This is a genomic window from Anaerococcus degeneri (assembly GCF_017874475.1).
GTDB lineage: Bacteria > Bacillota > Clostridia > Tissierellales > Peptoniphilaceae > Anaerococcus > Anaerococcus degeneri.
Genome location: NZ_JAGGLO010000002.1, coordinates 1 through 57,671, shown reverse-complemented (window position 1 = coordinate 57,671; position 57,671 = coordinate 1). Strand labels below are relative to the sequence as shown.

Genomic DNA, 57,671 nt, shown 5'->3' with positions numbered 1-57,671 from the left:
GGCGACACCCTTGGTCGACTCTTTATTTGTGGCAGCAAGTGCTTCTTGTGTAACGGGCCTCACTCCCGTTAATACACTCGAACATTGGAACACCTACGGCCACATTATAATCATTATCCTAATCCAAATCGGAGGACTTGGGGTCATGAGTTTGGCTTCAATTATTCCTTTGATTCTAGGCAAGAAAATCGGAATGAAGTCTAGGCAAATCCTAAAGGAACAGCTAAATGTCGAAAGTCTTGAGGGCATGATTGTCCTTTTTAAATATGTTTTGGCTTTCACTTTTGCGACAGAAATCCTAGGAGCCATCCTCCTTTCTATAAAATTTGTGCCCTTGTATGGGGCTGGCAAAGGCGTTTGGTATGCGGTATTTCACTCGATTTCCGCATTTTGTAATGCTGGTTTTGATATTTTGGGAGATTCTATTTATCCTTTTAGGGAAGATTTGTTAATCAACCTCACCCTTTGTGCCCTTGTAATTGTCGGTGGTTTGGGTTTTGTGGTGACAAGTGAACTTTTTAGGAGGAGGTCTTTTAAGAAATTATCAACCTACTCCAAATTGGTTCTCATGGTAACAGCCATCCTCCTAATTTTTGGAACTTTAATGTTCCTATTTTTGGAAAACGAAGACGGGGTCCTCCAATATGAAAGCCTAAAGGGGTCAATACTTGAATCCTTCTTCCAATCAGTTGTAGCAAGGACTGCAGGTTTTTATTCTGTAGACTTATCAAAAATCAAGGATTCTACTGCTCTTATGCTTATGGGGCTCATGTTTGTGGGAGGTTCTCCAGGATCTACCGCAGGTGGTATTAAGACAACAACCCTCGGCGTCCTATTTTTATCAACCCACGCAGTTGTAAGGGGCGAGAGCGAACCAGTTGTTTTTGGTAGACATATAAGTACAGAAACTGTCAGAAAGGCCTTGGCAATCTTCTTGGTTTCCATAGTCATCGTCATTTCTGTAAGCTTTATGCTCACCATTACAGAAAGTGCACCCCTTGTAGATATTTTGTATGAAACAGTTTCCGCCCTCGCAACGGTAGGGGCAAGTAAGGGAATCACACCCCAACTTACAGATGCAGGCAAGAATTTAATTACCTTGTGCATGTATTTGGGTCGTATAGGTCCAATGACCATGGCCTTTGCCTTTGGCATGAAGGCTAAAAAGAGCCTAATTAGGTATCCAGAGAGTTTTATAAGTATAGGTTAAGGAGAAAATATGAAAGAAAAAAACGTACTAGTATTGGGTTTGGGCAGGTTTGGCTCAGCCCTTGCTAAAAAATTATTTGAAAAAGGCGTGGAAGTCATGGCCGTTGATAGGGACTATACCAAAGTCCAAAGGATGGCCGACCAAGTGACCTATGCCGCCCAGGCTGATATGACTGACGAAGAAGCTATGAAGGATTTGGGCATCAAAAACTTCGACATAGCAGTAATTGCAACAGGATCAAACATCGAAGCATCTATCGAGGCTACCTTGCTATGCAAGGATGCAGGGATAACTACAGTAATTGCCAAGGCTACAACAGCCACCCACGAGAGGATTTTAGAAAAAATCGGAGCCGACAAGATAATTTTCCCAGAACTCGACAGTGGTGAGAGACTAGCTAGGGTAATTTCTGGATCAAACCTCCTAGAATTTATAGAATTTTCTAATGAATTTTCACTCGCAGAAGTTAGAGTCCACCAGGCTTGGATAGGCAAGGATCTTATGGATTTGGATTTCAGAAATAAATACAACCTAAATGTTGTCGCTTTTGAAAGAAATGGGGGCACAATTATAAATCCAGGTCCACACATAAAAATAGAAAAAAATGACCTGATTGTTTTGCTGGGCAAAAAAGAAGATGTAGAAAAAGTTTCTAGCGAAAAATAAGTTGAAAAAGAAAGGGAAAACGACAGGAAAACACGCAAATGTTGAAAAACACTGATTAATAAAAAGGTCTGAAAAAGTTTGCATAAGTTGAAATTTATGTTATAATATAAACAGCTATCAAATAGCTAGGTTTTTCATTATTAATTCCTTATAGTTTTCCCTTATGAAAACTAGGACTAACTTATTCTTTTCTATTGGGAAGGGGCCTACGGGGCCCTTTTCTTATTGAAAAAATTACAAAAAGGACAAAACTTGTTAAAAATTTTGCCTTATATTTATTTCTTCTTTAAAAGTTTAAAAAATAACAATTTTATGCTATAATAAAATTAATAGAATAGAGGTTATATGAAAGTATTAGTTATTGACGCCCAGGGCGGAGGGCTTGGCAAACAGCTTGTAAGCTCCATTAGAGAAAACCATAAAGATTTAGACATTACCTGTGTTGGGACAAATTCCCACGCCACAAGCGCCATGTTAAAGGCAGGTGCCACTCGCGCAGCAACAGGCGAAAATGCTTTGATTTACAATGCCCAACTGGCAGATATAATCATAGGCCCAATTGGAATCCTACTTACAAATTCTATGTGTGGTGAAATTACCAGCAAAATGGCAGAAGCCGTTTCTACATCAAGGGCAAAAAGAATTTTGATCCCCTTCCTACACGATGACAATGTAATTGTAGGTGTGAGCGATTATTCTATGAAGAAATTAATAAGTCTGGCTCTAGAAGAGCTCGAAAAAAATATATAGCTTTTATCTGTGGCCCACAAGAAAGTGGTGCCTGACGGCAAAGCCGTTATGATCAGAAGATGAAAGTTTAATTTACATTTATACTATGAAGGTATAGAAAAATCCCCCAGGGATATTTCTATACTTTTTTTATTGGTTAAAGCCTGATTTTATAAAGTTAAATAATTTTATAAAATCAGGGCAAAACATAAATTAACTAGGCTTTGAGAAATATTTGAAAACAAAGTCTCCATTTATTCAAAAAAGCCTATAAACCCATAGTATGCCTTGCAAATTGCTGGGCAGTGGTTTCTATCTTTTTATTAGAAAGGCTACGAAAATTAATAAAAATTCGTATTACCCCTTAAGTTAAGAAAAAGAAAGAAACCATATAAAGATAAAACCACCTTTCTGTAGAAGCCCATCTTCAAAAATTAGGGGCACTGAGGATTTTAAAGTATATTTCCTTTCTTCTCTCAATCCTCAAAGTGGTTTTATTCCTTTCTTCTCTGGGTGGGGGGACTTGGACTTCGTACATAGTTTAGTCCTTTTCTCCTTGCCCAAACAAATAAAAAGTGGGAGCCATCTCCCACTCAGAATGTCGACAAAGTATATAAACATACGTCATTCCGACAGAGAATCCATCAGGATTCGATGAGGAATCCCATAAATTACAGGATTCTTCCTCACTTCGTTCGTCTGAATAACATCAGAAAATGACTTTGTCTATAGCCTGAATGGGAGCCATCTTCCACTTATCACATATTAAAAATATTTATTTTGGCAAGTCTGCTAAATGACCCGACCTAAATTCTGATGGAGTCATGCCTACGTGTTTTAAAAAGTTTCTCAAAAGTGTCTTTGGTGAATTGTAACCAACACCTATGGCTATATCTGTGATTGGCTCGTCAGTGTTTACTAAGAGGTCACAAGCCGCATGGACTCTTACTTGGTGGAGGTAGGAATAGAAGTTTTGTTCCATAAAATAGACAAAAATCTTGTTTATATTTCTCGGAGTGATGTCAAATTTTTTGGAAACTTCCATTATATCAATGTCTTCTGCATAGTTTTCATTGACAAAGTCAATGAGTTTTAAATCTTCAGGCTTAAAAGTGAAAGATTCCTTGCCTTCAATTATTTGGTTAAGTCGCCTAAAATCTTTGGTAGAAATGGCTTGTTTAGACTGAAAAACCTTGGAAAGTTGGGCAGGATCTGAATAATGAACTGCCTTTGCAATCTCCTTTAGGGTCATATCTGTGTGGCTTAAAAGAAATTTTGCCTTATAAATCCTGATTTCATGGAGGATATCAAGAAAACCAAGCCCTGTCACATCCTTTATATATTGGCTAATGGCCGATTCTGACATAAGAAAAATTTTAGACAAGACTTCAAGACTTATGTCCTTGGATGAGTTTAAAAACATATACATAAAGATGTTTTCAGGCCTTGCGGCGACAGATTCTCCAAAGGTGTCATCGTCGTTTATATATCTCATGTAGATTATCAAAAGCTCACTTATCTTGCACATAAGGTAAATTGTTGAGAATTTTTTCTTGATGTGGATGATTAGGTTTAGGGAATGGACCCCCACTTCTTTTCTTATATCTTCAAAGATTTCCTCGATTTTATCGCAGGCTTCGAGATCATAAAGAGCTGATTCGCTCGAATAGAGACACTTAATAAAGTCAACCTCTTCTTTATTTAGATTTAGCTGGCTTTTAGTGTAAATATTTATTAAATTAAAGTTATAAACTAAAAGGTAGTAGGAAATATTTTTTTCTACTTCGATTATTTCTGAAGTTTGCCAAGGAAGGATAGAGATAACGGCGCCAGGCGCCATCTTATAGACCTTATCTTGGATTTTAATCTTGCCTTCTCCTTCTAGGATATACAAAAATCTGCTGTGCTTGTGCATAAGGGGCAGGGTTTTTCCGTTGTCTGACTGTATGTCAAAACTGATGAGGTTTGACTCGGTCATAGATGAGGAAAACGAATCCTGCAAGGTTATATATTTTTTGCCCATAAAAGAAAGCCTCCTTATATTATGGTATTTTTTCTTTTTTTATTTTCAAGATTTTTTGCGGTTTTTTTATAATATTTTTAAAAAAACGTTTGCTTTTTCTTAAATTGCCAAAAAATTTCAATCAAAGTGGTCTTTTTGAGGATTTTTAAATTTCTGACAAAAAAATTCGACATTTTTGTCCGAACCCGATTTTAAAATTGTGATATTATATAAGTGTGAAATCGTTACTAAAAATCTATTGGTAACAAATAATAATAAAGGAGAGATTATTATGGCAAAGAATTTTAGAGGAAAATCATTCTTAAAATTAATGGATTTTTCAACAGAGGACATCAGATACTTATTAGATTTATCTAAAAACTTCAAGGACATGAAGAGAGCTGGTATCCCACACAGATATCTTGAAGGCAAAAACATTGCTATCATATTCGAAAAAACATCTACAAGAACAAGATGTTCATTTGAAGTAGCTGGTTATGACCTAGGTATGGGCGTAACATATCTTGATCCAACAGGATCTCAAATCGGCCACAAAGAATCTGTAGCTGATACTGCTAGAGTTCTTGGTAGAATGTATGATGGTATCGAATTTAGAGGATTCAAACAAGAACACGTTGAAGAGCTTGCTAAATACTCTGGTGTTCCAGTATGGAATGGTCTAACAGACCAATGGCACCCAACACAAATGCTAGCTGATATGCTAACAATCGAAGAACATTTTGGACGTCTAAAAGGTCTAAAATTTGTATACTTTGGTGATGCTAGAAACAACATGGCAAACTCTCTAATGTTAGTTTGTGCTAAACTTGGTGTTGACTTTGTAGCATGTGCTCCAAAAGAATTATTCCCAGAAGAATGGCTAGTTAAAGAATGCGAAAAAATCGCAGCAGAAAACTTCTCAACAGTTACACTTACAGAAGATGTAGACGCAGCAAGCAAAGATGCTAACGTAATCTACACAGACGTTTGGGTATCTATGGGTGAACCAAAAGAAGAATGGGAAAAGAGAATTAAGATCCTTAAACCATATCAAGTAACAAAAGAAGTTATGGCTAACGCAGACAAAGAAGCTATCTTCCTACACTGCCTACCATCATTCCACGATAAAGAAACAAAAGTTGGACAAGAAATATTTGAAAAATATGGTATGGAATCAATAGAAGTAACAGACGAAGTATTTGAAAGCGCACAATCATTAGTATTTGAAGAAGCAGAAAACAGAATGCATACAATCAAAGCAGTTATGTATGCAACACTTTGCTAGTTTTTAGACGAAACTAGACTATAAAAAATACAAGGATGGGGCTGGCCTTAGGAAGTAAACTTAGATTCTTGAAAATCTTCATTAGTCTAAGAGGAAACCTATTGGCCAAGGCTCCATAAAATTAAAAAGGAATTATTATGCAAGCAATATTAGATATGATATCAAAACTTACAGGTTGGTTCTGGGGATGGCCTATCCTTATAGTATTACTAGGCGGAGGTCTTTTAATATCATTTAGAATGGGATTTGTACAACTTAGATACTTACCATTTATTATTAAGCAAACGTTTGGAAAAATGTTTGCATCAGATGTTGGCGGCGAAGGTTCAGTTTCACCATTCCAAGCAGCATCAGCAGCCCTTGCTTCATCAATAGGTGCAGCAAATATCGTAGTTGCTCCATCAATTATATTTACAGCAGGTCCAGGAGCAGTATTCTGGATGTGGATAGCAGCTATTATCGGTCAAGGAACAAAATTTGCAGAAATCGTATTAGGTATTAAATACCGTGAGAAAAACGTAGATGGCGAGTTCGTAGGTGGACCAGCTTATACATTCAAAAAAGGTATTGGCGGTACAGCAGGTAAAATCATGGGATTCTTAGTATCATTTTTCTTCATGCTTGAAATCCTACCATCAATCACTCTACAAACAATCTCAGCAGTAGGCCCACTTGAACAATTAGGACTTAGCCGTTTAGTAGGAGCTGTAGTAATTACACTCTTAGTAGTACTCGTAGCTTACGGCGGAATCAAGAGAATCGCTCAAGTAACAGAAAAAATGGTTCCATTCATGGCAGCCCTATACATCATCATGGGTCTTGTAGTTATAATCATGCACGCTAATCAAATACCAGCAGCTTTCAAAGCAATCTTTGTTGGCGCATTTAACCCAAGAGCAGTAGGCGGCGGTATCGCAGGTGCAGGTATCTCAGCACTTATCAAAGCCGGTGCAGCTAGAGGATGCTACTCTAACGAAGCTGGTATGGGTTCAGCTCCATACGCACACGCTACAGCAGTTACAGACCATCCATGCCGTCAAGGTATGTGGGGCGTATTTGAAGTAATCGCTGATACAGTTATAGTTTGTACAATCTCTGCCCTAGTTGTTTTAACAACAGGTCTATGGCAAAACCCAGACATGAAAGATATCGGAGTTGAAAGAGCGTTCAACACAGCTTTCGGTCAAATCGGTACAGCTGTTATAGCTCTATCACTATTCCTATTTGTACTTTCTACAATCGTAGTAATCGTATTCTACGCTGAAAAACAAGGTGAATACCTATTTGGTACAACAGTAGGTAAAATAGTAAGATTTATAGCATGTGCTATGATCCTTCTTGGTGGATTCGTATCATTTGATAACGCAGGTGTATTCCTTGATGCGACCCTAGGATTAGTAGTATTTACCAACATGGTTGGTATGATTCTTCTAAGTGGTGAAATTAGAGAACTTGTAGATGACTTCTTCAAGAATCCTAAATATTACCCAGGAGCAAAAGAAAAATAAATTAAACTAAAGTTTAATTAACAGATGCATAAAACTAAAAATGTCCGATTCTTTCGGATATTTTTAGTTAAGGCATTTGAAAAAAATATAAATTCAAGATTTATCTTGTTAAGGATGATTTAATGGAAGAATTAAATGAAATAAGAGACGAATTAAAAATGGATAAAACCATAAAGAAAGATGTTGGCCCAGAGGTATTTATATTTCTGGCAGCCTTCCTAGGCCTCTTTATCTATATGGGTTCTATAATGGGCGGGACAAATATGATCAAGACTATGATGATGACATCATACGACCTTTTGATGAACGTCTGCCTATATTTGATGGCCGTTGCAGTTTTAGCAGGTGGTATATCTGCTATATTTTCAGAATTTGGCGTTATTGCCTTAGTAAACAGGCTAGTTTCAAAGATAATGAAGCCTATATACGACCTACCAGGTGCATCTTCTCTTGGTATGCTAAATTGTTTTATGTCTGATAACCCAGCCATACTAACACTTGCAGCAGATGACAACTTTAGAAAGTATTTCAAAAAATACCAGATGCCAGCCCTAACCAACCTAGGAACTTCCTTTGGTATGGGTCTTATCACAGTTACATCTATGATGGCCCTACCAGTTGACAATGCGATTAAAGGTGCCCTTGTTGGCCTCCTCGGTGCAGTAGTTGGTTCTATCATATCAGTTAGACTTATGATTTCCAGGACCAAAAAATATTATGGCACAGAAGCTATGGTTGAAACCAAGGGAGCAGGAAACGTACCAGATGGATATAGAAAAGTCAGAGAAGGTTCTGCAGGAGCTAGGTTTATAACAGCCTTCCTAGACGGTGGTAAGGTCGGAGTAGACATGGGTGTTGCAATAATCCCAGGCGTTTGCCTCATTTGTACCCTAGTAGTTATGCTTACAAATGGAGCAGGACCAAACGGTTATACAGGCGAAGCCAACCAAGGAATTGCAATATTACCAATGATAGGCGAAAAACTTGCCTTTATATTCAACCCACTTTTTGGTTTTAACTCACCAGAAGCCATAGCTGTACCAATTACAGCCCTAGGTTCTGCAGGAGCAGCCATTGGTGTTGTAACAGATATGTCTGGCAGAGGCATTGTGACAGCAAACGATATAGCAGTATTTACATCAATTTGTATGTGCTGGTCAGGCTATTTATCAACCCACATAGCCATGATGGACGCCTTAGAGACAAAAGAAATGACAGGTAATGCAATTTTGTGCCATACTATAGGAGGACTCGGAGCAGGTATAGCTGCCCATCTTATATTTATGGTGATAGGATAGGTAAATATGGACATAAGTAAGTATTCACAATCTTCTGTGGAAATTATTAAAGAAGCCAATAAGGTTGCTATCAGAAAAAATAACGTAGAGGTATCTGACCTTCACATTTTCTATGCTATTTTGACCTTAGAGGAAAAATTAATAAGGACCTATTTCAAGGAATTGAAGGTAATCTACCAAGATGTTTTGGATGATACAGAAAATGCCCTGACCAAACTAAGGTCAGCCAAGGGGATTTCCTCACTTTACACATCTAGGTCTTACCAAAGAGCCCTTTTGATAGCAGAAGAAATTTCTAGAAACCAGTTTGAAGAAAAAATAAAGACCGAACACTTGGTTTTGGCCCTCCTAAGAGAAGCCGATATGCCAACAGCAAAACTTGCGGCGACACACGGTCTAACTTATCAAAATTTTAACGAATTAGTTGCCAAGAAATTTAACGAATACCTACTAAAGGGCGTCGACCAAGAAACTATAATCAACCTTGAAAAATACGGGACAGTCCTCACCAAGGAAGCCATCGAAGGAAGGCTCGATCCTGTTATTGGTAGGGAGGAAGAAACCAGAAACGCCATCAGGATTTTATCTAGAAGGATAAAAAACAATCCGGTTTTAATCGGGGATGCGGGCGTTGGTAAAACTGCCATAGTTGAAGGTATTGTCCAGAGGATAGTGGCAGGTGACGTGCCAGATGATTTAAAAGATAAGATTATATTTTCCCTAGATATGACAGCCCTCGTTGCTGGAGCGAAATACAGGGGAGATTTTGAAGAAAGACTTAAGAAAATCCTTGAAATTATAAAGGACTCAAAGGGAAGGATAATTCTATTTATAGATGAAATCCACAACATAATAGGTTCAGGATCTGCAAGTGGGACAATGGATACAGCCAATATGCTAAAACCGATGCTGGCACGTGGCGAGATTTTAACAATAGGCGCCACTACCATCGAAGAGTACAGAAAGCACATCGAGGTAGACAAGGCCCTTGATAGGCGTTTTCAAAAAATCCTAATCGAAGAGCCAAGCGTTGAAACGACAATTGCCATCATGAGGGGAATCAAATCCAAATACGAAAACCACCACATGATAAAGATAACAGACCCTGCTATCACAGAGGCGGTTAAACTTTCAAAGAGGTTTTTGACTGAAAGAAAACTCCCAGATGTGGCAATAGATGTAATCGATGAGGCTTGTGCCCAGGTAAAAATGGCAAGGGATCAAAAACCAGAAGAGCTAGACAAGCTCCATAGGAAAATTGTCCAGCTTGAAATGGAAAATATAGCTCTCAAAAACGAAAAAGACAGCTTATCGACTCATAGGTCCAAGGAAAAAGAAGAAGAGATTAAAAAGCTTGAAGAAGAACTTGCTGAAAAAACTGACCTATATGAAAAAGAAAAAGAAAGACAAGAAAGTCTAGTCAAGCTTGAAAGAGAAATCGACATCATTGGCTTTGAGATAGAAGAAGCCAAGGATAAGAGAGACTTTGAAAACCTTGATAAGTTCGTAAGTCTAAAAGAAAAAGTAAGCGAAAAATTAAAGAAAATAGAGGATAAAGGTGAATATTATCCGCTAAGGACAAAAGTTGGCGTTTCGGAAGTCAAAGATATTATTTCAAAGATGAGCGGAATGCCAAAGTCTAAGCTCCAATATGACAAACTTGATTCTATTAAACTTGTTAGAGAAAAACTTAAGGAAGAATTCGTAGGCGGCGATGATATGATCGATAAGATTATAAATACTTATATCATATCAGAAGGCGGTCTCTTTGAGAGAAAAAGGCCAGTCCTAAGTTTTATTGTTTCAGGACCATCATCTTCGGGTAAGTCTTATATAGCCAAACTTTTGGCAGACTATCTCTATGAGGGAGAAAAATCCCTACTTAGCTTCGATATGAGCGAGTTTACTGATAAGTCATCAATCACCAAGCTGATTGGTGCCCCTCCTGGCTATGTTGGATACGAATTCGGAGGAGTATTGACCCAGGCATTAAGGACTAGACCTTATAGTGTGTTGGTTTTTGAAAATATCGAAAACGCCCACTTTGAGGTGCAAAACTTGGTCCTACAAATCATCCAAGACGGGACAATCAAGGACAATAAGGGACGAGATATAAATCTTAAAAACTCAATTGTAGTCCTAACCATGACTGTAGACGAAGATACTGATTATGATGAATTTGTCAAAGAAAAACTCGACGTAGACTTTGGCAAATATGTCGATTATGTCTTTAAACTAAGCCCTCTAGATGATGATAAATTAGATAAGCTTATTTCCCTAAATTTCAGGGAGTTAGAAAAAGCCCTAGCAGATAGACAGATAAAACTCTCCTATGCGGACGGATTTTTTGATAAATTCGGCGTCTATGCCAAGGAAGAAGGTTTTGATGCTAGGAGCTTAAAGAAGCTTATAGAGCAGGATGTTTACTTTTTGATTTGCGAGAAAAATCTCGAAAGCGAAATAAAAGCATTCTCAGAATTAACTTTGGATTTTGATTGTGAAAATAAGTTCACTGTCGAATTAAAAGAAAATAAAAATAAGGAGTAGAAGAATGGAATTTAAAGTACCAGAATTTGTTACACCAGACTTTTCAGAAGAAAAGTTCAAGAAAGCAGCAGACATTAGCCTACAAGAAGTAGAGAAAGACGGTGTTGCACCTGATGATTTCTACTTAACCCGCCACATGCCAACATTTTATAAAGTTAATGGCGAATGGCAACTACCTGAACATACATCTTTAAACTGCGTTGCAGTCCTAAAAGACGGCAAAATTGTAGTAAAAGAAATTAGAGAACTAGAAAAAGGCGATAAAGTCGTAATAAGCGAAGACGGAACAATCGAAGACGGCATTTTTGTTCATAACAACGCCTTCCCAGACGATGTATATTCTAAACCAGGTAAGGCCGTAGAAACATCATTCTCTGAAGACTATGACAACCTATTCGAACTCTTACAACATGAAAGAGATTCAGAAGATGGTTATATAGTATGGGTACTAGGTCCTTCAGTAGTATTTGACTATGATACTAGAAAAGCTCTAAACCAATTAGCAGAAAATGGCTATATCAACTGTCTATTAGGCGGAAACGCTATGGCAACCCACGACCTTGAAGGTGGATTCTTAAATACAGCTCTTGGTCAAAATATCTACACCCAAGAAAATCAACCAATGGGTCACTATAACCACCTTGACCTATTAAACGAAGTAAGAACAACTGGTTCTATAAAAGAATTTATCGCAAGCGGAAATGTAAAAGACGGTATCATCAAGACCCTATCAGACATGGACGTTCCATTTGTACTTTCAGGATCAATCAGAGATGACGGTCCACTTCCAGAAGTAATAGGCGATGAAGATAGAGCACTTACAGAAACAAAGAAAGAACTTGATAAGGCAACAGTAATTATTTGTATAGCAACCATGCTCCACTCCCTATCAGTAGCCAACATGGCATCTAGCTATAGGGTAAGAAAAGATGGAAAAATTTCACCAGTTTACCTATACTGTGTAGACGTAACAGAAAACGTAGTACACAAAGTAGGAGCAGCTAGAGAAAATCTTGCATACGTGCCAATGGTAACAAACGTACAAGATTTCGTAGTAAACTGCGAAAAAGCTCTAATAAGCCCAGCAAACAAGGCTTTTGCTAGAGAAATGGAAATTCCTGAAATGGAATACGTAGAAGCTGACAAAAAAGCAGATAAAAACGAAGGAGAGATACAATAATGAAATTTGAAATGCCAAAATACCATCACCCAGATTTTGAAAAAGACTTTCTTAAAAATGCACCAAATGTAACCCTAGAAGAAGTAAAAGAAGATGGTCTAAGCCCAAGAAACTACCACGCTCTTTCAGTTTATCCAGAATACTTCAAAATAAATGACAAATGGGTATTAGCTGCTCAATCTAGAATGGATACAGTTTGTGTAGCAAACGACACACCAGGTGAAGAAAGCGTAAACATAGTTGAATTTAGAAACCTTAAAAAAGGTGACAAGGTAGTAATCGGACGTACAGAAGATGCTTCAGAAGGTATCTATGTATGGACCCAAGGCTTCCTAGAAGGAGATGCCCACCAAGACACTTTCGCATTCAGAGCTGGTCGTTCAAGAGAAACAGCCTTCTCAATTGACTATGACAACCTCTACGAAGTACTAAAATATGAAAAAGAACACAATGGTTATGTAACATTAATCGTAGGAGCGGCCCTAGCACTCGACAGAGATTCAAGAGCAGCTCTTGAAAGACTAGTAAGAAATGGTTATGTAAATGCAATCTTCTGTGGTACAGAAACTGCAGCATTCGATCTTGAAAAAGGAATCTACGGCACAACTTGGGGCCAAGAAAAATTCGAAAAAGAACAAAACACAACCAAAAACTTATACAAAACAATCAACCTAGCAAGAAAATACGGCTCAACCAAAGCCCTTGTAGAAAGCGGACTTGTAAAAGACGGCTTCATGAAAGCTTGTGTTGAAATGGACGTTCCAGTGGTAATAGCAGGCACAATCCGTGACAGACTAGGACTCCCTGAAACAATCAACAACGTATATGCTGCTCAAAACGAAATGAGAAAACACGCTAGAAAAACATCTACAATCATCATGATGGGCGCAATCCTCTACACAATCGCAACAGGAAATATGACCCCATCCTACAACGTATTTGACGGCGTAGTAAGACCAGTATACATGTACACAATCGACATCCAAGAATTCGCTGTAAACAAACTATCAGATAGGGGAACAGTTACAGCTGTATCAATGGTAACAAACGTTCAAGACTTTATCAGAAATGTTGACAGAGCCTTAAACAACTAAAATCAAACTTAAGGAGAAACAATGAAAAAAATCGTACTTGCCCTAGGCGGAAACGCACTAGGAAACAGCCCAGAAGAGCAAAAAAAAGCAGTAGCAGTAACTGCTAAATCAATCGTAGACCTAGTAGCAGAAGGCAACCAAGTAATAATATCCCACGGCAACGGCCCACAAGTAGGCATGATCAACCTAGCCATGGATACAGCCAGCAAATCAGAAGCAAAAACAGCTGAAATGCCATTTGCTGAATGCGGAGCCATGAGCCAAGGCTATATTGGCTACCATCTTCAAAACGCTATCGAAAACGAACTAGCAAAAAGAGAAATGGACAAAACCGTAGTATCACTTGTAACCCAAGTATTGGTAGACAAAGAAGACCCAGCCTTCCAAAATCCAACAAAACCAATTGGATCATTCTATTCTAAAGAAGAAGCTGACAAACAAGCTGAAAAAGGCTTCACCTTCAAAGAAGACGCAGGCAGAGGCTACAGAAGAGTAGTACCAAGTCCAAAACCAATCGATATAATTGAGAAAAAAGCAGTCGAAAAACTCTACAACGACGGAATGATCGTAGTAGCAGCAGGCGGCGGCGGAATCCCTGTAATCAAAGAAAATGATAAACTAATCGGCGTTGACGCAGTAATCGACAAAGACTTCACATCTGCAAAAGTTGCTGAACTAGTAGGAGCAGACATACTTGTAATCCTCACAGCAGTAGAAAAAGTAGCCATCCACTTCGGTGAACCAAACCAAGAATGGCTAGGAAGCCTCACAATCGAAGAAGCTGAAAAATACCTAGCAGATGGTGAATTTGCAGAAGGCTCAATGAAGCCAAAAGTTGAAGCAGCCCTATCCTTTGTAAGAAGCAAAGAAGGCGCAAAAGCTTTAATCACATCCCTAGAAAAAGCTCTAGACGGCCTAAAAGGCGAGACAGGAACCTATATAGAAAGGTAGTTCAAATTTTCACTAAAGTATCAGTCCTTCCATCGATTTGATTTCATCAAATCGGGATAGGGCTTCAGTTGGCAAAATTTGAACGATTCTCACAATTTTACAAGGACAAAGTCCGCAGGAAAATTGATGAGAAACCTTCCGTAATTTTTTACAATAGATGCGACGAACAGGAGCATTGATTGTAAAAAGATTACGTTCCTTAGGAAAGGCGTTGCTTAAAATAAAAGAGACTTAATAGACTCCTGAAAAAAGACGGTGGGCATAATGCCCACTTCTTTTTATGTAAAAATATACTTTAGCTATAAATGTGATATAATACATATAAGAAAACCTGATTAAATTTTGAAATCAAAGGATCTTATATGGATAAGAATTATGACAAAAAACGAAACCTATATTGTATAGCAAGCCTACTTGTAATCGCCTATACTGTTTTTACTATCTTTCTTGGGGAAGACTTTGGTCTTGGATATGACTTTGAAAATACTTTTTTAAACCCAATCCTTTTGCCCTTAAGCTTGTCCTTGTGGCTGATTATAATAGGGATTTTCTTAAGAAAAAAATACGACAACCTTATTTTGCTTTTTGTAATAATATTTGCGGCAGTGCACGTATTTTATATAGTAATTGGAATTGGCTTTGATAAGACATTTCTCGACTTCATCAAAGAATACATCATGTTTTTGACTTTTGGACTTATAAACCTATAAATTTGGCCCCATCTGGGGTCTTTTTTGAAGATTTTTTTAAGATAAAAACCCCACCAAGGCTAGGAGAAAATTGCCCTAGTATATAAGTAAACTCTAATACCCATAGGCAAAAATTTGCATACCCCATAGCGAAAAATTGTCAGCACCCTATTGCAAAAAAATACTAAGAGAATAATACAAGATATAATAATAAGATATAATATATTCTCCTCTCACTACATAAGTATATGTGTGGGGATTTTTTCTTTTGTAATGTTTAGATTTTAGAAAAGAGACTGTAAAAATTTTTGTCTACCAACCTAAATCCTGACAAGGGTTTATTTGGGCAAAAAAACTCGGGCTTTTCGCCCGGGTCTTTTAGTTAGATAAGAGTGTTTTTTTAATCTTTTTCCCTTTTGGATTGGGAATTATTTATAGGATTAAATTTTTCTATTATCTCTTGTTTATAATATTATTTTGTGATTTATTTTTGTCAAATCCGCCTAATAAGCATAACCATTTTCGGCTAGGATTTTTTCTGCTATTTTTTGAAGTTCTTTGGATTTTTTGATTAGTTGTAATAGCTGTGGTTTGACGTCAGCTACTTTCTTTGGAGCTATTTCCATTAGGAGCTCAGCTGCTTTAATGGCGGTCTTGCTTCTCTCGACAGCCTCTTTTAGTCTGAGGACAGTCTTGGCTGAGAGGGTCTTTTTCTTGGTATCTTTGTCCTTGTCTCCGCCTAGGTAGTAATTATAGTCTGGGTCTGGAAGGATTGGATTATAATCTTTTTTCTCCTTATTCTTCCTTTCCTCTTCCTTGGCCTTAGCTAAATTTTTCTCAGCTAATTTCTTTGCATTTTCAAGGGCTTGGTTGACCTTTTCTACAGTATCGGCCTTATGAACCTTATCCTTAGCCACTTTCTTTTCCTCTTCGCTGAGGTTAGAAAGTCCGTCAATTTCTTTATTAGCATTTTCTTTATACTTATTAAGAACTTTGGCATTGTTAGCTTCTAGCTTGCTGTTTAGGACTTTTATTTTTGATTCATTTTTTTTGATTTTTTTGTTTATTACTCCTATTTTAAATTCTAGTTCTTGATTTTTATCTTCTTTGGCTTCAAGGTCAGTTTTAAATTCTTTGTATCTTTTATTAATGGTTTTATAATCATTATTTATTGAATCTATTTCATTATCTAGTTCTGTGCAAGCTTGCTCGGCTTTTTCTAACTTTTCATTATTCTCTTGCCAATTTTTTAATATTTCATCTACTTCTTTTTGTAGAGCTGCATTACCTGGATCTTTATCGAGTTTTTTTTGGGCATCTTTATATTTGTTTTTTAGTTCGTTCTTTAATTCATTTGCCTTTGAATATTCCATCCTGCGTTCATCTAGCTCTTTATTTTTATTTACATAAATATTGTATTTAGCATCCCTATTTTCTTTTAATTTTTCAAATTCTTCTCTTAGGCTAGGGGTGTCTACCATTTGTTCTTTTAACTTATCTATTTCTTCATTTTGTTTTTTGTTTTCGTCTTTTAGCTTATCAAGTTTATTCTTATCATCAGCAATTTGCTGTTCAACAGGTTTCTGTTTTTCATCGCCGTCTTCATTATCATCTATATTTTCTTTATCCTCTTTGGATTTTAAATCCTCAAGAGTTTTTCTTTGTTCTTTTAGAACATTGATTTTTCTGCTATTATTTTTTATTTTTTCTTTTTTTTCTTCGATTTTCTCAGAAATACCTTTGGTCTTTTCTTCTTCTTCGCTTACTTCAGCTTTTTTCTCAAGATACTTGGCGTCGGCTTCTGCATATTTTTCTTCATCGTCTTTCATTGCAAGATATTGCTCAGTTCTTTTTTGGGTATCTTCTTTTACTTTTTCAACTTGGTCGCCCCATTGGTAGGCTTTGGCAGTTTTTTTGGATTCTAGATCTTTATTTGTTGGGTCATTTTTCAACTGTTCAACCAAGGCATTATATTCGTCGCATAAGGCTTCTCGCTTAGCTATACCGTCTTTAACGAGTTTATCTAGCCTTTCCCATTCTTCATATTTAGTTGCATAAATTTCGTATAATTTGTCTGCTTCTGAAGTTAAGACTTCAAGTTCCTTATTTAATTTATTTAAATTTTCTAGATTTTTTTCTAGGTCAGAAACTTCTTTATCGAGTTTTGAGTTTTCTTTCTCAAGTTCTTGAATATTAGCTTTTTTTTCTTCTATTTGTTGGGCGATGTTTTTTTCTTCTTCAGCATAGGCTATGTTGGTTTTTGAGTCTATGATGTAGGCTCCTCCGAGTACAAGACTTACTGACATAGCTAGGGCTATAATTTTTGTTTTTTTCATAAATTCTCCTTTTACTCATAAATAAAGTAATATATTGATAATGAGAATCATTATACAATATTCATCCGGGAATTTCAATAAATATTGATAATCTGTTTGTATTTTTTAAAATATTTGAAATATCCAGGACGTTTTGGATTATTTTCCTATTTATTAGTAACGTCTCTAAAGATATTGATAGGTTATATAAGGTTAGGAATTTGCTTTATGAAAATTTGGATGTTTAATGATAATCGGGTAAAAACAGGTTTTATTCTCAACACAATCTGTTATAATTGTTTTAGGATAAGAGATTAACAGGATAAAAGATATTTACAAATTTATGGAATTTGGATGGGATAATAATGCAGAGTATAATTAAAACTTTTGATGACTTAACAAACCGTGAACTTTACGAGATCCTAAGACTCAGGGTCTATGTTTTTGTGGTAGAACAAGCCTGTCCCTACCCGGAAATAGACGGCAAAGATTATGATGCAATTCATATTTATTTGGAAAATGAAGGAGAAATCCTCGCCTACGCCAGGGTCTACAAGGAAGACGGCCAAATCCATCTAGGCAGGGTCATTGCCAAAGAAAGAAGAAAAGGCCACGGAAGTTTAATCCTAAAAGAAGCTATAAGGGCAGCAAAGGAAAAATACCAGGCCAAGAAAATTATCATAGAAGCCCAAACCTACGCCAAAAAATTATATAAAAAAGTGGGTTTCGTGGAAGACTCAGAGCCATTTTTGCTAGATGGTATTGAACATATTAAGATGGTTTTGGAAATAAAATAAATAACTTTTTTATCCGAGACAAAATATCTTTTTTCTTATCCGAGATAAGTTATCTATTTAATATGTGATAATTTTATTTACAGTTGAATCTTCGTTCTAAGGGGGAGCCCCAAGGGATCCTGCGGAAGGTCCCTTGGGGTTCCCCCAGTTACAGAGCAGTCATGTAAATGACTGAGATAATATAGATGATACAGTTAATCTCGGATTAATAAAAAAAGAAAATATTCCTGGAATACTAGACTCACTTAGTGAAAAGAACTTTGACCTTCTTTGACTTTTAACAAAATTTGAATATAATAGATCTAATACCAATTTTTTGAAAATAGAAAAGAGGAATATTATGTATCCATATGGATTTTATTTTGATAAGACTTACTTTTTAGTCTTGATTGGCCTTGTAATTTCAATGCTGGCCCAGGCTAATATCACTTCAAAATTTAATAAGTATAGAAAAATCAGGTCGAAACGCGGGATGACTGGGGCGGAAGCTGCTCAGATGGTCCTTGATTATAATAATTACAGGGATATTTCTATTAAGAGGATTCCTGGATCCTTGTCGGATTATTTTAATCCTATGACTAAGGAAGTTGCCTTATCTGACACTTCTTTCCATGATTCGTCAATAGCATCTTTGGCTGTTGCCCTCCACGAGATTGGCCACGTTATCCAGTTTAAGGAAGGCTATATCCCACTTAAGGTCAAATCATATATGGTGCCTGCGGTTAATTTTGGGTCGAGATTGTCTTTTCCAATCCTTTTAGCGGGAGTCTTTATGTCCCAACAAAAACTTATAACCATAGGTCTAGCCTTATTTTCCCTTACACTTTTATTCCAAATCGTGACCCTACCTGTGGAATTTGATGCGTCAAGACGTGCCATTGTAGCTCTTGAAAGGACCCGTATCCTTGATGAAAGCGAGATCACAGGGGCTAAGGATATGCTAAGGTCTGCCGCCCTAACCTATGTGGCAGCAACCCTTGCCACAGCCCTTCAATTATTGAGGCTCTTCCTCTTGTTTGGGGGCAGGAACCGTAGGGATTAGGAGGAATTTTCAATAGAAAATTAGTGCCCTGGCCGATTCTCGGGGCGCTTTTGTTTTCAAAAAGATATTTACTTTGTAAATTCCTACTAAACTAGTATAATTAATTTAGGAAGCGTCGCTTCCTTTATTTTACAAGTAATGGTCAGAGATAGTCAGTAAGCTTTGACCTAGAAATACAGAAAGACAGGAGATTATGGCAGGTTTAACTAATCAAATAGAAAGATTTCTAAAGCTGATGCTCGAAGATAGCGTGGACGGCGCTTTGGAAATTGGGAGAAATGAGCTGGCGAGTCAGTTTGATTGTTCGCCAAGCCAGATAAATTACGTGCTTTCAACCAGGTTTACACCTTATAATGGCTACCTAATTGAGAGTAAGCGTGGCGGCAATGGCTTTATAAAAATAATAAGCATTGTTGAAGAAGACGACTATATTTCCTATTTACTTAGGAATTTGGCCAAGGAAATGAGCGAATCAAACGCCAATAATCTTTTTAGAGACCTTTATGAGAGGGAATATTTTGACAAAAACGAGTACCTGATGGCTAGGTATGCGACAAGTGACAAAACCCTGGCAGATATTGAAGCTAAGGGCCGAAACACAGTCAGGGCCTCGATTGTCAGAAGCCTTCTTTTGAGTATTTTGGCAAGGAGTTAATATGAAATGTGATAAATGCGGCAAGGAAGCCAGTGTGAGCCTTAAGGTGATTTTTAACGGCAATAGCCACAATATCCACCTTTGTTCAGATTGTATGAAAAAATATTCAAATGCTCCAGAAAATTTTGATCCGACAAAAATTAGTGGGGAAAATATTTCTTTCAATCCAAAGGATTTGGAAGGGCTTTTGCAAAAGTTTATCCCGAGTCTTGAGGAAGTTATAGACGGATTTTATGAATATAAATACAACCAGGCTAACAAAGAATTATCTTATATATTAAATGTAGACGAAAAATCCTGCCCATATTGTGGGAATTTGGAGTCGAATATTAGAAATGGAGTCTTTGGTTGTGCCCATTGCTATAATTTAGATAAGACCCTTACAGACAAGGTTTTAAAGACCTACAATAATTTTAGCGACTATAAGGGCGCCTACCCAAGGGCGGAAAGAAAGTTTAAGGAAGTTGCTGATGAGATCAAAGAACTCTCTAAAAGGCTCAACGAATCTGTTCAAACAGAGGATTACGAGCTGGCAGCTGACCTTAAGGAAAAAATTGATAAACTAAATATGCAGGTGAAAAATTGATAGATTATGCAAAAGATGTCCTAATCTCTACTAACCTATCTATAAGACGAAATATAAAGGGCTATGATTTCCCAACAACTATGACCTATGACGAAAGTCTTGTAATAATGGATATGGTAAGGAATGTTTTTGGCGACAGGCTGGTTTTGCTTTCCGATTTGGATGATGAAACCATTGACAGATTGATTTCAGAAATGGTCCTAAGTCCAGATGTTACTGGTAAACTCGCCCAGGTTGGCATTGTTTTTGAGGGCGATACTACCCTTGTAATTAACGATAGGGACCACATTTCCATAAATATTTCCAATTTTGACTTGGATTTGACCGGGGCCTACAAAAAGGCAGTCGAAATTGAAAAAGTCCTCGACGACCACTTTGATTTTGCCTTTTCTAGCGAATACGGTTATCTGACAAGTGGGGCTAGAAATGCAGGTACAGGCCTTGAAATTTGGATAAAATTATTCCTTTTCGGCCTAATTGATAATCCAAAAACCTACGCAGGTTTTGAGCAGGCCATGGTCTATGCGGGCCTATACCCACAGAAATTTGTGCCACAAGGCCTTAAGTCCTATGCAGATGACCTATATTTGTTAAAAAATTATGGAAATTACAGGGATAATCCTGAAGCTTACCTCAAAAAGATAGAAAAAGACCTAGAAACTCTGGTCAAAAACGAGAGAAGGTTTAGGAGAGATTATAGGATTTTAAATAATATAGATGATAGAGAAGTAGAAGAAGAGATTGATTTAATTGAAAAGAGTCTCGAAACAGGCTTGGTTAAGAGCCTTGATAAGATGATGAAGGGCCTTTATAGGCTTAAGAAATACCAGCTTTTGGGTTTTGATGTGAAATTATCAGAAGACGAACTAAATAATTTGATCAAAAATCTTTCTTCACATAAGTATAAGGAAAATTTCGATGCCGTAAGGTACGAATATTTGATGAAAGAAATGGGGGAAAGCCATGGAAAACAATAGATTAAACAGACTAACCCAGCAGGCAAGGCGTGAGTCCTACAGTCTAAACCACGACTATATTGGGACTGAACACCTCCTCCTTGCCCTCATGAAAACAGGGTCAGGGGCGACTAAGGCCCTAGAGGCGGCTGGAGCTAATTACGAGCTTTTAAGGTCCATTGTCATTAACAATATTGGCAGGGGGACAGCTGTAAGGCCTGCAACTGAATATAGCAAAAAAGTAAGGAAAATATTAGAAACTGCGAGATTTTACGCCAACAACAGGAGAGCCTTAGCGACTAGCGAGGAAGATGTCCTTTTGGCAATCATAAATGATGAAGATTCCTTCACAAACATCATGTTTTTGCTCTCAGGAGTGGACAAGGAAACCATCAAAAAGCAACTTCTAACTATGGTTAGGGCCGAAAAATCAGAAGGCAAGGCGACTTCTAAATTTAGTGAAAATATCACAAATTTCTGCACCAACTTAAACGACCTATCCAAGGCAGGAAAAATCGACCCGGTAATAGGCAGGGATGAGGAAATCAAGAGGATAATCCAAATCCTAATGAGAAGAACCAAAAATAATCCAATCCTAATCGGGGAACCAGGCGTGGGCAAGACAGCTATCGCAGAAGGCCTTGCATATGAACTTGTAAATGGTAATCTGCCTGGAATAATGAAGGACAAAACTATTTTAAGTCTGGACCTTGCTTCCATGATTGCGGGTACTAAGTATAGGGGCGATTTTGAAGATAGGCTAAAAAAATTATTCGAAGAAGCCGCTAACCGTGATGATTTGATTCTATTTATAGATGAGTTTCACATGGTACTTGGGGCAGGTGCTGCCGAAGGATCAATGGATGCAGCAAATATCCTAAAGCCAATTTTGGCCAAGGGGGACTTGCAGGTAATAGGGGCTACAACCATTGACGAATACAGAAAACACGTGGAAAAGGACTCTGCCCTTGCCCGTCGTATGCAGGAAGTCCAAGTTGACGAGCCAAGCCTAGAAGATTCTAAAAAAATCATTAAAGGCCTAAAGTCTATTTACCAAGACCACCACAAGGTGGAAATCACAGACGAGGCTATAAATGCGGCTGTTGACTTATCTGACAGGTATATCACCGATAGGTACTTGCCGGATAAGGCCATCGACCTAATTGACGAAGCGGCATCAAAGCTAAGGATTTTGGCCTTTGACGATGAGGAAGAAAATACAGATACCAATGAGGATATACTGGAGAAACTAAAGACGGAAAAGGATCAGGCAGTCCTTGACCAAGACTTCGAAAAGGCCGCCAAGCTCCGTGATATAATAAATCAAAAGAAATTTGACCTAGAAGAGGAAAATGAAGAGGAAAGTAAAGGCTATAAGCTAGCTATTGCCTATGATGATATAGCAAATATTGTCGCTTCTTGGTCTAAGGTTCCGGTTGAAAGACTCACAGAAGACGAAAAAGCCAAGTATGCTAGTCTTGATAAGAATTTGGCTGGAACAGTTATTGGCCAAGATGATGCGATTTCCTCTGTGGCCCGTGCAATCAAAAGGGCAAGGGTAGGTCTTAAAGATCCTAAAAAACCAATCGGGTCTTTCATCTTTGTAGGACCTACTGGTGTGGGTAAGACTTACCTTGCAAAAAGCTTAGCCCAAGCCCTTTTCGGTTCAGAAGACAGGCTAATTAGGATGGATATGAGTGAATATATGGAGAAATTTGCCGTAAGCCGTTTGGTAGGATCACCTCCTGGCTATGTTGGATACGAAGAAGGTGGCCAATTAACTGAGGCTGTAAGGACCAATCCATATTCGGTAATCCTCTTTGACGAAATTGAAAAGGCTCATCCAGACGTCTTTAACCTCCTTCTACAAATCCTAGATGACGGAAGATTAACAGACGGCCAAGGTAGGACCATTGATTTTAAAAATACCATCATAATCATGACATCGAATGTTGGTGTATCAAGCCTTACCAAGGCGACATCAATCGGTTTTGACCTTGCGGAAGATAAGGAAGAGACTGACAACGAACGTAACAAGGAAATAATAACAAAGGCCATCAAGGATTCCTTTGCGCCAGAATTTTTAAACAGGCTAGATGGAACAATCATGTTCAATTCCCTAAGCCAAGCTAATATTAGGGAAATCACTGGCCTTATGCTTGAAAAAACAAGGGAAAGACTCAATGAAATCGGCATTGACATAGTCTATGACGAAAAGGTTGTAAACCTCTTAGCCAAGGAAGGTTTCAACTCAGAATACGGGGCAAGACCACTAGAACGCCACATCACAAAGATGATAGATGACAGGCTTGCTGAAGATATTCTTGATAATAAGCTTGATAAGGACATGACCATTAGGTTATACGTTCAAAAAGATAAATTATGTTTTAGAAATATTTCAAAGAGTAAAATTTCTAAGACTTCTAAAGAAACACAAAAAGTAAATTAAATTTTTTCCTAGGGGAATTATTCTCCTAGTTTTTTTTATCCAAGATAAAATATTTTGAATTTTAAATTGAATTAAGTCTTATAAACTTTATTTCTTCTTGACTGCACTCGGGTTAAACTAAGTGTATAAACACTTTTGTATTACCAATATGGTAAAGGAGTCTAGTAAACAAGAATTTAAACCTTCTTCATCTTATTTATTATTTTGACCTCAAATTTTTGGGTAAAATAATAACAAGAGGTGATTTTTTTGAATAAAATATTAGATGAAATTTTCATGGAAATAGATTCTCGTTTTGACGAGATGGTTGATTTTCGTAGAAAAATCCACCATAATGCTGAACTTTCTTTTGAGGAAGTGGAAACTGCTCAACTTGTTGAAGGTTTTTATAAGGGCAAGGATGTAGAAATTACAAGCCACATGGGTGGCAATGGCCTTAGGGTGGTAATTGACACTGGCAAACCTGGTAAGACTATTGCTTTGAGGGCTGACTTTGATGCCCTTACTATCAAGGAAGAAACAGGGCTTTCCTTTGCTTCCAAAAACGAGGGTGTCATGCACGCTTGTGGCCACGATGCCCATACAGGCTATCTCATGGTGCTTGCAGATATACTCCGTGAGAAAAAAGATAAGCTTGCTGGCAAAATTATAATAATCCACCAACACGCCGAAGAAGTCCCACCTGGAGGTGCCAAGGGAATGATTGAAACTGGAGTCCTCGATGGGGTTGATAATGTCTTTGGCATCCACGTCATGAGTGCCATGGATTACGGGACAATCCAATACCACAAGGGCAACACCCAGACTGGCAGGGCCATGTTTAAGATAAAATTCCAAGGGAAAGGCGGTCATGGATCTATGCCTCATTTGTCAAATGACTCAATCGTAGCTGCAAGTCATTTTGTAACAGCTGTTCAAACTGTTGTAAGCCGTAGGCTTTCCCCATATGAAGTGGGAGTTGTGACTATTGGATCTTTTGACGGCAAGGGAACTTTTAATATCATTAAGGACTCTGTAACAATTGAGGGTGACGTTAGAGCCATGGCAGATGAGACTAAAAAAACTATTGAAGAGGAAATAAAGACCATAGCCAAGGGAATTGGGGAAACTTTTAAGGTCGGAGTTGAAATAGAATACACCGACGATTATCCGGTTTTATACAATGACCCAGCTATGACCCAGCTGGTTGTGGATGCTGTTAAAGAGGCTAAAATCAAGGAAGTGACAGACATAATCGACTGCGGTCCTCAACCACCCTCTGAAGATTTTTCTTATTATGCTAAGGAAAGGCCATCTTGCTTTTTCTATGTAGGTGCAAAAAAGGAAGATGCCCCATATCCACACCATCACCCAAAATTTGACATCAGAGAAGATGCTATGAAAATCTGTGCCAAGGCCATGGCTGCTGTTGTGGTGAAGTATTTGGGGGAAGATTAAAATTGGGATTTAAAAGACATGTAAGGTTCAATTTTATGCCGAAGGTCCTATAATGATTACGAATAAAGGAAATAGTTCATTTGGAACACAAAAAAGACAGGAGAAGGTCATAAAAACTCCTGTCTTTTTTCTTTAAAGTTATCATTGCTTGAATTTAGTGTGTTTGGACGTATAATGATTATGAATAAAGGAAATAGTTCATTTGGAACACAAAAAAGACAGGAGAAGGTCATAAAAACTCCTGTCTTTTTTTTATCTTAGGCTAGTTACTATCTTTGTCTAAGAAGCTGTCTAGCCATTTGCAAAAGTAATAGCTTATTACATTTGCCACGACAGCTACTATTAAAGGAAATAGAACATTCATTTGAAACACCACCTTCCTGTCACCAGTATAGGGATAGTAACATAATAATTATAACAGATTTATAAAATTTTTTTAAAGTAAGAAATTATCTTAATTTAATAAAAAATAGCAAATTCCATCAAAAGCAGTATAATAAGATTACCATAAAGAGAAGGGGAGAGACAAGCTCTGTGATCCTTCAGCAACCTACTTTTTGTAAGGTGCTAAAGCTTGGCTGATGGATTTTTTCTCACATCCATCGGACGATGGGTGTTTTTTAGTGTCCAAAATTTATTTTTGAAATTGACTAGAGTATTTATGTTGATATAATATCTTAGTAATAATATGAAAGGAATTTATATGAACACTTTAGTATTTCAATCGGATTTCGGTTTAGGTGACGGGGCAGTTTCTGCCATGCACGGTGTAAGTTTTATGGTAAATCCTGCTTTAAACATAGATGATTTAACTCACGAAATTATGCCCTACAATATTTTCGAAGCATCTTATAGGCTTTTACAAACTATAAAGTACTGGCCAGAGGGTACAGTTTTTGTATCAGTAGTTGACCCTGGAGTTGGGTCTAGCCGCCATTCTATAGTTGTAAAAACCAAGTCTGGTCACTATATAGTTACACCAGATAATGGCACTATTTCCCATGTAGCAAAATATATAGGTCTTGAATCTGCTAGGATTATTGACGAGATAAAGGATAGACTTCCTTTTTCTGAAAATTCTCATACCTTCCACGGCAGGGACGTCTATGCCTACAACGGGGCAAAACTTGCAGGCGACTTATCTTATTATGATTTCCTAGATGAGCTTAGCCTAGATGATTTATGCTATGAAACTATAAAAGATGCTAAAATCACTGATGGAGTTATAGAAGGCACTGTTGACATTCTAGATATTAGGTTTGGATCTTTATGGACAAATATCAGCTTAGATTTGTTAAATGAAGCTGGTATTAAGCAAGGTGATATGATTAAGGTCATTATTTATTATAAGGATATAAAAAAATATGAAAATCAGATGACTTTTGGACATTCCTTTGCAGATGTAGGCTTGGGAGAAACTGTAGCCTATATCAATTCGTTAATCAATCTTGGTATAGCAATAAACCAAGCGTCATTTTCTGCTACCTACCAAATCGGTACAGGGGCAGATTGGAGTATTTTTATTAAAAAGGAGCAATAATGAAAAAGAATAATTCTATGACTACAATTGTAGCTATCGGAATCGGTGCTGCTGTGTTTTTTGTTTTGGGAAGGTTCCTATCAATCCCAGTTGGCTTTATACCAAACACTTCTGTTGAGACAACCTACCCATTTTTGGCCCTTATGTCTGTTCTTTTTGGACCAGTAGCAGGTGGCCTAATCGGATTTATTGGTCACGCCATTAAGGACCTTTTGACCTACGGACTATGGTGGTCTTGGGTTATTACATCAGGTATAACCGGTCTTGGTTATGGTTTTGTTGGTTCAAAAATAGACCTCTCTAATGGTGTATTTTCTAAAAAAGACATGGTTAAGTTTAATATCGGTCAAGTTCTTGTAAATGTGGTTTGTTGGGGAGTAATTGCGCCAGTTTTGGATATTTTAATTTATTCAGAACCTGCCAACAAGGTTTTTGCCCAAGGTTTTGTATCAGCAGGCCTTAATTCCCTTGCAGTTGGCATTTTGGGCACAATTTTAATCGCAACTTACGCAAAAACAAGAACAGCAGATAATTCGCTAAAAAGAGATTAAGATATGGAAAATAGACAAGACCTGGTGGTTTTTGACAAATACAATTTTAAATACAAGGCCCAGGCTGAGCCTTCGCTTTTTGACATCGATTTGAAGGTGAAAAAAGGTGAGAAGATCCTAATCGTGGGCCCATCAGGCTCTGGCAAATCAACCCTCGCCAAAAGCCTAAATGGCCAAATCCCAAACACCTTTCCTGGTGATTTGACAGGGTCTTGTCTAATTGATGGGAAGAATCTCACAGACTCTTCGATTTTTGACCTATCCCTTTCAGTTGGCACAGTCCTTCAAGACACAGATGGTCAATTTGTAGGCCTTACGGTGGCAGAAGACATTGCCTTTTCCTTAGAAAATGACAATGTGGACCAGGAAGAGATGAAAAAAATCGTGCACAAGTGGGCGGATGAATTGGGCCTTGGGAAATTATTAGACATGAAACCTGGAGAACTTTCTGGCGGGCAAAAACAGTCGGTTTCAATTGCTGGAGTCTTGGTTTCAGATGTGCCAATCCTTTTACTTGATGAGCCTTTGGCCAACCTTGACCCACAGTCGGGCAGGAAAACCATGAAGCTTTTAAAAAAGCTCGCTGACAAACTTGGCTATACGGTAATAGTGATTGAGCACAGGCTAGAAGAGGCACTCTTACTTGACCCAGATAGGATAGTCGTAATTGCTGATGGGAATCTTGTCGCAGATCTAAGTCCGACCGACCTTTTGAAGACTGATATATTAGAGAAAATAGGCATTAGAAGGCCTCTTTATATAGATGCCATGAAATACGCTGGCATAGATTTTTCTTCTTATGACAAGCTCGCCGACTTTGACCAAGTCCAGATACTTGAAAAAGACTTAGAAAAAATCGAAAACTGGGCTGAGAGTCAAGAAAGAAAGGAAGATGAAAAATCTGGTCAAAATCTTATAAAAATAGAAAATTTGACCTTTGCCTACGAAAAAGAAAATATTTTGCAAAATATTTCCCTTGAGATTGACAAGGGGGAAATTATTTCGATTCTTGGACCAAATGGGGCCGGAAAATCAACCCTTGCCAAGCTTTTGTGTGGGTTTTTAAGGCCTGATGAGGGAAGGATTTTTATAGGCGGCAAGGATTCTAAAGACCTTTCCATAAAGGAAATTGCTGATTCTATCGGCTTTATCCTTCAAAATCCAAATGCCATGATCTCAAAGGCCATGATTTATGATGAAGTCGCCTTTGGCCTTAGGGTGAGGGGACTTTCTGAAGAAGAAATTAAAGAAAAAGTAAACAAAGCCCTTGAAATTTGTGGCCTTTATTCCTTTAGAAAATGGCCAATCTCAGCCCTTTCCTATGGGCAAAAAAGAAGGGTCACCATAGCTTCAATTTTAGTTTTAGATCCAGAGGTCATAATCTTAGACGAACCAACAGCCGGTCAAGACTTAAACCATTATACAAAAATGATGGAATTTATAAGGGAAATTAACAAAAAATATGGCCTAACAATCCTTATGATAAGCCACGACATGCACCTAATTGAAGAATATACAGACAGGGCAATTGTAATTGGTGAGAAGAAAATCCTGGCCGATACGACTCCTGCAGAACTTTTTAGCCAGAGAGACCTAATTGACAGGGCAAACCTCGCCGAGACTTCGCTTTTTAAATTAGGACAAAGGCTTAAAAATATGGAGGCCCTTGACTTTATAGAGGCTTTTATAGGCTATGAAAGGAGGAAACGCCATGAATAAGACCTTAGGTTATATAAAAAACGATACGGTAATTCACGAGCTTTCGGGAACAACTAAGCTAATTTCCTTCATCCTTCTTTCGGTAATAGTTATGACAAGCTACGATACAAGATTTCTAATCCTTGTCATGGGCATATCCTTATTTGCAATGAAAATTGCCGAGGTTCGCTGGGAGGATGTGGCATTTTTGGTAAAGGTTGTCGTGATATTTTCACTTATAAACATCCTTGCAATTTACATCTTTGAGCCAGCTTACGGGGTAAAACTCTATGGGTCTAGGACGGTTTTATTTGGAACTGGAAAATATGCCCTAACTTTAGAACAAGTTTTTTACGAATTTAACGTAGCTTTAAAGTATTTTTCAACCATTCCCTTGGCGCTGATTTTTATTTTTGCGACAGACCCGTCAGAATTTTCGGGAAGCCTCAATAGGATTGGCCTATCCTACAAAATTTCCTATGCAGTGGCCCTTGCCCTAAGGTATATACCGGATATACAAAATTCTTATTTTGACATCAGAGAGGCCAGCCAGGCTAGGGGGATTGAAATGAGTTCCAAGGCGGGACTTATAAAGAGAATTAAGGCGAGTTCTGCTATAGTAATTCCTTTGATTTTTGACAGCCTAGAGAGAATCGAAACCATAGCCTGCGCCATGGAACTAAGGCGTTTTGGAAAAAATCCAACCAGGACCTGGTATAGGGCCAGACCATTTGGGAAAAAGGACTTTGTGGCCTTATTTATCACTTTAGTTCTACTTGCAATCGGGATTTCCCTATTTTTCCTAAATGGGGGCAGGTTTTATAATCCTTTTTAATACGGCAAAATTTTTTGGATGGATTCAGGGTTTTTATTAGTTTGTCTAGGAAATGATTATAAAAAAAGCTTCATTATTTAAACTCATCAGAAATTATACATTAGTCTAAGTCACAAGTTTCAAGAGTTTTTATAATGAAGCTATTTTTTTATTGTTTATTTTATTAGGTATCCTAGCTTTAGTAGATATTATTTTAGTAGACCGTATAGGTTTTTGCAGTCTTCCATTGCTGGTACTAGAAGTTCCATTTTACCTATATTATTTTCTCTAGCTAAATCGTATATGAGTCTAAGGATTGAGAAGTCTTCAAGGGCAAAACCCACTGAGTCAAATATTGTTATATCGTCTTCTTTGCGGTCTATTCTCTTGCCTGTTTTTATAACTTCTGCAATTTCTGTAACTTTGAAATCTTCATCCATGTGTTGGATTTCGCCTTCAATTCTACTTTGAGGTTCAAATTCTACATAGACGTCGCCCATAAATAGGATTTTTGAATCAAGTTCAGTTTTGCCTGGGCAGTCTCCGCCTACACAGTTAATATGAACTCCCTTTTCTATCATATCTTCTGTTAAGATTATGGAGAATTTTTTATCTGCTGTTACAGTTGTGATTATATCAACACCTTTGCAGGCTTCTCTTGTGCTAGAGCATTTGTTGAGTTTAAGATCTTTAATATGAGATAGGTTTTTAATTAGCTTGTCTGTAGCTTTTTCATCTATATCATAGAGATTTATTTCTTCTATACCTAGAAGCTTGTGGAAAGCTATTGCTTGAAATTCGCTTTGGCAGCCGTTTCCTATAAGGGCCATTTTTTTAGGATTTTCCTTAGCAAGATATTTTGCAGCCATTACAGAGTTAGCTGCAGTCCTTATTGCTGTAAGTAGGGTCATTTCGCATAGCATTTTTGGATAGCCGTGAGCTACATCAGCAAGTAGACCTATAGCTACTACTGTTAGGCACTTATCCTTAGGGTTTGATGGGTGACCATTTACATATTTGCAAGTAAAGATTTCTTGGTTACCAACTGGCATTAGCTCATTGACTCCAACTGGAGAATGATGGGTTGGTCTAGGAATCTTTGCAAATTCGTCCCACTTAGAATAATCTTCTTCCATGTAGGGAATTAATTTTTCCATTATTGTTTCAACGCCTTCATCTTTTATAAAGGCTGCTACTGTTGGTAAATCGAGGTAAAGAGTTTTTGCGCTATCGAATATTTCCATTATAATCTCCTATATTTATATTTATAGTAGCTACTAAATTCTTGAATCAAATTTGATAATTAAATTATATCATAGAAGCTAAGCCTTAGGAATACGTTTTATTCATTCCGTTAATATTACAAATTTTGTCTAGTTTTTTGTCCGATTTCATAGAAAATACCTATTGTAATTTATTGATTTTGCTTTATAATTTATTTAAGTTAAGGAGGTGTTTTTATGGAGAAGGATAAAGTATTTGTCCAAACTCACATGTGCTCATCTTATGATGTAACCTCGATTGTAACTTGTGACAGGGAAGTTATAGGTGGGGAAACAGATCCAATCCTCCATAGGCAAGCGAGGTTTATAATTGTTTGTGAGGGCAGTGGGCAAATAAATATACAGGGTAGGACATATAATATCAAGGAAGGATCCTTGGTTTGCATCTTGCCTTATCAATATTCAAAAATAGTCAATGTAGATCAAAAACTTGTATATAATATTATTATTTTTAATTTTGATCTTTTTAACGAGCTTATCAAGTCGCACCTCAATTTTTTCAACGAAGAACTAAGCTTGATTGCACTTTTTGCCCAAAACAACGTGGTTAATTGCGATGCCAAAACTTTTAAACAAAATTGTAATATTTTCGACAATCTCAGGCAGGAGTTAGGGATTGAATCAACAAAATCCAAGAAAGAATCGACAAATAAGTTTTCAAGTGTATTTATAAGCTCGCAAATTCTTCAACTAATCTATAATTTCACAAAACAGGCTAAAGAAATTTCAAACAAGGAGAGGGACTCCATTGAATATGATCAGATTTTCCAATATATTTACTTAAATTTGAGCCAAAATTTGTCCCTAGAAGACCTATCTAATATTTTTTATATAAGTCCTTCTAGCATTGGTGAATATATTAGAAAATTGACAGGTTATAGCTTCTCAGACCTGCTTTTAGAAATGAGACTTGCAAGGGTGGAAAATTTCCTTTTGTATACAAATCTTAGTCTGAAGGAGATATCAAATATATTGAATTTTTCTGATTTTTCTTATATTTCTAAGATTTTTTCTACAAAAAGAAATTACAAGGCCAGCGAATTTAGGAATGTCTACAAAAAAATTAACAAGATTAGTAAGATTAAAGACAATCCAGTCGCCTACAAGATAGTAGATTTTATTTATGATAACTCTGATAAGAGCCTAAATGCAAGTGATGTGGCAGAAAAATTCGATATAAGTGAACAGGAATTAAATTATCAGTTAAAGTATCTGGTTGAAAAAAATTACAATTGTTTTATTAATTATATTAGAATAAATAAGTCGATAAGGCTTTTGTTAGACAGCGACGAAAGTATTGCTGACATTTCAAAAAGGGTTGGCTATGATAGTGTAAGGACCTATAATAGAAATTTTAAAAAGTTCTATAATGCAAATCCTAATAAATTTAGGAAAAATATAAAAATTGAAGATTGGGGTTTTGATGAAAACTAATAATAAAACCGTCCCTTATCAGCTTTAAACTAATAATAAGCTGACCCCCAAAGTTGGACTAAAAAACCAACTAAAGGGGGTCAGTTCATTTGACCCTTGCGGGTCTTATTTTTTTGTGATTTTGTAATTTATTCCATTTACAAGTTCGACCTCATAGGGACTTGCTGAAAAATATCCTCTTAGAAAATCTAGCCTGTACTTGTGATAGGTCGATTCTTCATTATTCAATTCGCTAACTAGGCCATTTCCAAGTTCAAAAGACTCGTGATGGTCGTGGCTATGGCCGCCCTCGCAAGAAGCATTTCTTGAATTTTCAAGATTTATTTCCTCTTCATATTTTTTGTGGAGGTTGTTATTGGTAATTAAATACAAACTTTCTCCATCAAGGACGGCTGAAAGGCCCTGATCACAAGGCATGCCGTCGAGTAGATAAGTATTTAGGTCGGTAAAAATTTCCTCAAAGCTTGAAAAATCTTTGTCCTTGCCACATTCTTGGCCGAGTTTAAAAAGCTTGTCGCTAGGATTATCGCAAAGACTAAGGGCTTTGGCTAGGCGACTTTCAACTATATCTACCTTTTCTTGGAGAAAACCGTGGATATTTTCTTGGTCTAAGATTTCCTCTAGGGGCCTTTTTGAAACAGGCTCATATTCTATCTGAGAAAAATCTCCGTCCATTAAAAAATCGGTGATTTTATCTTGAAATTTGATTTTTTCATACATTAGGTAGTGGATTGGTCCGAGGGTTTTTGACATAAATTCTCCTTTATTTTATTTATTGTATTTTTAAAGTTAAAACCCGAGCATGGTCGGGAAATTTTCAGGCGTCTGACCTTGAAAAGCTGTTGGTCATCTTATTTGATGCTACCAAGAGGACTTGGTCAAGTAGGTCGTCGGTTTCTTTTTGAAGCATTTTTGCAATTTGATCGTTGGTTTTTTCAAGAATTTCTAGGGAATCTTCTCTTGAAAGATTTTCCTTTATGATTTTCTCGTCTGTCTTATAAATCATTTCCCAAGCGAAAGATCCTATCTTTTCCTGATAACGCTCTATTAAATTTGCAGTGTCGGCGAAATATGGGTCGGCTAAGGCTGCAATTATGCGGTTTATCCAGTAGAAGGATTCAGTAGTGACCCTTGCTGTTGTATCCCTAAGATAGGCTGGGGTGTCGGTAATATTTACATAAAATGGGGCCATGGCGTTAAAGGTGTTTGAGCCTAGAGCAAGCCATTCTATGGTCTTTATGGCGTCTGGTTTGTCAGATCTTATTTGGGTAAGGCCTAGGAAATTATTCCTATTTATGCCGATTGGTCGGAAGGCTCCTGCCTGAGATGTGTCTCCGTGTTTCTTGTATGGGTCGTATGGTGTGCCTTGGAAATGGTGGGAGAGGGCGTATTTTATGTCTTCTACTGTGATTTTCCTCTCAGGGACTCTTGCCCATGGTATATCGTCATCATCTGGTCTTAGGTCGGCATCTATGCCGTCGTAGGTATTTGACATTGGGTTAAAATATCTTTGTAAAACCCAAGCCCTTGGGGTGTTGTAGACATGGTCTGCATCTGAGTGGCTACCAAAGGTATCTCTTGGATTTAAACTTCCATCAAGGGATAGGTCTAGGTGGTATTTTTCTATAAAATCCTTTAGGTCAGCTGAACACAAGAAATTCTCACCCTTTCCTAGGGCGTCTTCTAGGTCAAAATAATCAAGACCTAGTTGGTTTGGCATAATTACATAGGAATCGTCTGGGACTTTTCTCGCAATCCAGTGGTGGCCGCCAATTGTTTCGAGCCACCAAATTTCATTTTCATCTTGGAAGGCGATGCCGTTTTTCTCGTAAGTTCCGTATTCTTCTAGAAGTGATCCCAGGCGGATAACACCTTCCCTTGCTGAATTTATATAGGGAAGGACAATCGAAACAATGTCTTCTTCGCCGATTCCACCAGGAATTTCTTCCTTATAATCAGCCTCTCCTTTTGTGCCGACAGATTTTTGGTAGACTACAAGAGGGTCTGCTCCAAGGACTCTTTCATTTGAGGTAATTGTTTCAGTTGCAGTCATAGCGACGTTTTTTGAATTAACACCGCAAGCTGCCCAAATTCCTTGGCCAGAAACTGCTTCTGGCATGGCTGTATAGGAAAGAGGATTTTCTGGGAGAGGAATTTCCACCTTTGAAATCACTGATTTATAGACCTTTGGCTGGTCTTCTTTTTTTACAAAAACGAATTTTTTTGCATTATATTGGCCACTGCCGGAATCTTCATTTCTGGCAACTAGGGTTGATCCATCAAAACTTGCTTTTTTACCTACAAGTATGGTTGTACATGCCATAGTAATTCTCCTTATATTTTTTATAAAATCTTATATAAATAATGTACCTTTTGGTTAAAAAAATGAAATATGAAAGGAAAAATTAATTTTTCTTGTAAAAAAAATAACAAAGGCTAAAGGCTCGCAAATGGCATGGCTTCAACCTTATCTAAGACCTGGACAAAACGTTGCAACTCCATAATAGAGAACGATACCGAAAAAGTTTGGCAGAATTTTGATAGTTAGATATAATAATGGTGTAATAAACGCTTTCATATCATTTTTTAGGAGGAAATATGAAAAAAGGAATAAAAACAATAATGGCTTTATCACTTGCCTTTGTTATGGCAGCATGTGGTGGAGCTAAAGATGGCGGAAAAGAAGCTGCTGATACTGGTAAAGAAGCAGCTAACACTGAAGCTAGCGCAAAATTAAGCGTACAAGTAGAAGAAGCATGGCTTCCACACTACGAAAAAGCAGCAGAAAGAGTTAAGGAAAAATTCCCTAACGCAGAAATCGAATTCAAGAAAATGGGAGCATTCGATCACCTAGATATAATCGATGCTACAGACGCTTCAAACGAAGACGTTGCTGACCTATTTGCAATCCCAGCAGACAGACTTTACGGTCTTCACGGAAACGATATACTAGCTGGAATCGATTCTAAAAAACTTGCTGGTGAAATCGGTGGTTGGGATGACTTTGATAAGGGAATCGGTGGAAACTTCAACATCGACGGTGAATATTTTGCATTTCCATTCAACATCGAAACACTTATTACCTATGTAAACAAGAAAAATGCTGAAGAAAAAGGCATCGACCTTTCAAAACCAATCGACATTAGTAAAGTAGCTGACGAATCAACAGTACTATTCCCAATCTTTGATGCTTGGTACGGTGTTGCAGCAACAAACTCTTCAGGAATCGAACTTCTTGGAAAAGATAAAGATGGTAAATTATTCTCAGACTTCACAAAAGAATGGGATGAGCTTGAACCAGAAAAACAAGCAACAGTTAAAGCCCTATTTGATTACTGGAAAAAACACAACGAAGCAGGAACACAATTATTTGACGCTGACGCTGGTTGGGGATATATCGACGATACATTCAAACCAGGCAAGGGCGGTGTTGCTAGACTTGGTGGACCATGGGATGCAGCTCCAATTTCAGAACAAGCTGGCGAAGGCAACCTAGAAATTTATCCAATCGGACAACTTCAACTTGCAGGCAAAGCTCTAACTCACTGGCAAGGTGGATGGGGACTTGCAATGAACGCTAGAATCGAAGAAGATGCTGACAAAGTTGCTATAGCAGAAGCAATGATCAAAGAAATTGTAAACCCAGAATTTGCAGCTGACCTATACAAAGCTACAGGTAAGGTACTTGAAAACGTAAGCGCTGAAACTTATCAAGGAATGGATCTTCCAGAAACTGACAAGAAAATCATCGCAGCTACAATCGAATCTTACAAAGAAGCTCCAGCAAGACCACTATTCAAAGAGTGGGGCGATGTATGGGATACCTACAAAAACGCAATACTTTCTTGGAACTCTGTAAAACCAGCTGACGAAAAAGCAGCATACGCAGAATTAAAAGCATCATTTGATTCAATGATGGCAAACTTTAACCATTAAAAAAATCTTAAGGGGCGGCTAACAAGCTTAGCCCCTTATATTTAAAAAAATATGGAAAAAGAAAAGCAAAGAAATAAATTCCTACTAAAAATACTTCTAATATCCGCAGCAATCATCCTAAACTTCAGCCTAGAAGCAATGATGTTAGCCAAAGACCCAAGTGTTTTTGAAAGTATTTCTAAAATTAAACCAGGACTTAGTTATGATGATTTTTTAAATTCAATCATTTTTTCTTTATTTATAAAGGTAATAAATCCCATAACTATATCCCTATACACCTTTTTTACTATTAAAAAATACGGAATTAACAAAACCTATAAGCTATTTTTCGGGGCAATGACTCTTATTTCTATAGTCAACCTATTTTTTTCTTTTAGCCTAGGATCTGTATTTTATTATCTAGGACTTATTTTAAATATTTTCTTACTAATAGTAATAACAAGACAAGAAAGGTAATTATAATGACTTATGAAAAAAGCCTTATAGATAGGAGGGGAGTGACCTATCCTAGGAAAAATCAATATATAATTGATCTTATCGAAGCTAAGGAAAACGGTACTAGCCCTAAATATACTAAAGAAAACCATCCATACAATATTAAGTTAAAAGAATATGAGAATCAGAAAAAAGCTCTATTAGAAAAAGCGAAAACCGAAGCGAATTCTGATAAAAACCTTCCAGCAGATGGTAAACTAAAAGACCTATATATAGAAAAACTCGTGGCAGAAAAAATGCAGGCCTTCTATGAGGAAAACAAGGACTTATCCTATGAAAGCCTTCTTGACTATAGGCTAAATGACCTAGATGTCACAGAGATACCAAAAATCTTAGACCACGACCAATTCCTAAAAGATTCCCTAAAAGACGCTGAAGAACGCCAAAAAAACTTAACAGCCGAAGATATCGCGGAAAAAAGTAAGTTTATTGAGGCCGACAGGAAGGTCTTAAAGGAAAAATACGAACACGACGTAGCTGAAATAGAAGAAGCCTTCAAAGAAGAAAGAATTTCAAAAAAAGCCTACAAGGCTACCAAAGAACAACTAAAACAGAAATTTAAAGACCAAAACATAAAGCTAGATTACAGGAACCCTGAAAGATCTATAAAAGAAGAGATTGAGTCTTATAAATATAAATTAAAAGAAGACCTCAAACATTCTTTAAAAATCTTAGAAGAAGAAAGATCAGATGCTAGAAGAAGGACCCCTGTCGAAGTCGACAAGGAAAGACCTTTTAAATCCATAATCACAGCCCCAATCCCAGGACTTGGCCAACTATTAAACGGTCAATGGCAAAAGGGCCTAATGTTTTTAGTAGGAGCCTTATTTATATTCTTTATAGCAATTCCATATGCCCTAGGCTTTGGAAACTACCAAGGCCAAGGTATAGCAGGTCTTATTTCCCTAGCCCAAGGTGGTAAGAGACTTGATAGGTCAATCATCTTTATGATAGAGGGTATACTCGCCCTTGCCTTTGTATTTATAGCTCTTGCAATCTTTATAGGATCATTTTTGGATGCATATAAGACAGAAAAGGGAGAAATTCAAGGAATTAGACCAAATTCATACTTTGAAACAAGAAAATATCTAAGAACTGATGGATTCCCATATTTAATAACCTCACCAGCTCTTTTGGTAATCATCTTTATAGTAATTGTACCAATAGTAACAGCTATCCTTATTTCATTTACAAATATGGACCCACAACACCAAAACAAATTTGAGTGGGTAGGACTTGCTAACTATGTATCCATAGCAAGAGGCCAAGGTATAGCAGGTAAGGCCTTCTGGCATATATTCGGTTGGACAATTATGTGGACAATACTAGCTTCTACACTTGCAATCGTTTTGGGCTTCATCTTTGCCCTAATGGTCAACAACGAGAGAATTAAAGGCAAAAAGTTCTTTAGAACTATCTATCTATTGCCATGGGCAATACCTGCCTTTATCACAATCATGTTCTTCTCAATCATGACCAGCCGTGGCGGTGTAATAACAGAAGCAGTAAACACCTTGTTTAACACATCTTTAGATATTAAAAACAACACAGTTCAAACCAGAGCTGCCCTAGTACTACTTCAAGGTTGGTTGGGACATTCTTATATATTCCTACTTACAACTGGTGTACTCCAAGCTATACCAAAGGACTTATATGAAGCAGCAAGCATAGACGGAGCAACAGGATTCCAAAGGACATTAAAGATAACAATACCTTTGGTACTTTTCCAAATATCTCCAATGCTAATCAACCAATACACATTCAACTTTAACAACTTCTCAATAATTTACCTATTTAACGGCGGTGGCCCATTCAATCCACAAGTCTATGGTAACTTAGCGGGATCAAGTGATATTTTGATTTCATACATCTACAACTTGACTATGAACAGTCAGTACCAGGCTATAGGAGCTGCGATTACTGTATTTATCTCAATAATACTTATAATCATTTCCTTCTTCGGCTACATGAAATCATCAGCCTTCAAGGAGTATTAGTATGTTTAAGAAAAAGAAAAATAAAGACCTCTACCTATCAGACCTTCAGCCACTTACAGCTGCAGGCAAGGTGGCTTTGACAATATCCTACCTAATCTTATTTATATGGGCTGCGATAATTCTAGTACCTCTAGTAATCATGGTTGTATCATCATTTAACGGCAACCAAGGCCAATATATATCAATGACAGGAGACTTTGTCTTCTCAGTAAATAACTTTAAGTACTTGTTTGAAAAAACACAGTTCTTAAGATGGGTAGTAAATACACTAAAAATAGCAACAGCAACAACAATCCTTACCCTAATCTTTGTATCTTTTACAGGCTATGCCTACTCAAGATTTAGATTTAAGGGCAAGAAAGCAAGTCTTATAACCATAATGCTAGTTCAGATTATCCCAGCATTTGCGGGAATCACTGCCTACTACGCTATCCACACAATTATCTCAGGTGTAGTACCAGTATTTTCTCGTCCAATGATGCTAATTCTAATCTATTCAGGCGGGGCAATAGCAGGTAATACCTTCATCTTAAAGGGCTACCTTGATTCAATTTCCCAAGAGCTTGATGAGGCTGCAAGGATAGACGGATGTTCAAACTTCCAAGTTTATAGGCTAATAATCATGCCACTTGCAAGACCAATGCTAGCTATAATTGCCCTCCAGTGCTTTATAGGACCATTTCTTGATTACATGATGCCAAAAATACTCTTGACAAATCCAGCAGATTACACCTTGGCAACAGGCCTATTTACATTAATTTCAGACGTTAGAAATATGAACCAACCGGCCTTTGCAGCAGGAGGTTTCTTATCAGCCATCCCTGTTATGCTTCTATTCTTGTTCCTACAAGATGAGCTAGTTGGAGGATTGTCATCAGGTGCAGTGAAAGGATAAAATAATGAGAGTTAAATTAGATAATTTAGGAAAAAAATACGAAGGTAGGGATAAATTTACCATAAGACACATAGACCTAGACATCAAAGACAAGGACTTTTGTGCCATCTTAGGCCCATCTGGTTGTGGTAAATCAACCCTAGTAAGAATGATAGCGGGCCTTAACTCAATTACAGAAGGTACCCTATACTTCGGTGATAAAATAATGAATACAGTAGAGCCAAAGGACAGGGATATAGCAATGGTATTCCAATCCTACGCCCTCTACCCACACATGACAGTATATGATAACATGGCTTTCTCCCTAAAAATGAAAAATGAGAGAAAAGAAGTCATAGACCAAAGAGTTCAAGAAGCGGCAGACATCTTACAATTAAGAGACTACCTATATTCTAGACCATCAGACATCTCAGGTGGTCAAAGACAAAGGGTTGCCCTAGGACGTGCGATTGTTAGAAAACCATCAGTATTCCTCATGGACGAACCACTTTCAAACCTTGATGCTAAGCTTCGTGAACACATGAGAGTTGAAATCGTAAGGATTCACAACCAGCTAGAAACAACAAGCTGCTATGTAACCCACGACCAAACAGAAGCTATGACCATGGCAACAAAAATCATCCTTCTTGACCAAGGTAAAATCCAACAAGTAGGAGCTCCAACAGAATTCTACCAAAGACCAGAAAACCTCTTCGTAGCAGGATTTATCGGTTCTCCAACTATGAACATCATAGAAGGAAAGATAGAAAATGGTATCTTTGTCAATAAATCTGGCCTTATGAAAATAAGAGCAAATGACAAAGACGCAGCCATCCTTAAAAACTATGAAGGTAAGGAAGTTTCTTTAGGAATCAGATCAGAAAGATTTATCCCTGGCGAACATGAATATAACTCTGTAACTGGAACTATAGAAGTTATAGAAATGCTTGGTAAGGAACAAATCATCTATGCAAAGATGGACGACGGCACAGAACTCGTAGTAAGCCAACCAGGCCACTTCGAATACAGAATAGGCGAAAGCCACACCTTTAGCCTAGACCCAGAAGCCCTCCACTTCTTTGACGGAGAAACTACAAACAGAATTAACTAAAAAAAGAGTCGGACACCCGACTCTTTTTGTGTGGAAAATATTTTGAAATTTATTCTTAAAGATTTTTGTGAATTTCATTAGAAAAACTTTAGTTTTTTCTTTGGGAAAAGATAAATAATTTCCCTATGAAGGAAAATTTATGCCCTCGATTTCTAAAAGTCTTCTTTTTATCTGGCTTCCATAGGCAAAACCACCAATAGAACCGTCCGTTTTTATTACCCTGTGGCAAGGTATTATGACAAGGATGGGGTTTTTGCCGATGGCTGTACCTACAGCTTGGGTGGCCCCTGGTTTTCCTATGGCTTTTGCGATTTCTTTATAAGAGCGAGTTTTTCCGTAGGGGATTTTTAATAGGGCCTGCCATACTGATTTTTGAAAGGCTGTGCCTTTTGGGTCTAGAAGTTCTAGGTGGTCAAAGCTTGTTCTTTTTCCTTCAAAGTATTCTAAAAGCTGGTTTTTAAATAGGATGAATAGGTCATTTTCTTCGCTATTTTCATCGATTTCATCCACTAATTCAATTTTCCTTATCTTTTCCTCGTAGGAGATTTTTATAATTCCTAGTGGGCTTTCAAAAAATCCGTATTTCATAAGTCTATTATACCATGGTTTATTTGGCAAATATTCGTATAATGATAAGAGTAAAGGGGTTATTATGGAAAGATTAGAAAAAATTCAAAAAATTGTAGATTTTATAAAGTCTGGCGAGAAGGACGAAAGTAACTTTAGGCTGGGCTTTGAAATAGAGCACTTTGTTGTAAATAAGGAAACTTTGGAGAGCCAATCTTTTTATGGCGAAGACGGGATTGGACAAATCCTTGAAGACTTAGTAGACCTTGGCTATGAAAAAACAGACGAGTCCGGTATGGCCTTTTCTGATGGGAATGTGGATATTTCAATAGAACCTGCTGGCCAATTCGAACTTGCCCTAAGGGCAAAGACCAAGGTAGATGACCTTTTTGAAGTTTATAGGACCCATATGGCAAGGCTTGTTCCTCTTTTTGAAAGAAGGGGCCTTCTTTTGGTGACCCTTGGTTACCATCCAAAAACCAAGATTGATGATATGAAGATAATTCCAAAGGCTCGCTACGATTTTATGTACAAATATTTTGAAAAATACGGTGGAGAGTACGCCCACAATATGATGAAGGGAACTTGCTCTATGCAGCTTGCTGTGGATTATAAAAACGAAGAAGATTTCAAAAAGAAATACTTTCTCGCCAACGCCCTCAGCCCATTTTTGTATTCAGTCTTTGATAATGCCCTAATTTTTGAGGGAGAGACCTACATCGACAGGAACCTAAGGCAAACAATTTGGGAATATACAGACAGGGACAGGACTGGCCTATATGACTTTGCCTTTGATTCTGATTTGTCATACGCCAAGTATGCTGAAAAAATCCTTGATACACCAATGATTTTCATGCCAAGCTCTGAGGGTGAAGTCTATGTCGGAAGAAAGACCCTAGATGAACTAATGACAGAGGAAAATGCCGACATAATGGTTAATCACGGTCTATCCATAGTTTTTCCAGATGTGAGGGTTAAAACTTATATGGAAATCAGGATGCCTGATAATATCCCATATCCTTACAATATGGCGGCTGCGGCTTTAATTAAGGGAATATTTTTTGTCGACCAAACTTTTGAAAAAGTCCACGAATTATTTAAGGATATGACCTATGACGAGGCTCAAAAGCTTAAGAACAACGCATCAAGAATGGGGATTTTCGCCCTTTATGAAAACGTTGAAATCTACCAACATGTTTTAGATATCATAGATATTATAAGACCAGTCCTAGATGAAAATGAAAATAAATACCTAGATGAGCTTGAGGCCATGCTTGATTTTGGCATAGTTCCAAGGGATATTTTTGCAAAAATTTACAAGGATAATCCAAAGAGGGCCGTTTACGAATTTTCTGTAAATAGGTTTGTTGAGGCAAACAATGGCTAAGGTCAAAAAAGCCTACGAATGTACCAATTGCGGCCATATTCAAAATGTTTGGGCTGGCCAGTGCCCGTCTTGCAAAAAGTGGGGGAGCCTTGTAGAAACAACAATCAAAGAAGAAAAGGCTGGCAAAAAAGTCGTCCTCGATGATGATAAAAAAGCCAAAAAGCTAAGGGAAATTGAAATTAACGAGTCGGAGAGAATCCACTCAGCCTATGAGGAATTTGATAGGGCAGTAGGTGGTGGCCTCGTCCGTGATTCGGTTTCAATACTTACAGCCCGCCCAGGTGCAGGCAAATCTACGCTTCTATTACAATTATCAAAATCCTATGCTGATGAGGGGCTCAAAGTCCTTTACGTTTCGGGAGAAGAAAGTGAAAGCCAGATAAAATCAAGGTCACAAAGAATTATGAAAGACGAACCCAAAAATCTTTGGATCCTTTCTACCAATTCCATGGACCTTGCCATTAAGGAAATAAGGGCAACAGGGGCTGATATTGTAATTTTAGACTCCATTCAGACTTTTTCTCTCCAGGAATTTGACAACAAGCAGGGGTCTCCTACCCAGACCATAGAAGTGGCAGGTAAGGCTGTGGAAATGGCAAAAAATCCAGAAAAGAAACGCGCCTTCATCATGGTAGGCCATATGACAAAGACTGGGGAAATGGCGGGACTTCGTACTCTTGAACACTTGGTAGACACAGTCCTAATCCTAGACGGAAGTCCCGATGAAGATTTAAGAGTCCTAACCTCAAGCAAAAATAGGTTTGGAAGGACGGGAGAGATTGGACTTTTTTCAATGGATGAGGAAGGCCTAATAGAAATTACAAACCCAAGCGAGTATTTCATCACCCAAAGGGATAGCGAAATCGAAGGCTCAGCCATTTCTGTAACAAAGGAAGGGTCAAGACTCCTCGAAGTTGAGATAGAATCCTTAGTTTCAAAGTCCTTTATGCCATATCCACAAAGAATAGGCGATTCCCTAAGGCGTGATGACCTAAATACCTTAATTTCAATCCTTCAAGAAAGGGCGGGGTTATACTTATTTGACATGAATGTTATAATCAAGACCACAGGTGGGCTAAAACTTTCCGAACCATCTGTAAACCTTGCAATAATAATGTCTATCGCTTCTTCTTGCCTAAAAAAGCCAATCTCAGACAAGGTTGTTTTCATAGCAGAAGTTGGCCTTACTGGAGAACTAAAAAAAGTACCCCAAGCCAAACAAAGGGTCAAAGAGCTTGAAAGATTGGGATATGACAAGGTCTATCTGGCTAAAAATAGCCTAGAGCAAAAGGATTTTAAATCTATAAAAATCATACAGTTAGCAAATATAAGAGAGGTTATTGAAAAGGTCTTCAAAGTGTAAATTAAGGGAATTATCCTTGATTTTTAGGTAAATATAAGGTATACTTTATAAGTAAATATTACAAAAACAGAATATTTTAAGGAGAGTAATATGAAAAAAAATATTTTTTTAGTAGGCGCACTTGCCCTAGTACTTGCAGCTTGTGGAAATTCAGACAAAAAACCAGCAGAAGAAAAAGCTGAAGCACCAGCAGCAGAAGAAAAAGCTGAAGAAGCAACAGAAAAAACAGGTACAGCAACAGCTGCAGGTTATGGTGGAGACATCAAGCTTACAGTAACAATGGAAGGCGATAAAATCAAAGACATCGCAGTTGATGAACACAAAGAATCAGAAGGTATCGGTGCAGACGCTCTTCCAAAATTAGTTGAAGAAGCCAAAAAAGCAAATAGCGCAGAAATCGAAAATGTATCAGGCGCTACAGTTACAAGCGAAGCATTCAAAGCTGCCCTAAAAGACGCAATGGAAGCTGCAAAATAGGAAAATAAAAGATTTTTAAAGGCTATCTCCGGATGGCCTTTTTTTGTACTTACAAAAATTGTAATGGTTAAAGATTTAGATTAATGTAAAATAGAAGTATGAAAAAGATTAGAAATTTATTTATTATTGCCTTAGTTTTGATTATAGGAGTTATTCTTACTTCTAGGGTTAAAAAAAAGGCTGAGGATGAAAAGTTTATATCAAAAGCGGTCTACCTTTACAATTTGACAGACGATAAGGAAGTTCTTTCTAAAAACGAAAACGAGAGGCTTCCAATGGCATCTCTAACAAAAATCATGACTGTAAGGGTGGCCCTAAAACACATCACTGATTTAGCGGAGACAGCTCCAGTTGATACTGATGCCTATCACAGGGCTGTTGATATGAATGCGTCAATGGCAGGCTTTAGGGGAGGTGAAGCCACTTCCTACAGGGATTTACTTTATGCAACTATGTTAAGGTCCGCTGGCGAAGCTGCAGACAGTCTTGCCATAAACATTTCAGGTTCTATGGATAATTTTGTGGCTATGATGAACCAAGAAGCGGAAGATTTAGGCCTTAAGAATACTTCCTATGCCAACGCTGACGGCATGGATGATCCAAAAAATTACCAATCAGCTAAAGACTGCGCCATGCTTATAAAAGATAGCCTAGAAGATGGCAATTTCAGAGCGATTTTTACAAAAAGAGACTTTGTGACAAGGCCAACCATTGACCATCCCGACGGAGTCTATCTTGAATCGACAGTTCTTAGCCATTTAAAAAAATACAATCAAAATGGCTTTGAAATAATAGGCGGCAAGTCGGGAACAACCGATAAGGCTGGACTTTGTTGGGCAACTCTTGCAGAAAAAAATGGCAAGGAATATATCTTAGTTGTTATGGGGGTCCCTTATGATGACATAGACAACCTAAACGACGGGCAAATTGAAGAAACTTTGAGGATTTACGAAAGTATAGGAGATTAGTATGGATAAAATTTTATTTTTAGAGGGCAAATTTTCAGAAAAAATCTGGGGCGGATCCAAATTAAAAGACCTTTATTCTTACCCAATACCATCAGAAAAAACTGGGGAATACTGGGCAATTTCTGGCATGGAAGGGGAAGCTTCGACAATTTTAAATGGCGAATTTAAAGGCAAATCCCTAAGGGAAATTTATAAAGATAAGCCAGATCTTTTTGGAAATCCATCGGAAAAAGAATTCCCCCTTTTGGTAAAAATAATCGATGCGGCGGACGATCTATCAATCCAAGTCCACCCTGACGATGAGATGGGGGCTAGGCTTGAAAATTCAAAAGGCAAGACTGAGTGTTGGTATATTTTAAATGAAAATCCTGCCTCAATTATTTTTGGACTCAAGGTTGATTCTAAAGATGAGGCCATAAGATTAATTGACGAGAGAAAGTGGGATGAGCTTTTGAAGCAAGTGCCTACAAAAAAAGGTGACTTTTTCTTTGTAAGGGCAGGGACCGTCCACGCTATCAAAAAAAACTCCCTAATCCTTGAAATCCAACAAGCTTCAGACATCACCTATAGGCTTTATGACTATGATAGGAGGGATGATATGGGCAATTTAAGAGACCTCCACCTCGATAAATCCAAAGAAGCTATCAAAATAACCAAGGAAGAAGACCAAATCCAAATCTTGTCTGGCCAGGGTTTTGAGGGGAAAATCCTAACCTCTAATGAATATTTTGAGGTAAGGGAATTTAAAATAAATAAGGAAGCAAAATTTAAAAGAGAAAAGCCATATTTATTGGAATCTGTGATTGAAGGGGCCGGCGAGATTGAAATTGACGGAAAAGTATATCCAATTAAAAAGGGAGATTTTTTCCTAATGACAAATTATGCTAAGGACTATAAAATTACAGGCAAACTTACAATCATAGAAGCAAATCCGATGGAGGATTAAGATGAAAAAAGGAATAATTGAGGGGTTTTACGGTATCCCTTGGACCTTCGAAGAAAGAAAATCTATGATAAATTTCCTATCTGAAATTGCCATGGACCAGTACATTTATGCGCCAAAAGATGACCCTTACCACAACAAAAAGTGGCGAGAACCTTATCCACCAGTAGAAATCGAGAAAATCAAAGCCCTTGCAGACCTAGCTAGGCAAAAAAATATTGATTTCACTTGGGCTATCCACCCAGGCCAAAATCCCTTCGACTTTGAATCTTACGATGAAGAAATTGGGAAGATTTTCGCTAAATATAGGCAATTAATGGGTGTGGGAGTCAAGTCCTTTGGCCTATGTCTTGATGATATTGACAAAAATCTCGCCTACGAAAAAAGATTCGACCATATGAAATTGATAAGAGACTTGGCAGATTTTGTGGAAAAGGAAACGGGCTCTTACCTTTATTTTGTCCATCCTTGGTATAACGACGCTTGGATAGACGAAAAAGGTTATGAATACGAGGGCCTTTTGAAGGATATAAAAAACGTCAACCTTATGTGGACTGGTAGCCAGGTTGTAGATCCTATAAATCACAAGTCAAACGAAGATTTTTTCAAAAGAACCAGCAAAAAGCCCTATATTTGGTTTAACTGGCCTGTAAATGATTATAAGCCTAGTGAAATTTTTTTAGAAATTTTTGAATTTTATGATTCAAGAGATATAAATTTTGACGGTTTTTACCTAAACCCAATGAACCAGGCGGAAGCTTCAAAAATAGCAATCTACCAAGCGAATGAATATTTGAAAAATCCAGAAAAATATCAGCCGGAAGGGGCTTTTAAAAAAGCGGTCAAATACCTAGAACCAGTCGCCTCTGAAGATTTGATAAAAATCGCCCCAAGCTTCTACGGGTCCTTGGTCTACCAAAGGACAGGGACCAAGAAATTTACCGAAGATATGGACCTTAAAAAGGCCTTTGAAGAAAAAAATACAGAAATCCTTAAAAAACTTCTAGAAGAAAAAATAAAGGCCATAGAATCTTATAAAAAAAATCAGGCAAACCAAGCCCTATACAAGGAGATAAATCCCTTTGTATCGAGCTTAGAAAACCTAGTAAGTGCAGTCTTAGCAAAGCTTGAAGGAAATCTAAATCAAGCTGAAAATTATTTTGAGAAGGCAAAAAATATAAAAATACAAGTCTTAGGCGAAAAGGGCTTAGAAGAGATAAATGTCAAAACCAGCGAGGTTTTGGAAGAAATTTACCAAAAAATTTAAGCAAGCAAAAAGGCAGCCCAATCTGCCTTTTATTCTGTCCACTTAAGTGAGTTGAGCGAATGAAAAAATAATTGATGCCCGATAAAAAGTGATAGAAAAAATAACTAAAAAGTAGTACGATAAAATATAATTATATTCAAAAACAAAATAAACGGAGGAACAAAAAATGGGGCTATTCGGACTGTTTGGAGGAAAAAAAGAAGTTGAATTAGATAAAGCAAAAAGTGATGGAAATAAGTCGTTGATGAGAGAAATCTTTGATAGGAAAGTAGATAATGGATCAGAATATGAAATAATCTATGCTTATTCAGAAGATATAGGTGGAGCTAATTTCGCGGTACTTCGTACTGTTTCCTATAAGTACAGAAGTTTTATACTTGGCTACAAGGAAAGCGATTTAAGTTTAGTTTTTCTTGAGGTAAGCCCTGATTTAACTCAGGTTGGTGAAGCGCTTATTTATAGACCACAAGATGTAAAGAAAACTAATTTCACCAAGATGGTAGGTTCCTATTATTTACAATACGGAAACTCATTCAAGAAGGAATTTTTCAACTTTTTTGTTCCTAAGACTATTGACGATATAGTAAATCACGATTGGTATGACGAAGAAACATTCACTTACATTGACCAAAGAGAAGAACACAGTGACTGGGTTGAATTTTGGAATAAGTTTTGCAACTAAAAGGTAAAGTATAATAAGTATGTTACCAAATTATATTTTTACTCTTATGTTTACGGTGTTTCTCATATATAGCTATATCAATATAAAAGTAAAAAAATCTAAAGTTAGTAATAAGTGTCTTTATAAAATAGGCATAGTTGTTGCAATATTGTTGCTAGGAATGGCCATTTACGGTATCCTATTTAATATCCCATTAGGACAAGTGCAATTTTTAATAGAAAATAGCTTCAAATAAAAAACGATAAAAAAGACAAATGTAAAGAACAGTAAACCACAAAAGATTTACTGTTCTTTTTTTCTATTTTGATTTTGCTTCCAAAATTAGTTTTTGTTTCAAATTCCAAAGTTTTTGGGAAAGGTCTACGTAATAATTGTGTGGGGCATCATACCTCTTAACTTCGTCCCAAAGGCTTGCGACTTCTTCTTTTCTATAGGCGGCGATTTTTTCCAGGGAAGGTTCCTCGTAGACTAGCTTACCTTTTTCGAAGATTTTAACTTGCATCTCTCTAGCCTTGTAATTTTTCATTTTTTTCATCTTCCAAGTGAAAAGTGGGTCAAAGATTACTAGAGGTTCGGAATCGTCGACTTCCTCATCCCTTAGGGCTATATAATCAGCCTCGGCCTTGCCAGTTTCAGCGTCATAGAGCCTGTAGACCTTCTTAAAGCCTGGTGTTGTAATTTTTTCTACATTTTCAGAGACTTTGATTTTTGCTTCAAGGTCCCCATCTTTTTCAATAGCCACAAGCTTATAAACTCCACCAAAAACTGGGTCAGACTTGGCTGTAATTAGCCTTTCACCTATACCAAAAGAGTCGATTTTTGCTCCTTGGGCCAAAAGGGATTCGATTTTAAATTCATCTAAGGAATTTGATGCCACAATCTTAAAGTCCTCAAAACCATTCTCATCAAGTCTTTTCCTGACTTCCTTAGAAAGGTAAGCGAGGTCTCCTGAGTCGATTCTCACTCCACCTGTAAGGCCCTTTGGGACTAATTCTTCTTTAAAGACCTTCATGGCATTAACAAGACCAGATTCAAGTGTATCGTAGGTATCGATTAAAAGTATGCAATTTTCTGGATACATTTTTGCGTAGGTTTTAAAGGCCTCGTACTCAGTATCAAAGGCTTGAATCCAAGAGTGGGCCATAGTTCCAGATGCCTTAAAACCGTATTTTTTTGCTGAATAAGTGTTGGATGTGATTGGGGCACCTGCGATGTAGGCAGCCCTGGCTCCAGTAATAGAGGCATCGGCTCCCTGGGCACGTCTGGCACCAAATTCCATTACAAGTCTGTCACCTGCAGAGTTAACAATCCTGTTGGTCTTAGTTGCAATTAGTGAATTAAAATTCATTGACAAAAGCAAATAGGTTTCAATTATAGAACACTCTATGATTGGGGCCTTGACAGTGATGATTGGCTCTCCTGGAAACATAACTGATCCTTCAGGAAAGGCATAAACGTCGCCTGTAAATTTGAAATTTCTCAAATATTCTAAAAATCCTTCAGAAAAACCACCCTGGGCCTTGAAATATTCAATATCTTCGTCAGTGAAATGGAGATTTTTGATATAGGAAATTATATCGTTTAACCCTGCAAAAATTGCATAGCCACCGCCGTCTGGGTTTTTCCTGTAAAAGGCGTCAAAGACAGCGACTGTATCTTTCATTCCGTTTTCATAATAACCATTGGCCATAGTAAATTCATAAAAATCGCTAAGCATGGTTAGGTTTCTAATCTCTTTCATAAGCTCCTTCTTATTTTCAGTTAATTATCTTACCAATATTTATACCCTAAAAGTCAAAACTTTCTTTAAATATTTACCTATAGGCAAATTTACAAAGAAAAGTACAATAATAGAAAAAAGTGAGGATGAAATGTATATATTTGATATTGACGGTACCTTGTTATACACAATAGATACCATTTCTTATTTTATAAATGAAAGCTTAAAAAAATTTGCCTTGCCAGCCTGTGAAAAAAATAGGATTGAATCCTTCGTTGGTAATGGACCTGTTGTTTTATGTGAAAAAGTCCTAGATTATGTTGGAGCAAGTAAAGATAAAGATTATAGGAAAAATTTTCTAGATTTCTATATCAAGGCCTACGATGATAATCCTGCCTACCTTACCAAGGCCTATGATGGGGTAAAAGAGGCCCTTGATGAGCTTAAGAAAACGGGAAAGCCCCTTGTTTGTTTTTCAAATAAACCAGATGAAACTTGCAAAAAAGTCATTCCTGTTGTATTTGGTGAAGGATATTTTGATGATATTTTAGGCTATAGGGAAGACTACCAGAGAAAACCATCGCCAGAAGGGATTATGATCCTTAAGGAAAAGTTTGATGTAGATTTTTCTGATATAATTTATTTTGGCGACAGCGAAGTAGATATGAAGTGCGGAAAAAACGCCGGAATCTTCACTGTTGGAGTCTCTTGGGGTTTTAGGGATAGGAAAGTTCTTGAAGATGCAAAACCTGACCTAATAATTGATGATCCAAGCGAAATGGTAATTAGGAGGGCCTGATGGGAAAAATTTCTCTTGCAAGAATTGATTCAAGACTAGCAAATGCCAGTGTTGTTGAAGATTGGTGTGGTGCTTACAATCTAAAAAAAGTAATCATTGCCAATGACACAACAGCGGAAGATCCTATTAGGGTCGAGGTCATGGATCTTACAATTCCAGATTTCATAGAGTCAACCTACCTAAAGGTTGGAGAGGTAAAAGATTTTCTTGATAAGAATCCTGGAGATTATTTCCTTCTTGTTGAAAATACAGGAGATCTTGAAAAAATTATTGACTTTGGAGCCCAAATCAAGGAAATAAATGTTGGCATAATCCATCTTTCAATTGGCAAAAAATCCTTGACAGAAATGGTGGCGGTAGATGATGAGGATATGAGAATTTTTGAAAAAATCAAAGACCAAGGTTCAAGAATATTCATAAAAACCTCGATAAATGATAAAGAAGAAAAAATAATTTAATAAAAAACCAAAAATTTATCAAAAAAACAATTTTCAACCTTGACAAGGTTGATTTTTGTAGTAATAGATGTTATAATTAGATGAGTTAAGGTTAAGTTTGTGGGGGAAGTTTTACTTCCCTTATTTACTTATCCATCTAAAAGAATAATTTAAAAAGAAAACTAAAAGGAGTTATTAATGAGTGAAGTTAGAGTAAGATTTGCCCCATCTCCAACAGGATATTTGCATATAGGCGGCCTTAGGACAGCCCTATTCAATTACCTATACGCAAGACATACTGGTGGCAAGATGATTTTGAGAATAGAAGATACAGACAGGACCAGGTTTGTAGAAGGCGCTTTGGAAAATCTACTTAAGGCCCTAAAATGGTCAGGAGTTGAAATCGACGAAGGTGTTATGCTCGATGAAAACGGCCATGTTACAGAAAAAGGCGATTTTGGTCCATATATCCAATCTGAAAGGGTGGAAAAAGGTATCTATAACAAATACATCGACCAATTGATCGAAGAAGGCAAGGCTTACTATTGCTTCTGCTCTCAAGAAAGAGTGGATAAGGTCAGAGACCAAATGAAAGCTGATGGTCTTACACCAAAATACGACGGACTTTGCAGGTCTATCCCTCTAGAAGAAGCCAAACAAAGAGTAGCAAATGGTGAAGAATACACAGTTAGACTAAAATTGCCAAAAGACTACGATATTTCTTTTAACGACAGGATTAAGGGCAAAATTACCTTCAATACTGACGATCAAGATGATCAAGTCCTTATAAAAAGAGATGGTTTCCCAACCTACCATTTTGCTGTAGTTGTAGACGACCATTTGATGGGAATTACCCATGTTGTTCGTGGAGATGAGTGGATTTCATCAACACCAAAGCACGTTTATCTTTACGAAGCCTTTGGCTGGGATGCTCCAGAATATATCCACCTACCTACAGTTTTAAATAAGGACCACAAAAAATATTCAAAGAGAAACGGCGACGGCATGGTAGAAGACTTTATCGAAGAAGGTTACATGCCAGAAGGCCTAATAAACTTCCTTTCACTTCTTGGTTGGTCACCAGATAGCGAAGAAGAAATCTTCACCATGGAAGAGCTCGCCAAACAATTTGACTTTGATAGGGTAAATAAAACTGGTGCTGTTTTTGATAAGAAAAAACTTGACTGGGTCAATGGCCACTATGTAAGAGACTTATCTCCAGAAATCCTTGCAGAAGACATCAAGCCATACATGATTAAGGCTGGATTAATTGACGAGTCTTATGACCACGACAAATTAGTTCTCCTTGCAGAAACATGGCAATCAGCCATTGATAAGTTCTCAGATGCACCAAAACTTGCTAAAAACTACTATATCAAGAGTGATGAAATAGAATATGACGATGACGCAAAAGAAGCAATTTCAACAGATGAAGCCAAAACTTTATTTGCTGCATTTTTAAACCACTTAGATGAAATAGATGAAATTGACCAAGAATTCGCCAAATCAGTAATGAAGACTATACAAAAAGAAACAGGCATCAAGGGCAAGAACCTTTGGTTCCCAGTAAGGGCAGCAGTTACAGGATCAGTTCACGGACCAGATTTATCAAATGCCTTCTTAATTATGGGCAAAGACCTAATTAAGGATAGGCTAGAATACGTAAGGGATAATTTTTAATGAAGATTTACAATACTCTTAGCAGAACTAAGGAAGTATTTAAACCAATTGAAGAAAACAAAATAAAAATGTACGTCTGCGGACCTACAGTTTATGACTATATGCACATAGGAAACGCAAGGCCTTTGGTAATTTTTGATACCTTTAGGCGCTTTGCCCAATACAGGGGCTATGATGTGACCTATGTTGTAAACTTCACAGATGTTGACGATAAGATAATCAAAAAATCTATCGAAGAAGGCATCACAACTAAGGAAGTCACAGACCGCTACATTGCTCAATACATGACAGACGCCAAGGCTCTAAACCTAGACGAAGAAGACACCATCCACCCAAGGGCAACCGAGGTTATGGATGATATTATCGATTTCGTAAAGGGTCTAATCGATAAGGGCATGGCCTATGCATCTGACGGGGATGTTTACTTTGATGTGAGCAAAAAAGCCGATTACGGTAAATTATCAAGGAAAAATCTTGATGACCTAGTCCATGGAGCAAGCCAGAGATTAGATGATAAGGACGCAGGCAAGAAGAAAAATCCTGCAGACTTCACCTTGTGGAAGGCAACTAAACTTGACGGCGAGGTTGCTTGGGATTCACCATGGGGCAAGGGCAGACCAGGTTGGCATATAGAATGTTCAACCATGAATAAGAAAATCCTTGGAGATACAATCGACATCCACGCTGGCGGGGAAGATTTGGAATTTCCTCACCACGAAAACGAAATCGCCCAATCTGAAGCCCTAAATGACGTGAAATTTGCAAACTATTGGATGCACAACGGGATGATCCAGGTAAATGGGTCAAAGATGAGTAAGTCTGTTGGTAATTTCTTTACCCTTGATGATATCAAGAAGGAATACGACCTGATGACTATCAGATTTTGGCTTCTCACAACTTCTTATAGGCAGCCAATTAACTTTACCAAGGAAATAATAGACCAGGCCCAAGCTTCCCTAGATAGGCTAAATAATGCCTATTTTAAGGCCGAAGACCTTCTTTCAAATGCAAGCGAAAAAGAAATCTCAGATAGAGAAAATAATTTACTTCAAATCTTAGATGTCAAAGAAAATGAATTTGTAAGTGTAATGGAAGATGACCTAAATACAGCAGATGCCATTACAGTTTTATTTGACCTTGCGAAGTTTATAAATACAAACTTAGACGGAGATTCTTCTAAGGACTTTGTAGAAAAAACTTTCGACCTTTATAAAAGGCTCTATGATGTCCTTGGACTTCTAGCAAAGAAAAAAGAAAGCCAAGTAGACGAGGCCTTTATAGAAGAAAAAATCGCAGAGAGAAACGCAGCTAAGAAAAATAGAGATTTTGCCACAGCTGATAAGATCCGTGATGACCTAAAGGAAATGGGCATCATCCTCAAGGATACCAGAGAAGGTACCAAGTGGGAGATAGGCTGATGGATAAGATTTACGGCAGAAAACCTGTAATCGACGCCATTGATTCGGGTGTTAAAATCTATAAGGCTTTTGTAATCAAGCAAAATTCTAAGATTGTAGACGAGATTATTTCTAAGCTTAACAGGGCAAATGTTGAGATAAATTTTGTAGATAAGAGATTTTTTGATAAAATAGATATGAACCACCAGGGAGTGATGGTAGAGGCGGAATCTTTTCAGTATAAGGACCTATCGGACATTTCTAAATACCAAAGGCTTATAATCCTTGACCAAATCGAAGACCCTCACAACCTCGGTGCCATAATTAGAAGTGCAGAAAGCTTTGGTTTTGACGGGGTAATCATTCCTGAAAGAAGGAGTGCATCTGTAAGCCCAATTGTCTATAAAACAAGTGCTGGTGCTATCAACAATATTAATATAATCATGGTTAAAAATATTAACAGGGCCATAGAAGAAATCAAAGAAGCCGGTTTTTGGGTTTATGGACTCGCTGGCGAAGCCTCTTCACCAATAGACCAAGTGGACCTTAAAGGCAAGGTTTGTTTGATAGTTGGCAATGAAGGCAAGGGACTATCTAGACTTGTTAGGGAAAATTGTGATATACTTATTAATATACCGATGAAGGGTTTTGTAAATAGTTTAAATGCATCAGTAGCCTCAGCAATTGCCATGTATGAGGTTTTAAGACAAAATGGCTTTAATTAAGGAAAATATAACCTATGTCGATGGCTACAATGTTATTAACAAGTGGCCAAAGCTCAGAGAGGCAGCCAGAGAAAGTCTAGAAACAGCCAGGGAAGATTTGATCGAAGACTTGGCTGAATATAGCTTTTTATCTGGGGAAAAAATGGTCATTGTTTTTGACGCCTACAACCTTGATAGGCTCAAGGAGACGACCATAGAAAAATACGGGATGATCATAGTTTTTACCAAGAGGTTTCAAACTGCAGATACCTACATTGAGGCGGAACTAGCAAGGATTGCCAGAAGGCACAATGTAAAGGTAGTCACAGACGACGGCCAAGTACAAAACATGGCCCTAGTCAAGGGTGCAAGTAGGATGACAGCCCTTGAGCTTAAGGCAGATCTTGATATATTAAGATCCAAGATCAAAAAAACTAAGAAGGCGAATTTTAACGAAAATTACGACGCCTATCCCATTTCCAAAGCCTTAAAAGCCAAGCTAGATGAGCTTAAAATAGACCTAGACGACTAGGTGGGTAAATAAATTCAAACGGGTGATAAGATGGATAAAATAAATTTAAAAGATAAGGAAAATTTAGAAAAGCTTAGAGATTATCTTGATACAAGTGATTTGAGCGAGGAAGAGCTCATCGAACTTGTAGATGCGATGACCGATGAGCAAAAAGAAGAAATTCTAGACATTATTTCTGAAGAAGACGACGAAGACTTCGACGATGATGATGACCTAATTGGATCTGCCAAAAAGGGAGTAAACACCTCCCTTGCCCCTATCAAACGCAAGGACATGATGAAATTATCTGACCTAAACAACGAAGAGATAGTGGAGCAATTCCAACTTGGCAACCAAAACGCTCTTTCAGCCCTTGTTGAAAAAAACCAAGGACTTGTAAGGAGTCGTGCCTCATATTTCTTTAGGTCCCACGGCAACGACCTAGACCTAGAAGATTTGGTCCAATCCGGCATGCTCGGTATGATAAGGGCTGCAGAGAAATTTGACCTTACCCTAGGCTACAAATTTACAACCTACGCCTACAAGTGGATAGATAAGGCAATCAGAAAGGCCATCAACAAAGAAGGACATACAATCAGAATACCAGCAGGTAAGTACTTAAAATTAAATAAATTAAAACAAATTCTAAAGGCTAATCCAGAAGCAAGCGATGAAGAGCTTTATAGAATTTTGGAAAATGAAGGAATAAACAAAAAACAAGCAGATGATTTATTCCTAATCAACAGAAACCAAGTAAACTCCACATCCTTAAACATCAACTTAGACTCTGAGGATTCCACAGGTGATGAGCTAATGGATATGGTAGGCGATGAGTCAACCCCAGTAGATATGCTAATCCTAGAAAAGGACATGGAAAACTTCCTAATGCAGGCCCTAGACCAGCTAACAGAAAGGGAAAAGCAAATAATAATCTACAGGTACGGCCTAGACAACGAAAAACCAAAGACCCTAGAGCAAATTGGAGCAATTTACGACCTATCTCGTGAGAGAATAAGACAAATTGAAAACCAGGCCTTGGGCAAATTAAAAGACTATTCAGATTCAATTGGATAAAAAATATTAATTACAAGACTTATTCACCAAAATTCAGTTGAGTAAGTCTTTTTTATTGAAAAAATTGGTTCTATAATAAATCGTGTTGGTAGAAGTAGATGAAACTTCTGTCAGCACGATTTTCTAGTAAAAAAGAAGACATATTTAATCATTTACCCTATAATTAAATCAGCTACAAATTAAAAAGGAGATTAAATATGTCTAACAATTATTTTATTACAAATTTGTTGAATATCAAAGATAAGAACCTTAATTTTTCTGATGTAATATATCACAAAATTATTAAAGGTGTAACTCATACAATTCTAACAGCTAAATTAAAATATTCTAATCAAGTTTGCCCTCATTGTGGTTTAAACCATAATCTAATTAAGTACGGATTTAAATCATCTATTGTAAGGTGCTCTAGGGCAGGTGAGCATCCTGTACTAATTGATTTAAAGAAACAGAAAATGTTTTGTAAATCTTGTGATAAATACTTCTTACTTGAGTCTAAAATAGTTGATAAACATTGTAATATTTCTAATCAAGTAAAAAAACACATATTTGCTGATTTAACTAAAAAA

The 57,671-nt window shown here is 37.4% G+C and carries 50 protein-coding genes and 1 riboswitch (1 of these 51 running past the window's edge); of the genes, 43 read left to right on the top strand and 7 right to left on the bottom strand.

From position 1 onward, the window contains the following. The 3 genes from J2Z38_RS03645 to J2Z38_RS03635 form a co-directional block, all read left to right on the top strand. Window positions 1–1,210, top strand: partial view of a TrkH family potassium uptake protein gene (locus J2Z38_RS03645; protein WP_209772573.1) — the 3' portion only. Its footprint begins 137 nt before the window's first position; 1,210 of the gene's 1,347 nt are visible here — the last part of the coding sequence; its start codon lies off the left edge, out of view; it ends in the stop codon at window positions 1,208–1,210. A gap of 9 nt (window positions 1,211–1,219) precedes the next feature. Further along, window positions 1,220–1,876: a potassium channel family protein gene (locus tag J2Z38_RS03640; protein ID WP_209772571.1), complete on the top strand. Its 657-nt coding sequence runs from the start codon at window positions 1,220–1,222 to the stop codon at window positions 1,874–1,876. A 345-nt stretch (window positions 1,877–2,221) separates the two neighbouring features. Further along, on the top strand, window positions 2,222–2,626 hold the full coding sequence (locus J2Z38_RS03635) for a DUF3842 family protein (RefSeq protein ID WP_209772570.1): 405 nt from the start codon (window positions 2,222–2,224) through the stop codon (window positions 2,624–2,626). A 754-nt stretch (window positions 2,627–3,380) separates the two neighbouring features. Here the strand turns inward: J2Z38_RS03635 and J2Z38_RS03630 are convergent. After that, on the bottom strand, window positions 3,381–4,628 hold the full coding sequence (locus J2Z38_RS03630) for an AraC family transcriptional regulator (RefSeq protein WP_209772569.1): 1,248 nt from the start codon (window positions 4,626–4,628) through the stop codon (window positions 3,381–3,383). A gap of 271 nt (window positions 4,629–4,899) precedes the next feature. Here J2Z38_RS03630 and argF point away from each other — a divergent pair, with 271 nt between their 5' ends. The 8 genes from argF (at window position 4,900) to J2Z38_RS03590 (ending at window position 15,180) form a co-directional block, all read left to right on the top strand. After that, complete coding sequence (argF, locus tag J2Z38_RS03625) at window positions 4,900–5,892, top strand: ornithine carbamoyltransferase (RefSeq protein ID WP_209772567.1); 993 nt, start codon at window positions 4,900–4,902, stop codon at window positions 5,890–5,892. A gap of 137 nt (window positions 5,893–6,029) precedes the next feature. Then, the gene (locus J2Z38_RS03620) at window positions 6,030–7,400 is read left to right on the top strand and encodes an alanine/glycine:cation symporter family protein (protein ID WP_209772564.1); all 1,371 of its coding nucleotides are present in this window, start codon (window positions 6,030–6,032) and stop codon (window positions 7,398–7,400) included. A gap of 122 nt (window positions 7,401–7,522) precedes the next feature. Then, entirely contained in the window at window positions 7,523–8,698 is a 1,176-nt protein-coding gene (locus J2Z38_RS03615; protein ID WP_225304638.1) for a CD0519/CD1768 family membrane protein, read from the top strand. Window positions 8,699–8,704: 6 nt separating this feature from the next. After that, window positions 8,705–11,245, top strand: a complete 2,541-nt coding sequence (locus J2Z38_RS03610; RefSeq protein WP_209772563.1) for an ATP-dependent Clp protease ATP-binding subunit — start codon at window positions 8,705–8,707, stop codon at window positions 11,243–11,245. A gap of 4 nt (window positions 11,246–11,249) precedes the next feature. Next, window positions 11,250–12,425 (top strand): putative NPN-dependent ornithine cyclodeaminase, encoded by a 1,176-nt coding sequence (locus tag J2Z38_RS03605; protein ID WP_209772562.1) that lies wholly within the window; start codon window positions 11,250–11,252, stop codon window positions 12,423–12,425. Then, a complete protein-coding gene (locus tag J2Z38_RS03600; RefSeq protein ID WP_209772560.1) occupies window positions 12,425–13,519 on the top strand; it encodes a putative NPN-dependent ornithine cyclodeaminase in 1,095 nt (364 codons plus the stop codon). Before J2Z38_RS03605 ends, J2Z38_RS03600 begins: the two co-directional genes overlap by 1 nt. Before the next feature lie 21 nt (window positions 13,520–13,540). After that, the gene (gene arcC, locus J2Z38_RS03595) at window positions 13,541–14,470 is read left to right on the top strand and encodes a carbamate kinase (RefSeq protein WP_209772559.1); all 930 of its coding nucleotides are present in this window, start codon (window positions 13,541–13,543) and stop codon (window positions 14,468–14,470) included. 362 nt (window positions 14,471–14,832) lie between these two features. Then, the gene (locus tag J2Z38_RS03590) at window positions 14,833–15,180 is read left to right on the top strand and encodes a hypothetical protein (RefSeq protein WP_209772558.1); all 348 of its coding nucleotides are present in this window, start codon (window positions 14,833–14,835) and stop codon (window positions 15,178–15,180) included. 482 nt (window positions 15,181–15,662) lie between these two features. On the opposite strand, the gene J2Z38_RS03585 is transcribed toward J2Z38_RS03590, so the two are convergent. Next, window positions 15,663–17,495 (bottom strand): GA module-containing protein, encoded by a 1,833-nt coding sequence (locus J2Z38_RS03585; protein WP_209772557.1) that lies wholly within the window; start codon window positions 17,493–17,495, stop codon window positions 15,663–15,665. 344 nt (window positions 17,496–17,839) lie between these two features. On the opposite strand from J2Z38_RS03585, the gene J2Z38_RS03580 reads away from it, so the two are divergent. The 11 genes from J2Z38_RS03580 to J2Z38_RS03530 all read left to right on the top strand — a co-directional run bounded on the left by J2Z38_RS03580 (window position 17,840) and on the right by J2Z38_RS03530 (window position 30,020). Then, window positions 17,840–18,271: a GNAT family N-acetyltransferase gene (locus J2Z38_RS03580; protein ID WP_209772556.1), complete on the top strand. Its 432-nt coding sequence runs from the start codon at window positions 17,840–17,842 to the stop codon at window positions 18,269–18,271. A 340-nt stretch (window positions 18,272–18,611) separates the two neighbouring features. Further along, entirely contained in the window at window positions 18,612–19,313 is a 702-nt protein-coding gene (locus J2Z38_RS03575) for a zinc metallopeptidase (RefSeq protein WP_209772554.1), read from the top strand. A 193-nt stretch (window positions 19,314–19,506) separates the two neighbouring features. After that, window positions 19,507–19,968: a CtsR family transcriptional regulator gene (locus J2Z38_RS03570; protein ID WP_209772552.1), complete on the top strand. Its 462-nt coding sequence runs from the start codon at window positions 19,507–19,509 to the stop codon at window positions 19,966–19,968. 1 nt (window position 19,969) lies between these two features. Continuing rightward, window positions 19,970–20,554 carry a UvrB/UvrC motif-containing protein gene (locus tag J2Z38_RS03565; protein WP_209772550.1) on the top strand — a complete coding sequence of 195 codons (585 nt, stop codon included), beginning with the start codon at window positions 19,970–19,972 and terminating at the stop codon, window positions 20,552–20,554. Beyond that, on the top strand, window positions 20,551–21,531 hold the full coding sequence (locus J2Z38_RS03560) for an ATP--guanido phosphotransferase (RefSeq protein ID WP_209772548.1): 981 nt from the start codon (window positions 20,551–20,553) through the stop codon (window positions 21,529–21,531). Before J2Z38_RS03565 ends, J2Z38_RS03560 begins: the two co-directional genes overlap by 4 nt. Continuing rightward, entirely contained in the window at window positions 21,518–23,959 is a 2,442-nt protein-coding gene (locus J2Z38_RS03555) for an ATP-dependent Clp protease ATP-binding subunit (RefSeq protein ID WP_209772547.1), read from the top strand. Before J2Z38_RS03560 ends, J2Z38_RS03555 begins: the two co-directional genes overlap by 14 nt. A 249-nt stretch (window positions 23,960–24,208) precedes the next feature. Beyond that, window positions 24,209–25,396: an amidohydrolase gene (locus tag J2Z38_RS03550; RefSeq protein WP_233463483.1), complete on the top strand. Its 1,188-nt coding sequence runs from the start codon at window positions 24,209–24,211 to the stop codon at window positions 25,394–25,396. Between the two features lie 502 nt (window positions 25,397–25,898). Next, window positions 25,899–26,012: riboswitch (SAM riboswitch) on the top strand. Window positions 26,013–26,099: 87 nt separating this feature from the next. Next, entirely contained in the window at window positions 26,100–26,936 is an 837-nt protein-coding gene (locus tag J2Z38_RS03545; protein ID WP_209772546.1) for an SAM hydrolase/SAM-dependent halogenase family protein, read from the top strand. After that, window positions 26,936–27,487, top strand: coding sequence for an ECF-type riboflavin transporter substrate-binding protein (locus J2Z38_RS03540; RefSeq protein ID WP_209772545.1), 552 nt, complete (start codon window positions 26,936–26,938; stop codon window positions 27,485–27,487). The genes J2Z38_RS03545 and J2Z38_RS03540 overlap by 1 nt, the downstream gene beginning before the upstream one ends. Before the next feature lie 3 nt (window positions 27,488–27,490). After that, window positions 27,491–29,206: an ABC transporter ATP-binding protein gene (locus tag J2Z38_RS03535; RefSeq protein WP_209772544.1), complete on the top strand. Its 1,716-nt coding sequence runs from the start codon at window positions 27,491–27,493 to the stop codon at window positions 29,204–29,206. Further along, window positions 29,199–30,020 (top strand): energy-coupling factor transporter transmembrane component T family protein, encoded by an 822-nt coding sequence (locus tag J2Z38_RS03530; RefSeq protein WP_225304636.1) that lies wholly within the window; start codon window positions 29,199–29,201, stop codon window positions 30,018–30,020. Before J2Z38_RS03535 ends, J2Z38_RS03530 begins: the two co-directional genes overlap by 8 nt. Window positions 30,021–30,208: 188 nt before the next feature. Here J2Z38_RS03530 and J2Z38_RS03525 read toward each other — a convergent pair whose 3' ends face one another. Continuing rightward, window positions 30,209–31,243 carry an ornithine cyclodeaminase gene (locus tag J2Z38_RS03525; protein ID WP_209772542.1) on the bottom strand — a complete coding sequence of 345 codons (1,035 nt, stop codon included), beginning with the start codon at window positions 31,241–31,243 and terminating at the stop codon, window positions 30,209–30,211. Between the two features lie 216 nt (window positions 31,244–31,459). On the opposite strand from J2Z38_RS03525, the gene J2Z38_RS03520 reads away from it, so the two are divergent. Then, complete coding sequence (locus J2Z38_RS03520; RefSeq protein WP_209772541.1) at window positions 31,460–32,716, top strand: AraC family transcriptional regulator; 1,257 nt, start codon at window positions 31,460–31,462, stop codon at window positions 32,714–32,716. A 105-nt stretch (window positions 32,717–32,821) separates the two neighbouring features. Here the strand turns inward: J2Z38_RS03520 and J2Z38_RS03515 are convergent, their stop codons facing one another. Both J2Z38_RS03515 and J2Z38_RS03510 read right to left on the bottom strand, forming a co-directional pair. Continuing rightward, complete coding sequence (locus J2Z38_RS03515) at window positions 32,822–33,469, bottom strand: hypothetical protein (protein WP_209772540.1); 648 nt, start codon at window positions 33,467–33,469, stop codon at window positions 32,822–32,824. A 64-nt stretch (window positions 33,470–33,533) separates the two neighbouring features. After that, window positions 33,534–35,039 carry a C69 family dipeptidase gene (locus J2Z38_RS03510; protein ID WP_209772538.1) on the bottom strand — a complete coding sequence of 502 codons (1,506 nt, stop codon included), beginning with the start codon at window positions 35,037–35,039 and terminating at the stop codon, window positions 33,534–33,536. 275 nt (window positions 35,040–35,314) lie between these two features. Here J2Z38_RS03510 and J2Z38_RS03505 point away from each other — a divergent pair, with 275 nt between their 5' ends. The 5 genes from J2Z38_RS03505 to J2Z38_RS03485 are packed head-to-tail and all read left to right on the top strand — an operon-like array spanning window position 35,315 to window position 41,129. Beyond that, window positions 35,315–36,652, top strand: coding sequence for a sugar ABC transporter substrate-binding protein (locus J2Z38_RS03505; protein WP_209772536.1), 1,338 nt, complete (start codon window positions 35,315–35,317; stop codon window positions 36,650–36,652). Window positions 36,653–36,703: 51 nt separating this feature from the next. Next, entirely contained in the window at window positions 36,704–37,108 is a 405-nt protein-coding gene (locus J2Z38_RS03500; RefSeq protein WP_209772534.1) for a hypothetical protein, read from the top strand. Between the two features lie 5 nt (window positions 37,109–37,113). Next, the gene (locus J2Z38_RS03495; RefSeq protein ID WP_209772531.1) at window positions 37,114–39,144 is read left to right on the top strand and encodes a carbohydrate ABC transporter permease; all 2,031 of its coding nucleotides are present in this window, start codon (window positions 37,114–37,116) and stop codon (window positions 39,142–39,144) included. Between the two features lies 1 nt (window position 39,145). Then, window positions 39,146–40,039 (top strand): sugar ABC transporter permease, encoded by an 894-nt coding sequence (locus tag J2Z38_RS03490; protein WP_209772528.1) that lies wholly within the window; start codon window positions 39,146–39,148, stop codon window positions 40,037–40,039. A 4-nt stretch (window positions 40,040–40,043) separates the two neighbouring features. Further along, a complete protein-coding gene (locus J2Z38_RS03485; protein WP_209772526.1) occupies window positions 40,044–41,129 on the top strand; it encodes an ABC transporter ATP-binding protein in 1,086 nt (361 codons plus the stop codon). Between the two features lie 123 nt (window positions 41,130–41,252). Here the strand turns inward: J2Z38_RS03485 and J2Z38_RS03480 are convergent, their stop codons facing one another. Continuing rightward, entirely contained in the window at window positions 41,253–41,717 is a 465-nt protein-coding gene (locus tag J2Z38_RS03480; RefSeq protein ID WP_209772522.1) for a methylated-DNA--[protein]-cysteine S-methyltransferase, read from the bottom strand. Between the two features lie 64 nt (window positions 41,718–41,781). Here J2Z38_RS03480 and J2Z38_RS03475 point away from each other — a divergent pair, with 64 nt between their 5' ends. The 7 genes from J2Z38_RS03475 (at window position 41,782) to J2Z38_RS03445 (ending at window position 48,783) form a co-directional block, all read left to right on the top strand. Further along, window positions 41,782–43,083: a glutamate-cysteine ligase family protein gene (locus J2Z38_RS03475; RefSeq protein ID WP_209772519.1), complete on the top strand. Its 1,302-nt coding sequence runs from the start codon at window positions 41,782–41,784 to the stop codon at window positions 43,081–43,083. Further along, window positions 43,076–44,446 carry a DNA repair protein RadA gene (gene radA / locus J2Z38_RS03470; protein WP_209772517.1) on the top strand — a complete coding sequence of 457 codons (1,371 nt, stop codon included), beginning with the start codon at window positions 43,076–43,078 and terminating at the stop codon, window positions 44,444–44,446. Before J2Z38_RS03475 ends, radA begins: the two co-directional genes overlap by 8 nt. Window positions 44,447–44,536: 90 nt before the next feature. After that, window positions 44,537–44,923 (top strand): FMN-binding protein, encoded by a 387-nt coding sequence (locus J2Z38_RS03465; RefSeq protein WP_209772514.1) that lies wholly within the window; start codon window positions 44,537–44,539, stop codon window positions 44,921–44,923. Window positions 44,924–45,021: 98 nt separating this feature from the next. Then, on the top strand, window positions 45,022–45,891 hold the full coding sequence (locus tag J2Z38_RS03460; protein WP_209772511.1) for a D-alanyl-D-alanine carboxypeptidase family protein: 870 nt from the start codon (window positions 45,022–45,024) through the stop codon (window positions 45,889–45,891). Window position 45,892: 1 nt separating this feature from the next. Then, window positions 45,893–46,837 (top strand): type I phosphomannose isomerase catalytic subunit, encoded by a 945-nt coding sequence (locus J2Z38_RS03455; protein WP_209772508.1) that lies wholly within the window; start codon window positions 45,893–45,895, stop codon window positions 46,835–46,837. Between the two features lies 1 nt (window position 46,838). Beyond that, window positions 46,839–48,101 carry a beta-N-acetylglucosaminidase domain-containing protein gene (locus J2Z38_RS03450; protein ID WP_209772505.1) on the top strand — a complete coding sequence of 421 codons (1,263 nt, stop codon included), beginning with the start codon at window positions 46,839–46,841 and terminating at the stop codon, window positions 48,099–48,101. 166 nt (window positions 48,102–48,267) lie between these two features. Further along, complete coding sequence (locus J2Z38_RS03445; protein WP_209772503.1) at window positions 48,268–48,783, top strand: hypothetical protein; 516 nt, start codon at window positions 48,268–48,270, stop codon at window positions 48,781–48,783. Window positions 48,784–49,081: 298 nt separating this feature from the next. On the opposite strand, the gene J2Z38_RS03440 is transcribed toward J2Z38_RS03445, so the two are convergent. Next, window positions 49,082–50,524: a nicotinate phosphoribosyltransferase gene (locus J2Z38_RS03440; protein WP_209772501.1), complete on the bottom strand. Its 1,443-nt coding sequence runs from the start codon at window positions 50,522–50,524 to the stop codon at window positions 49,082–49,084. Between the two features lie 130 nt (window positions 50,525–50,654). Between J2Z38_RS03440 and J2Z38_RS03435 the strand changes: the two genes are divergently transcribed. From J2Z38_RS03435 to J2Z38_RS03400, 8 genes are all read left to right on the top strand, one after another. After that, on the top strand, window positions 50,655–51,302 hold the full coding sequence (locus J2Z38_RS03435; RefSeq protein WP_209772499.1) for an HAD family hydrolase: 648 nt from the start codon (window positions 50,655–50,657) through the stop codon (window positions 51,300–51,302). Continuing rightward, the gene (locus tag J2Z38_RS03430) at window positions 51,302–51,760 is read left to right on the top strand and encodes a PTS sugar transporter subunit IIB (protein ID WP_209772497.1); all 459 of its coding nucleotides are present in this window, start codon (window positions 51,302–51,304) and stop codon (window positions 51,758–51,760) included. Before J2Z38_RS03435 ends, J2Z38_RS03430 begins: the two co-directional genes overlap by 1 nt. A 177-nt stretch (window positions 51,761–51,937) precedes the next feature. Continuing rightward, the gene (gltX, locus tag J2Z38_RS03425) at window positions 51,938–53,419 is read left to right on the top strand and encodes a glutamate--tRNA ligase (protein ID WP_209772495.1); all 1,482 of its coding nucleotides are present in this window, start codon (window positions 51,938–51,940) and stop codon (window positions 53,417–53,419) included. Beyond that, entirely contained in the window at window positions 53,419–54,837 is a 1,419-nt protein-coding gene (cysS, locus tag J2Z38_RS03420; protein WP_209772492.1) for a cysteine--tRNA ligase, read from the top strand. Before gltX ends, cysS begins: the two co-directional genes overlap by 1 nt. Then, the gene (gene rlmB, locus J2Z38_RS03415) at window positions 54,837–55,541 is read left to right on the top strand and encodes a 23S rRNA (guanosine(2251)-2'-O)-methyltransferase RlmB (RefSeq protein ID WP_209772490.1); all 705 of its coding nucleotides are present in this window, start codon (window positions 54,837–54,839) and stop codon (window positions 55,539–55,541) included. Before cysS ends, rlmB begins: the two co-directional genes overlap by 1 nt. Further along, window positions 55,528–56,052: an NYN domain-containing protein gene (locus J2Z38_RS03410; protein ID WP_209772488.1), complete on the top strand. Its 525-nt coding sequence runs from the start codon at window positions 55,528–55,530 to the stop codon at window positions 56,050–56,052. Before rlmB ends, J2Z38_RS03410 begins: the two co-directional genes overlap by 14 nt. Window positions 56,053–56,082: 30 nt before the next feature. Further along, window positions 56,083–57,105, top strand: a complete 1,023-nt coding sequence (locus tag J2Z38_RS03405) for a sigma-70 family RNA polymerase sigma factor (protein WP_209772486.1) — start codon at window positions 56,083–56,085, stop codon at window positions 57,103–57,105. A gap of 197 nt (window positions 57,106–57,302) precedes the next feature. After that, a partial coding sequence (locus J2Z38_RS03400) for a transposase family protein (protein ID WP_209772484.1) occupies window positions 57,303–57,671 on the top strand: 369 nt, incomplete at its 3' end.

Bases quoted from the DNA above. Each gene is read 5' to 3' on its own strand.
- J2Z38_RS03640 (WP_209772571.1), top strand. From the start codon at position 1,220: ATGAAAGAAAAAAACGTACTAGTATTGGGTTTGGGCAGGTTTGGCTCA.
- J2Z38_RS03635 (WP_209772570.1), top strand. From the start codon at position 2,222: ATGAAAGTATTAGTTATTGACGCCCAGGGCGGAGGGCTTGGCAAACAG.
- J2Z38_RS03630 (WP_209772569.1), bottom strand. From the start codon at position 4,628: ATGGGCAAAAAATATATAACCTTGCAGGATTCGTTTTCCTCATCTATG.
- argF (WP_209772567.1), top strand. From the start codon at position 4,900: ATGGCAAAGAATTTTAGAGGAAAATCATTCTTAAAATTAATGGATTTT.
- J2Z38_RS03620 (WP_209772564.1), top strand. From the start codon at position 6,030: ATGCAAGCAATATTAGATATGATATCAAAACTTACAGGTTGGTTCTGG.
- J2Z38_RS03615 (WP_225304638.1), top strand. From the start codon at position 7,523: ATGGAAGAATTAAATGAAATAAGAGACGAATTAAAAATGGATAAAACC.
- J2Z38_RS03610 (WP_209772563.1), top strand. From the start codon at position 8,705: ATGGACATAAGTAAGTATTCACAATCTTCTGTGGAAATTATTAAAGAA.
- J2Z38_RS03605 (WP_209772562.1), top strand. From the start codon at position 11,250: ATGGAATTTAAAGTACCAGAATTTGTTACACCAGACTTTTCAGAAGAA.
- J2Z38_RS03600 (WP_209772560.1), top strand. From the start codon at position 12,425: ATGAAATTTGAAATGCCAAAATACCATCACCCAGATTTTGAAAAAGAC.
- arcC (WP_209772559.1), top strand. From the start codon at position 13,541: ATGAAAAAAATCGTACTTGCCCTAGGCGGAAACGCACTAGGAAACAGC.
- J2Z38_RS03590 (WP_209772558.1), top strand. From the start codon at position 14,833: ATGGATAAGAATTATGACAAAAAACGAAACCTATATTGTATAGCAAGC.
- J2Z38_RS03585 (WP_209772557.1), bottom strand. From the start codon at position 17,495: ATGAAAAAAACAAAAATTATAGCCCTAGCTATGTCAGTAAGTCTTGTA.
- J2Z38_RS03580 (WP_209772556.1), top strand. From the start codon at position 17,840: ATGCAGAGTATAATTAAAACTTTTGATGACTTAACAAACCGTGAACTT.
- J2Z38_RS03575 (WP_209772554.1), top strand. From the start codon at position 18,612: ATGTATCCATATGGATTTTATTTTGATAAGACTTACTTTTTAGTCTTG.
- J2Z38_RS03570 (WP_209772552.1), top strand. From the start codon at position 19,507: ATGGCAGGTTTAACTAATCAAATAGAAAGATTTCTAAAGCTGATGCTC.
- J2Z38_RS03565 (WP_209772550.1), top strand. From the start codon at position 19,970: ATGAAATGTGATAAATGCGGCAAGGAAGCCAGTGTGAGCCTTAAGGTG.
- J2Z38_RS03555 (WP_209772547.1), top strand. From the start codon at position 21,518: ATGGAAAACAATAGATTAAACAGACTAACCCAGCAGGCAAGGCGTGAG.
- J2Z38_RS03545 (WP_209772546.1), top strand. From the start codon at position 26,100: ATGAACACTTTAGTATTTCAATCGGATTTCGGTTTAGGTGACGGGGCA.
- J2Z38_RS03540 (WP_209772545.1), top strand. From the start codon at position 26,936: ATGAAAAAGAATAATTCTATGACTACAATTGTAGCTATCGGAATCGGT.
- J2Z38_RS03535 (WP_209772544.1), top strand. From the start codon at position 27,491: ATGGAAAATAGACAAGACCTGGTGGTTTTTGACAAATACAATTTTAAA.
- J2Z38_RS03530 (WP_225304636.1), top strand. From the start codon at position 29,199: ATGAATAAGACCTTAGGTTATATAAAAAACGATACGGTAATTCACGAG.
- J2Z38_RS03525 (WP_209772542.1), bottom strand. From the start codon at position 31,243: ATGGAAATATTCGATAGCGCAAAAACTCTTTACCTCGATTTACCAACA.
- J2Z38_RS03520 (WP_209772541.1), top strand. From the start codon at position 31,460: ATGGAGAAGGATAAAGTATTTGTCCAAACTCACATGTGCTCATCTTAT.
- J2Z38_RS03515 (WP_209772540.1), bottom strand. From the start codon at position 33,469: ATGTCAAAAACCCTCGGACCAATCCACTACCTAATGTATGAAAAAATC.
- J2Z38_RS03510 (WP_209772538.1), bottom strand. From the start codon at position 35,039: ATGGCATGTACAACCATACTTGTAGGTAAAAAAGCAAGTTTTGATGGA.
- J2Z38_RS03505 (WP_209772536.1), top strand. From the start codon at position 35,315: ATGAAAAAAGGAATAAAAACAATAATGGCTTTATCACTTGCCTTTGTT.
- J2Z38_RS03500 (WP_209772534.1), top strand. From the start codon at position 36,704: ATGGAAAAAGAAAAGCAAAGAAATAAATTCCTACTAAAAATACTTCTA.
- J2Z38_RS03495 (WP_209772531.1), top strand. From the start codon at position 37,114: ATGACTTATGAAAAAAGCCTTATAGATAGGAGGGGAGTGACCTATCCT.
- J2Z38_RS03490 (WP_209772528.1), top strand. From the start codon at position 39,146: ATGTTTAAGAAAAAGAAAAATAAAGACCTCTACCTATCAGACCTTCAG.
- J2Z38_RS03485 (WP_209772526.1), top strand. From the start codon at position 40,044: ATGAGAGTTAAATTAGATAATTTAGGAAAAAAATACGAAGGTAGGGAT.
- J2Z38_RS03480 (WP_209772522.1), bottom strand. From the start codon at position 41,717: ATGAAATACGGATTTTTTGAAAGCCCACTAGGAATTATAAAAATCTCC.
- J2Z38_RS03475 (WP_209772519.1), top strand. From the start codon at position 41,782: ATGGAAAGATTAGAAAAAATTCAAAAAATTGTAGATTTTATAAAGTCT.
- radA (WP_209772517.1), top strand. From the start codon at position 43,076: ATGGCTAAGGTCAAAAAAGCCTACGAATGTACCAATTGCGGCCATATT.
- J2Z38_RS03465 (WP_209772514.1), top strand. From the start codon at position 44,537: ATGAAAAAAAATATTTTTTTAGTAGGCGCACTTGCCCTAGTACTTGCA.
- J2Z38_RS03460 (WP_209772511.1), top strand. From the start codon at position 45,022: ATGAAAAAGATTAGAAATTTATTTATTATTGCCTTAGTTTTGATTATA.
- J2Z38_RS03455 (WP_209772508.1), top strand. From the start codon at position 45,893: ATGGATAAAATTTTATTTTTAGAGGGCAAATTTTCAGAAAAAATCTGG.
- J2Z38_RS03450 (WP_209772505.1), top strand. From the start codon at position 46,839: ATGAAAAAAGGAATAATTGAGGGGTTTTACGGTATCCCTTGGACCTTC.
- J2Z38_RS03445 (WP_209772503.1), top strand. From the start codon at position 48,268: ATGGGGCTATTCGGACTGTTTGGAGGAAAAAAAGAAGTTGAATTAGAT.
- J2Z38_RS03440 (WP_209772501.1), bottom strand. From the start codon at position 50,524: ATGAAAGAGATTAGAAACCTAACCATGCTTAGCGATTTTTATGAATTT.
- J2Z38_RS03435 (WP_209772499.1), top strand. From the start codon at position 50,655: ATGTATATATTTGATATTGACGGTACCTTGTTATACACAATAGATACC.
- J2Z38_RS03430 (WP_209772497.1), top strand. From the start codon at position 51,302: ATGGGAAAAATTTCTCTTGCAAGAATTGATTCAAGACTAGCAAATGCC.
- gltX (WP_209772495.1), top strand. From the start codon at position 51,938: ATGAGTGAAGTTAGAGTAAGATTTGCCCCATCTCCAACAGGATATTTG.
- cysS (WP_209772492.1), top strand. From the start codon at position 53,419: ATGAAGATTTACAATACTCTTAGCAGAACTAAGGAAGTATTTAAACCA.
- rlmB (WP_209772490.1), top strand. From the start codon at position 54,837: ATGGATAAGATTTACGGCAGAAAACCTGTAATCGACGCCATTGATTCG.
- J2Z38_RS03410 (WP_209772488.1), top strand. From the start codon at position 55,528: ATGGCTTTAATTAAGGAAAATATAACCTATGTCGATGGCTACAATGTT.
- J2Z38_RS03405 (WP_209772486.1), top strand. From the start codon at position 56,083: ATGGATAAAATAAATTTAAAAGATAAGGAAAATTTAGAAAAGCTTAGA.